Here is a 56538-nt window from a genome sequence, read left to right on the forward strand (position 1 = left end):
GGGTCGGTATAGAAATACTGGTAATTGAAGAGACCCGCAAAGCTGACATTGGCCGGGTTGAGGAGATTGTAGTTCTGGAACGAGAACCACAGGGTCATCGCCAAAGGCACGATCATCCACACCAGCAATAACAGCACCGATGGCGCTAGCATAACCCGCGCTAATCCGCTCGTGTTTCGGGTTGCCATGAGTTTCCCCTCCCTGACCGATACCCGCAACGTCTCCCGCCGGGGCATCCGAATTTAACGATTGTCTTAGTGGCGGCCTTCGCCCGTCGCCGCATGGTAGGTCGCCAGCACCTGATCCACTGCCGCGACCAGAACCTCCTCCATATCCTTTCCTACAACTGCCGCGAGCGGCAATTCGCCGAGATACTGGCGCAGCAGGGGTTCGGGAATTGTCTTCCCATCCAGCGCCTTATGCAAGGCGGAAACGGCCGCAAGCGCTTCCGGACGCGTCCAGTAATAGCGGATGCGATCGCTGTAGCTGTAGTGGCGCTGCAATCGCAGCGTGATGTCATCGCCATGATAATGTCCGCGCCAGTCGCCGGGTGAGGAAAGCATCAGCTTCTCCATGGTCCGCGCCAAAGGACGGTCGCCATAGTCGCCGATCATCTCGGAGGCGATCATGTCGAGAGCGTAAAGTGCCTCGCGATAGGCGAAGGTCAGGCCGGGGCCTACTTTCAGGATGGGGTATCCATCGCATACCAGTGTCGTGAGGGCGGCCTGCGTCTGGTAATCGGTGGAATGGGCCTCGAAGACCAGTTGCGGTTCGGCGTCCAGCACGGCGCTCAAGGCGGTGGCCGCTTGCGGGTCGTAAGCGACGACATTGTCGCTGCCGAATTCCACGCCGGGCTGCACGACAAAGGCGATGACCCGCTCGAACGCATCGGAAAGGCCGTGTCGCGCGAATATTTCGCGGTGAAGGTCGATCGTCTGGCGCGCTGCCTGCGGCTGCGTCGGCGCGACCGTGTCGAGCACATGGTCTGCCCCGCCCGGCACCGGCACCTCGGTGCCGAGAATATAAAGCGGTTTCGGCAGGCCGGCAGCCGCGGCGGCCTTTTCGGCGACGGCCGCAAGTTTGGCGGCGCGGTTGGCTATCGTGTCGTCGTCCAGCGCCGCCGGTTCACCGGCGCAGCCCATCGAGGCATCGAGATGGATCTTGCGAAAACCCGCCGTCACATAGGCCGCGACCATGGCGGCAGCTTTTGTCAGCGCTTCCTCGGCCGTTTCCCTGCGCCAGGGATTGGGGCCGAGATGATCTCCGCCAAAAATCACCAGTTCGCGGGGCAACCCTTCTTCCTCGGCAATGCTGTTGACGAAGCTGACGAAGTCCCGTGGCGTCATGCCGGTATAACCGCCGAGATGATTGACTTGATTGCAGGTTGCCTCGATCAGCACCGGTGTCCTGCCGGCGGCGGCACGGCGGATTGCGGCGCGCAGAACCACGGGATGGGCGGAGCAGACGGAGGTGATGCCGGCGGGCTTGCCGGAGCGGCGCGCGGCGGCGAGATTTTCGAGTATACCGGTCACAGGATTTCCTCCGACAGTTGCGCGGCCAGAAAGGCGTCGAGTTCGGAAAGGCTGGCGGCGCCCTCCATCGGGCCGCGGCGGGTGACATTGTGCGCGCCGGCGGCATTGGCATAGGCGAGCGCCTTTTGCGGATGCATGCCGAGGCGGCGGCAGGTGAGATAGGTCGCACCGAAACAGTCGCCGGCACCGGTCGGATCGATTTCGCGGACCCGCAAGCCGGGGACGTCGATGCGCCCATGGGCGCGGCTGAAATGGCTTGCACCATCTGCGCCGCGCTTCAGCACGATCTCGCCGATACCGGAGGCAAGCAGCTTTTCGGTAGCTGCGTCCTCGTCATCAAGCCCGGAGGCCGCCTGAAGCTCCTCACCGGAGGGCAGGAGAAGATCGGTAATCTCAAGCAGATCGTCGATCAGCCTGCGGCCGGCATCACCCTGCGCCAGTTCCTTGCGGATGTTGGGATCGAAGGAGACCGAGCCGCCGCGCGTCTTGACGCGTCTGATAGCTTCGAGAATGATTTCGCCGATGCCGGCAATCGCGAAGGCCGATCCCATGACATGCACATGGCCGGCTTTTTCGATAAGAGCCTGCGCTTCATCGGTCATATGCGTTTCGCTGGCCGCCGAATGGGCGATGTTGAAAACGAAGTCCCGTGCGCCGTTTTCCCGGTAACGCACGAAGGCGCTGCCCGTCGGCCGGTCGGTTATGGTGGCGATGGCCGAGACGTCGACGCCGTCGCCGCGCAGCCTCTCGACATTGAGACGGCCGAAATCATCGTCACCGACTGCGGCGATGATGCCGGCCGCTCCGCCGCAGCGCGCCACCTGATCGATGAAGATGGCCGGTGCGCCGCTCGGGAAGGGGCCGATCAGTGCCTGCGGCTCCAGAAAGCCGTCGCCCACCGTCGTCGCCATGATTTCCACGAGGATTTCCCCCGCCGTGATGGTCGGGCCTTTCGTGTGCGGCGCCAGTGCGGATGTCTGCCTCATCGTCTCCTCCATATGCATTCGGCTCCCGTCCTTTTGGCGGATGCAAATCCGCCGTCCCGAGGGCTTCTGGTTTTCGGATATCATTCAAAAATTTACGCGCGTCAATATATGAGATGATGAAAATTTTGTTGCGTCGCAGCAAGAGAGACGCCTCTGGAAATAATTTTTTATGGTATTATCCGCTTTAAAACAGTGGTTTATTGGTGCATACGATGATGTCTCCATGCTCCGATTTATTTTCGGATGTTGACAAGAGAGCGGATTTTGCGAGATAAAAAATTTACGCATGTATTGTTACGCGTAGACATCCGTAAAGGAGGAGCGGGTCTCATGAGCAAATTTATTGGAATTCTGTCATCGTCCGTCGTTGGCATCGGCCTTTTCGCCGGTCTGGCGCAGGCGGAGGAAATCAACATCGCCACCGTCAATAATGGCGACATGATCATCATGCAGAAGCTTTCCAGCGCCTGGGAGAAGGAGACGGGCAACAAGATCAACTGGATCGTGCTGGAAGAGAATGTCCTGCGCGAACGTGTCACCACCGATATCGCCACCAATGGCGGCCAGTTCGACATCATGACCATCGGCGGTTACGAAGCGCCGATCTGGGGCAAGCAGGGCTGGCTGGCGCCGGTCGACGATCTCGGCGACGACTACGATTACGCCGATCTGCTTGATCCGATCAAGAAAGGCCTGACTGTCGACGGCAAGCTTTACGCCGTGCCATTCTATACCGAAAGCTCGTTCACGCTTTATCGTAAGGACCTGTTCGATGCGGCCGGCCTGAAGATGCCTGACAATCCGACCTACGACCAGATCAAGGATTTTGCCGCCAAGCTCACCGACAAGTCGAAGCAGCAATATGGCATATGCCTGCGCGGCAAGCCGGGCTGGGGCGAGAACATGGCTTTCCTCGGCACCATGATCAACACCTATGGCGGCCGCTGGTTCGACATGGACTGGAAACCGCAGCTGACGAGCGAGCCGTGGAAAAAGGCGATCTCGGATTATGTGGCGCTGATGACCTCCTACGGCCCGCCCGGTGCGGCCGCCAACGGCTTCAACGAAAACCAGACGCTGTTTTCATCCGGCCGTTGCGCCATGTGGATCGACGCCACTTCGGCGGCGGGCCGTGTTTATGACCCCAAGCAGAGCCAGGTTGCCGACAAGACCGCGTTTACGCGTGCTCCGGTGGAGGCAACGCCGAACGGTTCGAGCTGGTCGTGGTCGTGGAACCTCGCCATTCCGAACACCACAAAGAAGCTTGATACCGCCAAGTCCTTCGTCAAATGGGCGACCTCGAAGACCTATGTGAAGACGGTGGGCGAAAGCGAAGGCTGGGTGGCGGTGCCGCCGGGCACGCGCAAATCCACCTATGAGTTGCCGGAATACAAGAAGGCCGCGCCCTTTGCGGATACGGTGCTGAAGGCGATCATGTCGGCCGATCCGTCCAAACCGACCAAGGATCCGGTGCCCTATACCGGTGTGCAGTTCGTCGCCATACCGGAGTTCCAGTCGATCGGTACGGTTGTCGGCCAGCAGATTGCGGCCGCCCTTTCCGGCCAGCAGACCGTCGATGCGGCGCTCGAAGGCGCCCAGAAACAGGTCGAGCGTGACATGACCCGCGCGGGCTACATCAAGTAGCCGCGTCCTCCCGGCGTGCCGCCCGTTCACCTTTCGGGGGCGGGCGGCATGGGTGGAGTGTGAGTTACAGCACCTGCTTCCTCATTCCTGTGCTTGTCACAGGAATCTAGCCAGCCCAAGTCCTTGGGCTGAAAAAGACTCCTCCCGCCGCGCCGACGCGCGTCGACTGGATTCCTGTGACAAGCACAGGAATGAGGGAGTGTGGGGTGCGCTGGCATATCAAATCTTTACCCGGTGTACCGTGTTCGGGTTTGCCGGAAAAAATGCATCTAACAACAAACGCATGACCGGGTTCATCCAGTGCCCACCATGCATCACGGAGATCGACATGAGATTGAAGAACAAGGTCGCGCTGATCACCGGCGCCGCCCGCGGTATCGGCCTTGGTTTCGCACAGGCTTTCGCAGATGAGGGTGCAAAGGTCATCATCGCCGATATCGATATCGCCCGCGCGACGGCTTCCGCCGCCGCCATCGGCCCTGCCGCCAAGGCCGTGAAGCTGGATGTGACCGATCTTTCCGAGATCGACGCCGTGGTAAAGGCGGTGGATGAGGAATTCGGCGGCATCGACATTCTCGTCAACAATGCCGCGATCTTCGATATGGCGCCGATCAACGGCATTACCGAACAGAGTTATGAGCGGGTCTTCGACATCAATCTCAAGGGACCGCTGTTCATGATGAAGGCGGTCTCGAATGTGATGATCGAGCGGGCGCGCGGCGGCAAGATCATCAATATGGCGAGCCAGGCCGGCCGGCGCGGCGAGGCGCTCGTCACGCTTTATTGCGCTTCCAAGGCGGCGATCATTTCCGCCACGCAGTCGGCGGCGCTGGCGCTCGTCAAGCACGGCATCAATGTCAACGCCATTGCACCCGGCGTGGTGGATGGTGAGCATTGGGAAGTGGTCGATGCGGAATTCGCCAAATGGGAAGGCCTGAAGCCGGGTGAGAAGAAGGCGGCGGTGGCGAAATCCGTGCCGATCGGCCGTTTTGCGACGCCCGACGACATCAAGGGGCTGGCGGTTTTCCTCGCCTCTTCCGACAGCGACTATATTCTCGCCCAGACATATAATGTCGACGGCGGCAACTGGATGAGCTGAAAAGCCGGAGATGACCATGCATGCCATTCAATTCGTCGAGAAGGGACAGGCCGTTCTGGCGGAAGTTCCCGTTGCCGATCTACCGCCGGGCCACGCGCTGGTGCGGGTCAAGGCTTCGGGGCTTTGCCACACCGATATCGATGTGCTCCACGCGCGTTACGGCGACGGTGCCTTTCCGGTCATTCCGGGGCATGAATATGCCGGTGAAGTCGCGGCCGTGGCCGCCGATGTGACGGGCATAAAGACCGGCGACCGGGTGGTGGTCGATCCCAATCTGCCCTGCGGCAGCTGCCCGAGTTGCAGGAAGGGGCTGGCCAATCTTTGCAGCACGCTGAAGGCCTATGGCGTTTCCCATAATGGTGGTTTCGCGGAATTCAGCGTCGTACACGCCGATCACCTGCATGGCATCGGCTCCATGCCCTATCATGTCGCGGCGCTGGCCGAACCGCTTGCCTGCGTCGTCAACGGCATGCAGAGCGCGGGTATCGGCGAGAATGGAACGGTGGCTGAAAATGCGCTGGTTTTTGGCGCCGGTCCCATCGGCCTGCTGCTTGCCCTGTCGCTGAAAGCGCGCGGCATCGAGACGGTGACGATTGCCGATATCAACGAAAGCAGGCTGGCTTTTGCGGAAGGTCTCGGGCTTCAGGTGGCGGTTTCCGGTTCGGAAGCGCTGCTGCGGCAACAGAAGTCTTTCGATGTCGTCGCCGATGCGACGGGCATTGCCCCCGTTGCGGAAGCGATGATCCCGCTGGTTGCCGATGGCGGCACCGCGCTGTTCTTCGGCGTCTGCGCGCCGGATGCCCGCATTTCGGTTGCACCCTTCGAAATCTTCAGGCGTCAGCTTAAGCTTGTCGGTTCGCATTCGCTGAACCGCAACATACCGCAGGCGCTCGCCATTCTGGAAACGGATGGCGATGTCATGGCGCGGCTCGTCTCGCACCGGCTGCCGCTTTCGGAGATGCTGCCGTTCTTTACGAAGAAACCATCCGATCCGGCCACCATGAAAGTGCAATTTGCAGCCGAATGATCGTTTGGTGGTTGATAACCGCAGTCGACCGGCTTTTCGTGCGAAGGCCGGTCGATATAAAGTACCACATGTAATATTTCATGGGGGCAAGCACTTTGGCCAAATCTATCAGGACGATGGAAGAGTTTTCGGAATTCGTCGGCCTTTCCCGCCCGACTGTTTCGAAATACTTCAATGATCCGGCCTCGGTCCGCAAGAAGACGCGGGATGCCATCGAGGATGCGCTGAAGAAATCGGGTTTCCGGCCCAATATTTTCGCCGTCAATCTCAACCGCCGCCGCTCCAATATCATCGGCATCATCATCCCGAATTCCACCGATCCCTTCTATATGGCGCTGACGAGCCGCATCGAGCTCATCGCCAACGAAGCGGGCTTCCTTGCCTTCGTGCTGTCATCGGACGGCAAGGCGGAAATCGAAGACCGCGCCATCCGCACCTTCAAGTCGATGAATGTCGCCGGCGCGATCATCGCGCCGCTCGGGGTCAAATCCCACCGCGCCACGCTGGAGCAGCTCGCCGCCAGTATTCCGATCGTTTATGTCGATTCGCCGCTCGACGAGACCTCGGCCTTTGTCGGCACCGACAACCGCCAGAGCGTCGGGCTGATGGTGGATTATCTCTGCCGCTCGGGCGAGCCGCCCTGTTTCTTCGACATGCCGCAGGTCAATACCAATGCCGCCACGCGCCGCACCGCCTATGAGGAGGCCATGCGGCGCCTTGGTTTCGAGCCGCAGGTGATCAACGTTCCGGACATTGTCACCTGGGATTTCGAGCGTTTCGCTTTCGATGAGGCGGGCCGGCTGCTGGAAGCGGCGGGGTCTCTGCCATCGCGCACCATTCTATGCGCCAACGACCGTATTGCCTTCGGCGTCATCGCCGCCGCCTTCCAGAAGGGCATCAGGGTCGGCCATGGTGCGGATTATGACCTCAGGGTCGCCGGCCATGACGATCATCCGCTGTCGCGTTATGCCTGCCCGCCGATTACCACGGTGGCGCAGAATTATAACGAGATCGGCAGGCTTTCCATCGAGCTTCTGCTGCAGAAGCTGGACGAGGAGGCGGATGACACAACGCGGATGCGCGAGCGCATCCTTCTCAGCGCCGATCTGATGCTGCGCAAATCGGCCTGATAATTTGTTAGATAAGCTAAACAAAGAATCTGATTTTCTAAATAGAACTAATGTTTGAACGCTCCTACTCTGTTCTCAAGGTTGCTTTGGGAGGCGACCGCGAGAGCCGGCGCAAAGGCGTGCCGGTATCCGGGAGGAACGTTGGATCGTCATGCCGTCCGTGCTGCGAGGGGAGAGCCTTCGCAGCCTAGGTATCGCATGGCCTTCGCCGGGCTGACTGGACATTCTCGCCAGCAATTTCCCCAGCGAAGGATGTCAAAACATGAATCTCTATTCTCTTCTGTCAGAGCGTGCAGCCGGCGGCAGGCCTGTGCGGGTCGGTCTCATCGGCGCGGGCAAGTTCGGCTCCATGGTGCTGGCGCAGGCGCAGCGCATCGCCGGTTTCCACATGGTCGCGGTCGCAGACCTCAATGTCGGCAAGGCGAAGGAATCGCTGGATCGCGTCGGCTGGCCGAAGGAGCGTTACGATGCGAAGAGCTGCGCCGAGGCGCTGAAGAGCGGCAAGACCTATGTGACCGACGATGTGAACGAGCTTTTCGCCTGCGGCGAGATCGAATGCGTGATCGAAGCGACCGGCCATCCGCTGGCCGGCGCGCGCCATGCGCTGGGCGCCATCGACCACAACAAGCACGTCGTCATGGTCAATGTCGAAGCCGATGTCATGGTCGGGCCGATCCTTGCCGAAAAGGCCCGTGCCAAGGGCCTGATCTATTCGATGGCTTACGGCGACCAGCCGGCGCTGATCTGCGAACTGGTTGACTGGGCGCGCGCCACCGGCTTCGAGGTCGTCTCCGCCGGCAAGGGCATGAATTTCGAGCCGCGTTACCGTTATTCGACGCCGGACACGGTCTGGGGTTATTTCGGCTGGACGGACGAGGAAGTGGCCAAGGGCGACTTCAATCCGAAAATGTACAATTCCTTCACCGACGGCACCAAGGCGGCCATCGAGATGGCGGCCGTCGCCAACGGTACGGGGCTGGATTGCCCGGATGACGGTCTGGCTTTCCCGCCCGCCGGCCTGCACGATCTCGCCCGCGTCTTCCGCCCTGCTGCCGATGGCGGCCGCATGGCGCGCTCCGGTCTCGTCGACATTGCCGCAAGCCAGGAGCCGGATGGCCGCGAGGTGTTTAACAACATCCGCTACGGTGTTTTCGTCACCTTCAAGGCGCATAATGAATATGCCCGCGCTTGCTTCAAACAATATGGCCTGCTGACCGATCCGTCCGGCTGGTACGCCTCCATGTGGCGTCCGTTCCACATCATCGGGCTGGAAACCTCGATCAGCGTTCTCTCCGCCGTGCTGCGCAACGAGGCCACCGGTTGCTCGAAAGAATTTCGCGGCGATGCGGTTGCGACCGCGAAGAAGGACATGCAGCCCGGCGAGATGCTGGACGGTGAGGGCGGTTACGCGGTTTGGGCGAACGCCATTCCGGCCACCCGCAGCCTCGATATGAAGGCGCTGCCGATCGGCCTCGCGCATAATGTCAAGCTGAAGCGCGCCATCAAGAAGGACCAGATCGTCAGCTTCGACGATGTGGAACTGGTCAATGACCTCGATGTGGTGAAGCTGCGTCAGGACATGGAAAACCGCTTCCGTCCGCAAAAAGACGCAGCCGCGTGATGGGCGGAGAACGGGACATGTCGAAGGGAGCTTTCGTGGTGATCGCGGAATTTCGGGTGAAGCCTGACGCGATGGACGCCTTTCTCGACGCCGCGCGCGATGACGCCACCCATTCGGTTCAGGATGAACCGGGTTGCCGGCAATTCGACGTGGTGCGGCCGGAAACGGGAAACAATGTGGTGTTTTACGAGGTCTATGACGACAGGCAGGCTTTCGACGATCATCTCAAAACACCGCATCTCGACCGGTTTCGCGAGGCGTTTCCCGCCCTTATCGATGAAGAACTGCCGGTGCGTTTCCTGAACCGGCAATGGCTTTGAAGGATGGGAGCGATGGCAGACATCCGTCGGATCGCCGTTATCGGAACGGGTATCATGGGTGCCCCCATGGCGGCGCGTCTGGCGGAGGCCGGATTTTCCGTCAAGGTCTGGAACCGCAGCGCTGAAAAAGCTGCGGTTCTGGCGGAGAAGGGCGTGCTGGCGGCGGCAACGGCTGCCGAGGCTGTGTCTGAAGCGGATGCCGTGCTCTGCATGCTGAGTTCTGGGCCGGTCTGCAACGAGGTTCTGCTCGGCCCATCGGGCGTCGTTTCAGCCATGAAGCCCGGCGCGGTGCTGCTGGTCATGAGTTCCATTCCCGTCGAGACCGCAATGGAACAGGCGGAGGCAGCCAGGGCATGCGGGGTCAGATATGTCGATGCGCCCGTATCCGGTGGTGAAAAGGGAGCGATCGAAGGAACGCTCGCCATCATGGCTGGCGGCGAACAACAGGATGTGGATGCACTGCGGCCGCTCCTCGGTTGTCTGGGGCGCGTCACCCATGTCGGTCCGGTGGGCTGCGGTTCTCTGGCCAAGCTCGCCAACCAGCTGATCGTCGCCTCGACAATCTGCGCCGTCGCCGAAGCTCTGACCCTCGTGGAAGAGGGGGGAGCGGACCCGGCGCAGGTGCGCCACGCCCTGCTTGGCGGCTTTGCCGATTCCACCGTCTTCCGCCAGCACGGAAAACGTATGGTGGAAGGCGATTTCCGTCCCGGCGGGCCGGCGAAATATCAGGTGAAGGATACGTCCACGGCGCTGGCCTTCGCCAGAAGCCGGGGCCTCAGACTACCGGTCGGCGAGGAGGTTGACCGGCTGTTCCGCTCCATGGTCGAGCACGGCGCGGGCGAGCTTGATCACAGCGGTGTGATCCTTGAAATTAAGCGCATGAATGCGTTCGGAGGAACGCTCGAAACTGTTTGAGATACAACAAAGGGAGGAACACATGAAAATTTCAAAACTTTACGGGCTGGCTCTGGCCGCCACCATGCTCGTGGCGTCCATCGCACAGGCGGAAACGCTGACACTTTCGACGCCCGACGCGGATACGTCCGAAATCACGCTCGCCGCCAACAAATTTGCCGAGATCGTTTCGAAAAAGACCGACGGCAAACTCAAGATCAAGGTGTTTCCGAACGGCACGCTTTATGGCGGCGACCCTTCAGCGGGCGTCAAGCAGCTGGCCGGTGGTTCGCTGGACATGCTGTTGAACTCGACCTCGCTTTACGCGACCTTCAATCCGAAGTTCACGGCCATCGCCATTCCCTACCAGTTCCGCGATATCGACCAGCTCAGGGTCTATCTCGACAGCGATCTCGGCAAGGAGCTTTCCACCGATCTCAGCAAGATCGGCATTCTCGGGCTCGATCTCTGGTCGCGGCCGCTGCGCCAGATCACCAATTCCAAGGCGCCGATCAAGTCGCCGGCCGATCTCAAGGGCATGAAGCTGCGCGTGCCGAACAATCCGCTCTGGGTCGAATTTTTCGGTGCCATGGGTGCGGCTCCGACGCCGATGGCCTTTGCCGAGGTCTATAATGCTCTCCAGCTAAAGGTCGTCGATGGACAGGAAAATCCGGTCAACGTGCCGGTCAGCGCCAAGCTTTACGAAGTGCAGAAATATCTGACGATCAGCAACCACATTGCTGACGCCTGGGTGCTGGGCATGAATCCGGCCCGCTTCGAAGGTCTCGATGAGAACTTCAAGACCGCGCTGAAGGAAGCCGCCACCGAGACCGAAGCCTGGAAGGCTCAGAACGACGCTGCCGATATCGACAAGTCGCTTGAGACGCTGAAGAAGAACGGCATGGAGGTGAACACGCTGACGGACGACGAACGCAAGGCTTTCGTGGCGGTGGCGGTCGGGCTTTCGGCAAAGTTCTCCGCGCTGGTGAAAGATCAGGCGTTCTTCGACAAGACGCAGGCTTTCCTCAAGACGAACTGACGTTTTCGTGCATGGAAGGCCGGATTTTGATCCGGCCCTCCCCAACGTCAGGCAGGGTTGTCTTGCCCGCTAGAGCATTTCCAGGAAAAGTGGAACCCGGTTTTCCGTCCGGAAATGCGTCAAAACAAAGAGCTAGAGTGTTTTCGCGGTTCGAAGAAAAGCGAAAAAACTCTAGGGCAGGGTGGCATTCGTTTTACCGGATATCCGGTTTCAGCAGTGGAAGGGTATTGTCATGAACGATACGAAACCTTCGGTGCTCGGCACCATCGTTAAACTCATCGCCGATGTGGCCGCAGGGGCAGCCTGTGCCGGCATTCTCATCGTCGTTCTTCTTCAGGTCATCGGCCGCCTTGCCGGCAGCCCGCTTCCCTGGACCGAGGAGGCGACGCGTTTCCTCTTCATCTGGATGGTGTTCCTTGGCCTCGCCGCCGGCTTCCGCACCGTTGAAAGCGCCCGTGTCGTGGTGTTTCTGGTGCTGTTTCACCGCTTCTTCCGGCGGCTGGCGGTGCCGATCTATGTCGGTTCCTCGGTATTCTTCTTCGGCATGATGGGCTGGACGGGTCTGACCCTGGTGCGCCAGCAGATCATGATGAACGAGACCGCCGCCACCTTGCCGATCCCCATGTGGACCATCGGCATTGTCTTGCCGGTCTCCGCCATCATCGCCGTGCTGGCCATCATCGAATCGCTGCGCAGCCGCCGGGAGCTCATCGCGCTTCCCGAACTTGGTCTGCCGGCGGATGAGATCGCCCATGCCGATATTTCCATTTCAGCAGGACATTGAGCCATGTCGGTCTTTCTTCTCGTCGCCTTTTTCGGTCTCAGCATGCTCGGCGTGCCGCTCGCCATCGCGCTGGCGCTCGCCAGCGTCGGCACGCTCTGGCTCTTCACCTCCATGCCCATGGACCTGCTGTCGCAGACGATGTTCTCGTCGATGAACTCCTTCCTCCTTGTCGCCGTGCCGCTTTTCATCCTTGTCGGCACCGTCATGGAACGGGGGCGTGTGGCGGAGCGCATCTTCGATTTCGCCGAGGCCATGGTCGGCTGGCTTCCCGGCGGGCTCGGCCATGTCAACGTCATCTCATCGGTGATCTTTTCCGGCGTCTCCGGCTCCTCCGTCGCCGATATTGCCTCGGTCGGCGCCATCGAGATCAAGGCGATGGAACGCCATGGATTTCCGAAGGGTTATGCCGTCGGTATGACGCTTTGCACCTCGACGCTCTCCTCGATCATTCCGCCCTCGATCCTGATCGTGATTGCCGGCTCCATCGCTAATGTGTCGATCGGCACGCTGCTGATCGCGGGTCTGGTGCCCGGCCTCTTCATCGCCTTAGCCTTTCTGGTCTTCAACCACTTCTATTCGGTGCATTACGGTTACAATCCGCCGACACCGTTCAATTTCCGCCTGGTCGTCGTCACGGGCCTGCGCGCCATCCTGCCGATGCTGACGCCGCTGATCCTCATCATCGGCATCGCCAGCGGCCTGTTCACGCCGACGGAGGCCGCAGCCATCGCGGTGGTTTATGTGGCGGTGCTCGGCGTCATCGTTTACCGCACCCTGCCGGTACGCGAGCTGCCGGAAATACTGATCTCGACGGCACGTATCTCGGGAACCATCCTGTTCATCGCCGCCACCTCGCAGCTCGCCGCCTGGGTCTTCACCTTCGATGGCCTGCCGGAACAGGTCGCTGATCTCCTGAAGGCCATGAACCTCGGGCCAATGACCGGCATGCTCGTCATCTTCGTGTTCCTGCTCATCATCGGCATCTTCATGGAAGCGATCCCGGCCATGTTCATCCTCATCCCGGTGCTGATGCCGCCGGTGGAGGCGCTGGGCATCGATCCGATCCATTTCCTGATTGTGACTGTTATGACGCTGACGCTCGGGCTGGTGACGCCGCCGGTGGGGGTCTGCCTGTTTGCGGCGGCACAGGTGGCGAATATGAAGATCGAGGATGTCATTCGCGGTTCGCTGGCGCCGATGACGGTGCTGACGCTCGCCATCTTCGCGCTGGTGCTTTTCCCGGTGCTGACGCTCGGGCCGATACGGCTGATGGGGCTTTATTGAAACGGGAAGAACGGAACTGAAAAATTAGACAACGCGACGGGCACGCCACTCGTCGCGTTGTTTTCGCATCCACTCCAGAAACAGCATGACTTTTCTCTGCCGCAGATGGGAATGCGGGCAGACGATCCATTGGGTGACGAGCTTGATGCGCGGTGCGTCCGTCACGGCCGGGATCAGCATTTTGTCCTGCAGCTCCCGCTCCATCATCAAGGTGCTTTCCAACGCCACGCCGATGCCGAGAACGGCGGCATCGATGGCCATGTGGCTGCGGTCGAACAGGACCCGCTGCCAGCGCTTTTCGGCTGTCACGCCAGCCAGCGGGAACCAGTGGTTCCATTGCGCCTGCGCCTTGACCGAATGAATCAGCCGCTGGTTCTGCAATTCCTCGGGCAGAAATTTACCCGCACCGGGATACTTCGGCGAACAGACCGGCAGGAATTCCTCCTCCACCAGCCCTTCCACGAAGAGGCCCGGCCAGCGGCCATCGCCGTGGCGCAATTCTATATCGACAAGCTCCTGCGAAAAGTCGGTCGGCTCGTTGGTGCCGTCGAGGCGCACTTCGAGTTCTGGATGCTCCTCCAGAAAGGAGCCGAGACGCGGCAGCAGCCATTTGTTGGATATGGTCGGCGTTGCACGGATCGTCAGTGTCGTGACCGAGCGGAAACCGCGAATACTGTCGGTGGCATCCGCGATCTGTTCGATCTGGGCGGTTATCATCGAGAAATACCGCTCGCCCGCTTCGGTCAGCGTCACCTTGCGGCCGGTTCGCGCCATCAGTGTCGTGCCGAGCTGGCCCTCCAGCAACTGGATCTGCTGGGAAACGGCCGAAGGGGTTACGCTCAACTCTTCCGCCGCTCGGGAAATGCTGCCCGCCCTTGCCGCGGCGTGGAAAACGAGGATCGATTTTATCGGGATTTGCATGGGTAGGGCTTTGCTCAACGGAATACGGCGGTCACCTGAGTATCACAGGTGACCGCCGTGTTGAAAAGCGTTGAAGGCTCAGCTTTTAGCGGTGGCTCGGCAGTTTCGGCAGGAACACCGTGAGCAGGCCGAGCAGCGGCATGTAGGAGCAGATGCGGTAGACGAATTCGATACCTTCCTTATCCGCATAAACACCCAGAACCGCAGCCCCGATACCGCCGAAACCGAAGGCGAAACCGAAGAACATGCCGGCGATGAGGCCGACGCGGCCCGGCACCAGTTCCTGCGCGAACACGACAATGGCCGAGAAGGCGGAGGAGAACACGAAGCCGATGACGACGACGAGAATGGCTGTCCAGAACAGGTTCGCATAGGGCAGCAGCAGCGCGAAGGGAATGACGCCGAGGATCGAGAACCAGATGACGACGCGCGAGCCGAAGCGGTCGCCGATCGGGCCGCCGAAGAACACGCCCAGTGCCGAAGCGCCGAGGAAGAGGAACAGCAGAACCTGCGCGTCCTGAACACCAAGACCGAACTTGTCGATGGTGTAGAAGGTGAAGTAGCTGGACAGGCTGGCGAGATAGGCATTCTTGGTGGCGGTCAGAACCACCAGCACCAGAAGCGTCATGATCACCGTGCCCCGGGCAAGGGGAAGCGTGCGGCTGGCCGGCGCCTTGCCAACGGTTGCGCGGCGGTGGCGGGTGTACCAGACGCCAACCCATGACAGCACGCCGAAGCCGAGGAGCGCGATCAGCGAGAACCAGCTGAGGCTGGACTGCCCGAGCGGGATGACGATGAAGGCTGCGAGCAGTGGGCCGATAGCCGTGCCGGTATTGCCGCCCACCTGAAAGAAGGATTGCGCCAGACCATGGCGACCGCCGGATGCGAGACGCGCCACGCGGGAAGCTTCCGGATGGAAGATCGCTGAACCGATGCCGATGAGGCAGGCGCCGATCACCAGAACCTCGAAACTATGGGCAAACGCAAGCGTGATGAGGCCGGCGCAGGTGGACAGCATGGCGACGGGCAGGGAAAACGGCATGGGCCAGCGGTCCGTCACCATACCGACGACCGGCTGCAGCAACGATGCGGTGACCTGAAAGGCGAAGGTAAGCAGGCCGATCTGCACGAAATCGAGCGCATAATTGGCTTTCAGCAGCGGATAAAGCGACGTCAGCAGCGATTGCATGATGTCGTTCAGCATATGGCAGAAGCTGGCGGCTGCGATGATTGAAAACGCCGTGCGTTGCGGGTTGAACCCGGTGCTGGTGACGGTGGCCATGATGAAGTCCTCTTCGGTTCCCGGCGGAAGGCGGGAAACATGTCTTTATTTCTTCCCGCTTTTATTCATATTGTTTCTGGCCTGCATCTTTGCTCTGGACGATTTTCTTTGTGAGTGGGCCAAATGGCAAAAAACAATTCCATGATCTTCGGCTCCTTTTCTGCCGAAGACCACAACTACATGCTGAATTTGATCGATGGCACCAACGAGCCGGTGCTGGCGATTTCCCGCACCTATGCCAAGGGACATCGTGCACCGGTCCACAGCCATCTGCGGGCACAGATTTGGCATGCTCGCCAGGGCGTGGTTCTGGTCAGCACCGCAGATGGTCGCTGGATGATACCGCCCGGCCATGGGCTCATCATTCCCGCCGGGCTGGAACACGAGTCGGAGACCATATCGACGGTGGAAATGCAATCGATCTATGTGCATCCCGACCTGTTTCAGGCTGAGGTGCCGCGGGTGGTGGAAATCACCGCTCTTGCCTCCAGCCTAATTGCCGAATTGCTGAGCGAAGAGCATGAGCCGCCCGCTTTTCATCGGCGCGGTCTGGTGCGGGCGCTGTTGCTGGATGAGATCAACCGCCTGCCGGAACGGCCGCTCGGACTGCCTTTTCCCGATAATCAGCGTCTGGCGGCGCTGTGCCGTGATTTCCTGAAAAAGCCGGTGGCGCGGGTGGAGATCGATGACTGGGCGGTGGCCATGGGCATCAGCCGCCGCTCGTTTACGCGGCTGTTCCGCAAGGAATTGGGGTTGAGTTTCGTCACCTGGCGCCAGCAGGCCTGTATCTTCGCCTCCCTGCCGAGACTGGCCGCCGGCGAAGCCGTGACGAATGTGGCGCTGGATGCCGGTTATGAAAACATCCCGGCTTTCACCACCATGTTCCGGCGAATGCTGGGCAGTTCACCAAGGGCCTATCGGCAGGCGGCGCGGCAGCGCGGGGGAGCTTTTTCCGACTTGGAAGATATAGGAGGCTAGGCTTAACGCTCCTCATCCCTGTGCTTGTCACAGGGATCCAGCCAGCCCAAGTCTTTGGGCTGAAAGGACTCTTCCCGCCGCGCAGTCGCGCGTCGGCTGGATTCCTGTGACAAGCACAGGAATGAGGGGTGGAGATGGGACGCGTCGGCACCATGTAGGTTGCTTACGGTACGGCTCCATTGGAAATACCCTAAGCCGCAGTCGCCCGCATGTCGCGGCGGAAATCGGAAGGCGACATGCCTGATATCTGGCGAAACGCCTTGTTGAAGGCGCTGACGGAGCCGAAGCCGCTTTCCATGGCGATCTGCAGAATATTGTCCTTGCCGGTCATCAGCATCGCCTGCGCGCGGGAAAGCCGCAGCAGGGTAAGATATTTGATCAGCGTCATGCCGGTAGATTTGCGAAACAGGTTCATCGCATATTTCGGGTGCAGCGAGGCGGCGCGGGCAATTTCAGTCGCGTCGATATCGTCGAGAAAATTGGCGGCGATGAAATCGCACATCCGCACCACGCTGATGGAGGGCGCCATGCCCTCGTCATCCTGTCTGCGGTTTCCATTTAGGGTCGAGGATATGACGGAGTAAGGCTCCAGAAACATCCGCTCGACCCGCAGCAGCAATTCCTCCACCGCGTGCTGGGCTTTTGCCGGATCGCCCGAAGTGACGTAACGGAACCAGCGGCCGAAATTTTCCGCATCTGCCCTGTCCGTCTCGGCACTCACCATCGTCGCACCGCCCATCAGCTGGCTGGAGACGGCGGCCGGCAGGCGCATGCGGAAGAAATGCACGAGCGGCAGATGCGCGCCGGCATAGAAGGAATCGTCGGAGGAATGGTCCATCTGGTGCGGCTGACCGCCCCAGAAAATGCACATCTGCCCGGCCTCGAGCGTCAGGTCATGGTCGCCCATGCGGTAATGCACCGACCCCGACATGACGTAATTCACCTCCACCTGCGCGTGCCAGTGGGGCCGCAGCATGATGGGCGGATGATTGTGAAAAAGCTGAAGCGTCGTCGGCATGCCCTCGATGCTGCTCGCACCCGGCTGGTAGAAGGCTCTTTCGGCAATCTTACTTTCCGCCAAATCGATGTTCCCTTTGTACGAGACAGATTTCCTGCCGCCGCTAATGTGCCCATGTTCGCTGAAGAACGGCAATTGAAAAAAGGGAGGTTTTCAATGTGCTTGAAATTTCTTGGCGCGTCTACGGCTCTGGTGCTCTTCGCAGCCCCGGCTTTCGCGCAATCCGAGACCGTCACCATCTGGAGCTGGAATGTCGCGGCTTCCGCGCTGAAATCCACGGTAGAGGGCTTCAATAAGCAAAATCCTGACATCAAGATTGTCGTTGAAGACCTTGGAAACAATCAGGTTTTTGACAAGACGCTTGCCGCCTGCGCAGCCGGCGGTGACGGTCTTCCTGACATCGTAACAGTCGAGAATTTCGAGGCGGAACTGTTCTGGAGCCGTTTTCCCGATTGTTTCGCCAATCTGACCGAGCTTGGCTATACGCCTGAGAAACAGGCGCTTTTCCCGGATTTCAAGCGCACGGAGCTGGAAGTTGACGGCGTCGCCTATGCGGTTCCGTGGGATTCCGGTCCGGTAGCGGTATTTTATCGCCGCGACTTCTATGAGAAGGCAGGCGTCGATCCGGCCACCATTAAAAGCTGGGATGATTTCATCGCTGCCGGCAAGAAGGTCATGGCCGCCAATCCCGGCACCGTCATGGCGCAGGCCGATTTTAACGGCGATAGCGAATGGTTCCGCATGATCGCCAATGAGCAGGGATGCGGTTACTTTTCGACCGATGGCCAGAACATCACCATCAACCAGCCCGCCTGTGTCGCGACCCTTGAAAAGGTCAAGGAAATGAAGGACGCCGGCATCATCACGGCGGCGATCTGGGATGAAAAAATCCAGGCCAATACGGCCGGCAAGGCCGCCAGCCAGATGTATGGCGCCTGGTATGAAGGCACGGTTCGTTCCGGCTCCCCCGATCTTTCCGGCAAATGGGGCGTCTATCTGATGCCGAGCCTGACGGCGGATGGCCCGCACGCCGCCAATCTCGGCGGTTCTTCGCTGGCGATCAGCTCGACATCCCAGCACAAGGAAGCCGCGTGGAAATATATCGATTACGCGCTCACCACCAATGAAGGGCAGGTGACGATGCTGAAATCCTTCGGCCTCGTTCCCTCGCTGCTCTCAGCCATCGACGATCCCTTCGTTAAGGAAAAGCAGGCCTATTGGGGCGGGCAGGCGGTGTGGACCGATATTCTGGCCACCCTGCCGAAGATCGTGCCGAGCCGTGGCACGGCTTTCCAGTCGGATGCCGATGCGATCTACAAGGCGACGCAGACGAAATATTTCGCCGGCGGATATCCCGATGCGAAAGCGGCGCTTGACGATGCGGCCAAGCAGATCGAAACGGCCACCGGTTTGCCGGTCGCGGAGTAAGCCGGCGGCTGTTTATGAACCGAGTGGGTGCCACGAATTTCTTCTCCCCGAGGGGGAGAAGTCCGCGGCAGCGGGATGAGGTGGCGAGGGTAGCGATATTCGGTGAGCCAGCCCCCTCATCCGACCCTTCGGGCCACCTTCTCCCCGGCGGGGAGAAGAAACACGCCGCAACACCCTGCGATGGCATTGGCCCTTAGAAACGGGGCCGGGCCTTTCTGAAGCTTTTCCATTTATCCGGCAAAACCGCCGGCATCTGGAGGTCACCATGCCGTCTAGGAACAGGATCGCCTATGCGTTCCTTGCGCCCTATCTCCTGATTTTCGCCACCTTCTGGGTCTGGCCGATCATCAGCTCGTTCATGCTGTCGTTCCAGAACACGCGGATCAATCCGTGGCGGTTTGCGCCTTCCATGAACTGGGGGCGGCTGGTTTCCGATCCGGCCTTTTATAACGCGCTCTACAATACGCTGATCATTCTGGTCATTCAGGTGCCTGTGATGATCGCGCTCGCCACCGTCATGGCGGTGCTGCTGAACTCGCCGCTCCTGAAAGCGCGGCCGCTTTATCGTTTTGCCTTTTTTGCGCCTGTCGTCGTTGGCGAGGTGGCCTATGCGGCTGTCTTCCGGCTGATGTTCAGCGCCGATTTCGGCATCATCAACAAGCTCATCACCTCAGTCGGTCTTTCGCCCATCTCGTGGTTCGACAATGCCAATGCGGCCATGGCGCTCGTCATCATCGCCGTCACCTGGCGCTGGGCGGGGTATAACGCCATCATCATCCTCGCCGGGCTGCAATCGATCCCCGGCGATGTCTATGAAGCGGCGACGCTGGACAAGGTGAGCAAGCGCCAGCAGTTCTTTTATATCACCCTGCCGCTCCTCAAACCCATCATCCTGTTCTGCGTCGTGCTCTCGGTTATCGGCACCATGCAGCTGTTTGCCGAACCCTTCCTCATCACCAACAGGGGCGGGCCGGGCGGCGGCACGGAGACGCTGGGGCTGTTCCTCTATCGCCAAGGCTTCACCTCGCTCAATTTCGGCTATGCCTCGGCCATTGCCTACACCATGGCGGCGCTCGCCATCGCCATTTCACTGCTTAATCTCTGGGTCGGGAGGGAGCCGAAATGAGATCGAAATCGAGATCGCTTTTCTGGCAGAAGATCGCTCTGCATGCGGCGCTGACACCGCTTGCCATCGTCTGGCTGTTTCCACTGTGGATGATGTTCGTGTTCTCGACCATGCCGGATTACGGCATTTTCAGCCCGGATATCGTGCTGGTGCCATCCACCAATTTCGTCGAGAATTTCAACAACCTGCAGGCGGATACCAATTTCCTCAGGGCCATGTTCATCTCGATCACCGTCGCCGTCATTTACACCGTGCTTTCGGTGTTTCTGACGTCGATGGCCGGCTGGGCGCTGGCGCGTTACCGCTTTGCCGGACGCGGGGTGGTGATCGCCATCATTCTCGGCACCATCACTTTGCCTTTTGCCGTCGTTGTCATTCCGCAATTCATCATGGTGGCGCGGGAATTCAAGCTCGCCAACACCTGGGTGGCGCTGATCGTGCCGCCGCTGTTCAACTCGCTCGGCGTGCTGTTCATGCGGCAATCCTTCTCGATGATGCCGACGGAGCTTTTCGATGCGGCACGGGTGGAGGGCGTCAAGGAATGGCAGATATTCCTGCGCATCGCCCTGCCATTGGCGCGACCCACCATGGCGGCGCTGTCGATCATTCTCTTCCTGGCCTCGTGGAACAATTACCTCTGGCCGCTTCTCATCAATTCCCGCCCAGGAATGATGACCGCACCCGTGGCGCTTGGCACCCTCATCGGGCTCACCAAAGTGTCATGGGGCGGCATCATGGCCGGCGCGGTGCTGCTCACTGCACCCATTCTCGTGGTTTTCGTGGCTTTGCAGCGTCACTTCATCGCCGGCATTTCCGCCGGGGCAGTCAAGTAAGGGGGCCGCATGGCGGAACTTTCGCTCAACAACGTGGTCAAGCGTTACGGCGCGCTGGAAGTGATCCATGGCGCAAATCTGGAGGTAAAGGACGGGGAGTTCGTCGTTTTTGTCGGCCCCTCCGGCTGCGGCAAGTCCACGCTTCTCAGAATGATCGCCGGGCTGGAAGATATTTCCGGTGGCGATATCGTGATTGGCGGCAGAACGGTCAGCGACGCCGATCCGGCAGATCGCGGCATTGCCATGGTGTTCCAGTCCTATGCGCTTTATCCGCATATGACGGTGGCCGAAAACCTCTCTTTCGGCCTTAGAATGAACGGCAACCCCAAGGCGGATACGCAAAAGCGGGTCAACCGCGCCGCCAAAATTCTGCAGATCAACGAATTGATGCAGCGCCGGCCGAAACAGCTTTCCGGCGGCCAGCGCCAGCGCGTGGCCATCGGCCGTGCCATCGTGCGCGAACCGCAGGTCTTCCTGTTCGATGAGCCGCTGTCCAACCTCGATGCCGAATTGCGGGTGCAGATGCGCGTGGAAATCTCGCGGCTGCACAAGCAGCTCGGCACCACGATGATCTATGTCACCCACGACCAGACCGAAGCGATGACGCTGGCCGACAAGATCGTCGTGCTGCGGGCGGGCAATATCGAGCAGGTCGGCGCGCCGCTCGATCTCTATGACGATCCCGCCAATCGCTTCGTTGCCGGTTTCGTCGGGTCGCCGAAGATGAATTTTCTGGAAGCCACCATCGTCGGCAGCGGCGCGGAAGGCGTTACGCTCTCCCTCGACAGCGATCCTGCGGTGCGGCTGAGCCTGCCGGTCACTGCGCGTTTGAACGAGGGAGCTAGAGTCTCGCTCGGCATCCGGCCGGAGCATTTTGCCGATGCGGGCGGGGGCGATGCCGATCTCACCGTGCATGTCGATGTCGCCGAGCATCTCGGCAATACCAGCTATGTCTATGCCCGAACCGAAGGCGGCGAGCAGCTTATCATCGAGCGGCCGGAATCGCGCGACGTCGGCAATCGCGACCGGCTGACGGTCGGCCTTTCCGCCCGCAGGGCTTTCCTTTTCGACAGCAGGGGCGACCGCCTGCGCTGAACCCTTTCCCAAGCACCCAAGACTGATATGAAGGACGAGGATTTCATGACGACCGAACAACCGATCCGCTGGGGCATCATCGGCCCGGGCACCATCGCGAGAACCTTTGCCGATGGTATCGCGCATTCCCGCACCGGCAGGTTAGAGGCCATCGCCACCCGCAATCCGGACAAGCCCGGCCTTGCAGAGGCCTTCGCCGGTGCGCGCATCATCCATGGTTACGATGCGCTGCTTGCCGATCCCGATATCGACGCCGTCTATATCGCCACACCCCATACCGGCCATGCCGAATGGGCGATCAAGGCAATCCGGGCGGGTAAAAACGTGCTGGTGGAAAAGCCCATCGCGCTTTCCGCCTATGATGCCGACGCCATTTTCCACGAGGCGAAAAAGGCCGGCGTCTTCTCGGGCGAGGCCTATATGTATCGCCTGCACCCGCAGACGGCGAAATTGCTGGAGCTGGTGAAAGCCCGTGCGGTGGGCGATATCCGCATCATCCGCTCCAGCTTCGGTTTCAACATGGGCTCGTTCCGGGCCGATCACCGGCTTTTCGCCAATGAAACGGCGGGCGGCGGCATTCTCGATGTCGGCGGTTATCCGGTTTCCATGGTGCGGATGATCGCTGGCGCCGTGGACGGAAAACCTTTCGCCGAACCGGAAAAGGTGGCGGGCGCCGCCCATCTCGGCCAGTCGGGCGTCGATGAATGGGCCTCGGCTGTGCTGAAATTCGCAAATGGCATCGTCGCCGAAGTCTCGTGCTCGATCATGGCGGCGCAGGACAATGTGCTGCGCATCATCGGCTCGGAAGGCCGCATTGAGGTCAAGGATTTCTGGTTCGCCGCCGGCCACAAGGGCGGCACCGGGCGGATCGATATCATCAGGGGCGACAAGGTCGAAACCATCGAGCTGCCGGAGGATCGCTGGCTTTATTCCTTCGAAGTCGATGCGGCCGGCGAGGCGATCCGCCAGGGCAGACATGAATTCGATGCGCCCGGCATGGCCTGGGCGGACAGTCTTGGCAATCTGCGTGTCATGGATCAATGGCGGGCTTCCGTCGGGCTCGAATACAGCATTGAAAAAGCAGCATCGCGCATTGCCAATATTGCCGGCGGCAAGGTCGTGGCCGGAAACGCAGTGCCGAAGCGGCAGATTCCCGGCCTTGCCAAACCCGCTTCCGTGGTCGCGCTCGGTTTCGAATTCTTCCCCAATTTCGCTTCCGCATCCCTGACGCTGGATGCCTTTTACGAGGCGGGCGGCAATCTCTTCGATACGGCTTATGTTTATGGTGCAGGAAAGACCGAGGCGATCTTCGGCGACTGGCACACCAGCCGCAATGTGCCGCGCGAAGAGATCGTGCTGATCGGCAAGGGCGCACATTCGCCGCTCTGCTATCCTGACATGATCGCAAAGCAGCTCGACCAGTCGCTCGCGCGGCTGAAGACGGATTATGTCGATGCCTATTTCATGCATCGCGATAATCTGGAGGTTCCGGTCGGCGAGTTTGTCGATGCCATGGATGCCGAAGTCCGGCGCGGGCGCATTCGCGGCATTTTCGGCGGTTCGAACTGGACGCGCGAGCGCATGGATGAGGCGGCCGCCTATGCTGCGAAGAACGGCAAGCAGGCTCCGGCCGCGCTTTCCAACAATTTCTCGCTGGCGGAAATGCTCGATCCCATCTGGGCGGGCTGCGTCGCGGCATCCGATGACGAGTGGAAGGAATGGCTGAAATCCCGCCAGATTCCTAATTTCGCCTGGTCCAGCCAGGGGCGCGGGTTTTTCACGGACAGGGCAGGGCGCGACAAGCATGACGATGAAGAAATCGTCCGCGTCTGGTATTCCGACCGCAATTTCGTCCGCCGCGACCGGGCGATCGAGCTTGCCCAAGAACTTGGGCGCCACCCGATCCACATCGCGCTCGCCTATGTCATCGCCCAGCCTTTCCCGGTCATTCCGCTGATCGGGCCGCGCACGATTGCGGAGCTGGAGGATAGTCTTTCGGCGCTGGATATCAGGCTGACGGATGAGCAGGTGAAGTGGCTGGAGGCGTGAAAGACAATGAGACGGCGGATTTATCCGCCGCTCGTTCGGATAGGGCAAGACGTTGCGGCATATTTCTTCTCCCCGCCGGGGAGAAGGTGGCCCGAAGGGTCGGATGAGGGGGCAACGCTGCCGTAACTCACTACCCTTGCCCCCTCATCCCGCTGCCGCGGACTTCTCCCCGGCGGGGAGAAGAAACAAGCGGTAACCGCTCGCTCGAACTGACGATCTTCGGGGTGGAGATGTCATCTTCCACCTTCATTCCTCTCCCGGCGACTGCTAAAGCGTAGGTTCATAAACGTGTCGCGAAACACGGCAGCCAAACAATCACCGGGGTTCCCATGAGCGATATCGACCGAAGCCGTGCCCAGCAGCTGATGCGGGAAGCGGATATCGACGCGCTGGTGCTGTTCCAGCCCGAAGCCTTCCGTTATGCCGTCGGTGCCCATGCCGGTGTCGCGACCATGTGGGGCAGGGCGGGTTCGGCGATTGCGCTGGTGCCGGCCGATGCCGGTGCGCGGCTTGCCGCTGTCGTCAGCGATCATGCCGCCCCGCTTGTCAGGAAGGCCGCGCCGGAGATCGATCTGCGCTGCCATCGCATCTGGATCGATATGGTCGATCTGTCGGGCGTCGAAACCATCGCGCAGGTGGACGATGCCTATCGCCGCACCAATTCCGGTGGTCCGAGGCCGGAGACATTCGACCGCGACGCCTGTTTCGGCCTGCTGGCTGACCTGCTGCGAGAGCGCGGACTGTCGGCGGCGCGTATTGGCGCAGACCTCGAATTCATGCCCGCCGCCGATTTTCTGGCGCTGCGACAGGCGCTACCCGATGTCGACTGGGTTGACGGATCGGCCGTGCTGCGTCGCCTGCGCGCCGTGAAATCCGAGCGCGAGATCGAGCTTCTGAGGCGCGCGGCGATGGCTGCGGAGGCCGGGCTGGTCGCGATGGCTGCTGCCGTCAGGCCCGGCGCGGCGCTCGGCGGGCTTTCTGCCGCCTGGAAGGCCGGCGCACAGGCTCATGCCGTGAAATCCGGGTTTTCGCTGAGCGGCCATTGGGATTACATATCCGTCGGACCCGCTTTGTCGGATATGGCGGCGGTTGTCACGCCGGGTGCGCTCATCAAGGCCGATGTCGGCGCGCTGGTCGACGGTTATTCATCGGATGGCGCGCGGAGTTTTTCGTGGGGGCCGGTCTCTCCGCTCGCTGCCGATATTTTCAAGGCGCTGGAGGCGGCCTTTGCCCGTGGGCTGGAAGCGATTCGTCCGGGCAATACATTCGGTGCTGTGCACGCCGCCATGCTGGCCTCGATGCGCGGGCAAGGTTTCAGCGAATATTATCGCGGCCATTTCGGCCATTCCGTCGGCGGTGGCGTGGGCATCGAGGAATGGCCGTTCTTTTCCCATGACAATCCGGAAATTATTCTTCCCGGCATGGTCGTGGCGCTCGAAGCACCGTTTTATGGCGAAGGGCTGGGCGCGCTGATGATCGAGGACCAGTTCCTCGTCACCTCCTCCGGCGCGGAATGTATGAACAGCCTGCCGCGCAGCCTGCGGGATTTATCGGCGGACTGAGCGCCGGATCAGAGAAAGTCGTTGCGGCGCGGGGTAAAGCAGTCGATCAGCTCGCCCTCTTCCAGACACAGGCAGCCATGCTCGATATGGCCGGGAATGACGAGGCTATCGCCCTTCTGAAGGTCGTAGGCCTCGCCGTCGCGGTAAAAGCGGAAGCTGCCGCTGGCGACATAGGTGGATTGCACATGCGGATGGCTGTGCAGCCTGCCTTCGGCGCCGGTCTTGAAGCGGAAGGAGACCACCATCAGTTCCGGCGCTTCGGAAAGCACGGTGCGCTCCACGCCATCGTCGGGGGAAACGGTGGGGAAGGTCGGAAGCTGCTGCATATCGTTCTCCTCAGTCATGCAATGCGGTTTAAACATCTAGTCTCAGCGCGGCGCGCGCAACATGGAGCGATAACGCGTCTGGCTGCTTTTCAGGTGGCTGCGCATGGCGCTGCGCGCCGCCTCCTCGTCGCCGTCCTGTATCGCGATCAGGATCGCTTCGTGTTCACCGACGAGCCGGGCGAGATCGGCGGGCGAAAGCACGGTTTCCGTGCCGTTTTCGGCCACGGCGCGGCGCGGAATGAGGGTAGGGCCGAGCACCTGCAGAAACTCGCTGAAGCGGGGATTGTTGGTCGCTTCGGCAATGGCGAGATGGAAGGCGAAATCGGCCTCCGCCGTCGGCACGCCTTTGGTGGCGCTGGCGCGGAAGGCATCGAAGGCCTCAATGATCTTTTCCTCCTGCGCTGGCGAGCGGCGAATGGCGGCAAGACCGGCGGCGTCACCTTCCACGGCGGTGCGCAATTCCAGCATTTCGATCAGCGACGAGACACGTGCGAGATCGACATTGTGGAAGGGACGCCGCTCAGTGGGTGCGGGTTCCAGTACGAAAACACCCGCGCCCTGACGCGGCTCGACCAGACCGTCGGATCGCAGCGAGGCGATTGCCTCCCGCACCACGGTACGGCTGACACCGAATTCCTGCGTCATCTGCGCTTCGGAGGGAAGGCGTTCGCCCGTCTTGTAACGGCCCTTGGCGATCTGGCTGCGGAGTTCCTCCGAAACCTTCACCACAAGCGTTCTGCCTTGTGGAGCTGCCGGTTCGGAGCTTGTCGCTTTTGTCATCTTGGTCGCCGTTCTAAAAAATGTCGGTTGCGTGCACCGTTCCTCGATACGTCATTCGCGGCCTGGCATGCAATCCCGCCTTTTTAGCGGGAAAGGTCCGTGCGACATTTCACGTCTCCTTGAAGATCGGGTTGTCGACAAACACGCCACCCTGAAAGCGGACTACCGCGTCGCTCGGGTCCGGCTTGGGAGCTGTCCGGGCGATGTGTTCCCGGAAGGCCTCGGCATTGTCCTTCGGTTTCCATCCCAGAAAGCCGAGATGCGAATTGTCCCACCAGCTCGCATCGTTGGCGGATGCCCCCCAGACGACCGGACAGCCGAGCACGGGTGCGCGGAACGCCGCCTCGATCAGCGACACGAAATCGTCATGCGAAAACCATGTGGACAGCATGCGGTAATTGTTGGGTTCCGGGGTGCAGGAGCCGATGCGCACAAGCGCCGTCTCCTGTCCGAATTTCTCGAAATACAGGCGGGCGAGGTTTTCGCCGAAACATTTGGAAACGCCGTAGAGGCCGTCCGGGCGGAAGGGAACGTCGGGACCAAGCCGCTCGGTCTGGGGATAATAGCCGATCGTATGGTTGGAACTGGCGAAAACAATTCGCGGCTGGCCGTGGGCGCGGGCGGCCTCGTAGAGATTATAAAGCCCGATGATGTTGCCCTGAAGGATTTGTTCGAAAGGCTTCTCCACCGATATGCCGCCGAGGTGAACGATGCCGTCGCAACCGGCAACCATGGCATCCACGGCGTCTGCATCCGCAAGGTCGCATTGCATGCATTCCTCATTCGGGCCTGCCGGATCGAGCGGGGCGAGATCGGCAAGGCGAATGGTCTCGGCCATCGATGCAAGGCGTTTGCGCATGACGCGGCCAAGCTGGCCCGCAGCACCGGTAACAAGAAGCCGTTTCATTGCCATTCTCCCTCAGTGTCGCACGTCCCTGGCGTGGTCGAGATATGCCTATGCCTCTTGACCTTGTCATACAGATCGTACAAAAAGCGGATAACATATATTATGTGCCATACGCAACAATCATGAAGGATGAGTTTGATGTTGACCGTCGAAACAAGGCAGGCCGTGAACCCGGAATATGCAAAAACGCTGGATACCGAAGGGCTCCGCCGGCATTTCCTCGCCAACGACATGTTTCGTTCCGGCGAAATCAGGTTGATCTACACCCATTATGACCGCTTCGTGATGGGCGGCGCGGTGCCGAACGGTGCACCGCTGACGCTGGACAAGGTGGAAGAGACCAAAACGCCGTCCTTCCTCGACCGGCGTGAGATGGGCATCGTCAATATCGGCGAGACCGGCACGGTCAGCACCGGCGGCGAGACCTATACCCTCAATAGCGGCGACGTGCTTTATCTCGGTGCAGGCAGCGGTGCGGTGACCTTTGACGGGGCAGGGCGATTCTACATCACCTCCTGCCCGGCGCATCGCAGCCTGCCGGCAAAGCTCGTGACGCTGGCCAATAGCAAGGAGGTCAAGCTCGGCGCGACCGAAACCTCCAACAAGCGCACCATCAACCAGTTCATCCATCCGCTGGTCATGGAAAGCTGCCAGCTGGTGCTGGGTTATACCACGCTGGAGGACGGCTCCGTCTGGAACACCATTCCTTCCCACATTCACGATCGCCGCATGGAGGCCTATCTCTATTTCGGCATGGATGAGAAGTCGCGCGTGCTGCATCTGATGGGTGAGCCGCAGGAAACCCGGCATCTGTTCATTTCGAATGAAGAGGGTGCGATTTCCCCGCCCTGGTCCATCCATTCCGGCGCCGGCATCGGTTCTTACACCTTCATCTGGGCCATGGCGGGAGACAATGTCGATTACACCGACATGGACTTCATCCAGCCGGGGGATTTGAAATGAAGAATCCCTTTTCGCTTCAGGGGCGTAAGGCGCTCGTCACCGGCGCGAATACGGGGCTTGGCCAGGCGATTGCGGTGGGGCTCGCTGCTGCCGGCGCGGAGGTGGTCTGCGCCGCCCGCCGCGCGCCGGATGAAACGCTGGAGATGATCGCCAGGGACGGCGGCAAGGCCAGCGCATTGTCTATCGATTTTGCCGATCCGCTGGCGGCGAAGGACAGTTTTGCCGGCACCGGTTTCGATATTCTCGTCAACAATGCCGGCATTATCCGCCGTGCCGATTCCGTCGAGTTTTCCGAACTCGACTGGGACGAGGTGATGGACGTCAATCTCAAGGCACTGTTCTTCACCACCCAGGCTTTTGCGAAAGAGTTGCTGGCGAAAGGCCGGTCCGGCAAGGTGGTCAATATCGCTTCGCTCCTCTCCTTTCAGGGCGGTATTCGCGTGCCGTCCTATACGGCGGCGAAACATGGCGTCGCCGGCCTCACCAAGCTTCTGGCGAATGAGTGGGCGGCGAAGGGCATCAATGTGAATGCGATTGCGCCCGGTTACATCGAAACCAACAATACCGAGGCGCTGCGTGCGGATGCGGCCCGCAACAAGGCCATTCTCGAGCGTATTCCGGCCGGCCGCTGGGGCCATTCCGACGATATAGCCGGGGCGGCGGTTTTCCTTGCCTCGCCGGCGGCGGATTACGTGCATGGCGCCATTCTCAATGTCGATGGCGGCTGGCTGGCGCGCTGATCTGTTACAGATTTCAACAATTCATCATACAACATGTATGATGAATTGTTGACAAGCATGCGGCAACCGGGTTAGGTGGCTTCCAGTCAATGAATTTGCAAAGGAATACCAAACATGAACCCTGAACAAATCAAGGCGGCGCTCGGTTCCGGCCTGTTGTCTTTCCCGGTCACCCATTTCGATTCCGAGGGCCGTTTCGCTCAGGACAGTTACAGGGCGCATGTCGAATGGCTTGCCGGTTACAAGGCGCCGGTGCTGTTTGCCGCCGGCGGCACGGGGGAGTTCTTCTCGCTGAAGCCGGATGAAATTCCGACCATCGTTTCCGCCGCCAAGGACGTGGCCGGTGAAACCGCCATCGTTTCCGGCTGCGGTTACGGCACCGAGATCGCCGTCGATATCGCCCGCTCGGTCGAAAAGGTCGGCGCGGACGGCATCCTGCTTCTGCCGCATTATCTCATCGATGCGCCGCAGGAAGGCCTTTACGCCCACATCAAGAAGGTGTGTCAGTCGGTCGGCATCGGCGTCATGGTTTATAACCGTGACAATTCCGTGCTGCAGGCCGATACGCTGGCGCGTCTCTGCGACGAATGCCCGAACCTCGTCGGCTTCAAGGACGGCACCGGCGATATTGGTCTCGTTCGCCAGATCACCGCCAAGATGGGCGACCGCCTGATGTATCTCGGCGGCATGCCGACGGCGGAACTGTTTGCCGAAGCCTATCTCGGCGCCGGTTTTACCACCTATTCCTCGGCTGTCTTCAACTTCGTGCCGGGCCTTGCCAATGAGTTCTACGCCGCCCTGCGTGCCGGCGAACGCGCCACCTGCGAGCGTATCCTGACGGAATTCTTCTATCCGTTCATGGCGATCCGCAACCGCGCCAAGGGTTATGCCGTCTCCGCCGTCAAGGCCGGCGTCCGCCTGCAGGGCTTCAACGCCGGTCCGGTGCGCGCGCCGCTGAAGGACCTGACCAATGAGGAAATCGGCATGCTCGACGCCTTGATCGGCACGCACAAGCGCAAAGCCTGATTTGGAGGCCTGATCGAGACAAGCGGGAGGGGAGCCATGAAGATCACAGCGGTGCGCACGCATCTGCTCGAACATCGGCTGGACACGCCGTTCGAAAGCGCATCCATGCGTTTTGATCGCCGCGCCCATATTCTGGTGGAAATCGAATGCGACGACGGAACCGTCGGCTGGGGCGAATGCCTCGGCCCGGCGCGGCCCAACGCCGCCGTGGTTCAGGCTTACTCAGGCTGGCTCATCGGCCAGGACCCGCGCCAGACCGAAAAGATCTGGGCCGTGCTTTATAATGCCCTGCGCGATCAGGGCCAGCGCGGCCTCAGCCTCACGGCCCTGTCCGGTATCGATATCGCGCTGTGGGACATCAAGGGCAAGCACTACGGTGCTTCCATCTCGATGCTGCTCGGCGGGCGCTGGCGCGAAAGCGTGCGGGCCTATGCCACCGGCAGCTTCAAGCGCGATGGCGTCGACCGCGTTTCCGACAATGCGTCGGAGATGGCGGAGCGCCGGGCGGACGGCTTTCATGCCTGCAAGATCAAGATCGGCTTCGGTATCGAGGAGGACCTCCGCGTCATCGCCGCCGTGCGCGAGGCGATTGGGCCGGATATGCGGCTGATGATCGACGCCAATCACGGCTACACCGTCACCGAAGCCATCGCGCTCGGCAACCGCGCCGCCGATTATGGTATCGACTGGTTCGAAGAGCCGGTGGTTCCCGAACAGCTCGATGCCTATGCCCGGGTGCGGGCCGGCCAGCCGATCCCGGTTGCGGGCGGCGAGACCTGGCACGGGCGTTATGGCATGTGGCAGGCGCTTTCCGCCGGTGCCGTGGATATTCTCCAGCCCGATCTCTGCGGCTGCGGCGGTTTTTCCGAAACGCAGAAGATTGCGGCGCTCGCGACGTTGCACGGCGTGCGCATCGTGCCGCATGTCTGGGGCACCGGCGTACAGATTGCGGCAGCCCTGCAATTCATGGCGGCGATGACGCCCGATCCGGTGCGGGTCAATCCCATAGAGCCGATCATGGAATTCGACCGCACCTATAATCCGTTCCGGCAGGCTGTGCTGAGCGAGCCGATAGAGGCGGTAAACGGCGTCGTCACGATCCCGAACGGCCCCGGCCTCGGAATAGAGATCAACCGCGATGCATTGATTGAATTCAGGATGCCAGACCCGTGAGCGAACTTGTCAGAAAACTGAGCGGCACAGCGCCTCGGCCCGCTTTCCCGAAAGGCGCCGTCGATACGCAGATGCATCTCTATCTGCGCCACTATCCCGCCCTGCCGGGTGGACCGGGCCTGCCGCCGGGCGCTCTGCCCGGACCGGAGGATTATCGCAGCCTCATGCAATGGCTCGGCATCGACCGGGTCATCATCACCCAGGGCAACGCCCATCAGCGCGACAACGGCAACACACTCGCCTGTGTCGCGGAAATGGGCGAGGCGGCCCGCGCGGTGGTCATCATCGATGCCGGCACGACCGAAAAGGACGTGGAAAAGCTTGCCGCCGCAGGGGCCGTCGGTGCGCGTATCATGGATTTGCCGGGCGGTGCGGTAAACCTGTCCGAGCTGGAAGCCGTGGACGAGCGCGCGCATGCGGCCGACTGGATGGTGGCGGTGCAATTCGACGGCAATACGCTGCTCGATCACCTGCCGCGCCTTCAGAACATCCGCTCGCGCTGGGTGTTCGATCACCACGGCAAGTTCTTCAAGGGCATCAGAACCGATGGCCGGGAAATGGCGGCGCTTCTGAAACTCATCGACCGCGGCAATCTCTGGTTCAAGTTCGCCGGCGTTTACGAAAGTTCGCGCGAGAGCTGGCCCTATGAGGACGTCGCCGCCTTTTCGCGCGTCATCGCCGCCCATGCGCCGGAGCGCATCGTCTGGGGCACCAACTGGCCGCATAATTCCATCCGCGAGACGGCGGCCTATCCCGACGATGCCCGGCTTGCGGAACTCATACTCGGCTGGCTGCCGGATGAGGCGGCGCGCCACCGTGCGCTGGTGGAAAATCCGGAAGCGCTGTTCAAGCTGCCGCCAGTCACGGCGGCATAGGTCAATCCGGGATGGCTGGGGAAGGGAGGTCCCCATCATCCTTTTAAAGTGAAAGGTCTTTGCATGCCGGCCCGGATGGGCGTGAAAAAATCGGTCCGATAGCCTTGGAGGGGCTGGATCGTTTCAACAATGGAGGAGGAAAGCATGAAAAAGATTGCAAGCATGATGTGCGTCGCGATGGGGATCGCGCTCGCCGGTGTTTCCGCCAAGGCGCAGGAAATCACCCTGCGTTCGGCCGATATTCATCCCGACGGTTATCCGACGGTCGAAGCCGTAAAATATATGGGCGAGCTTCTGGCCGAGCGCACCAAGGGCCGATCAAGATACAGGTCATGAACAATTCCGTTCTCGGCGGCGAGAAGGATACCATCGAGCAGACCCGCTTCGGCGTCATCGACATGAACCGCGTCAATGCCGCGCCCTTCAACAATCTGGTCAAGGAAACCACCGTCCTCGGCCTGCCTTTCCTGTTCCGCTCGACGGAACACATGCACAACACGGTCGACGGCCCGATCGGCGATGAGGTTCTGGCGGCTTTCGAACCGCACGGCCTCATCGGTCTCGCCTTTTACGATTCCGGCGCGCGGTCCTTCTACACCACCAAAAAGCCCATTGAAAAACTCGCGGACCTGAAGGGCCTGAAAATCCGCGTGCAGCAGTCGGATCTATGGATTTCGATGATGCAGGCCTTTGGCGCCAACCCGACGCCGATGCCGATGGGCGAGGTCTATTCCTCGCTTGAAACCGGCGTCGTCGACGGTGCGGAAAACAACTGGCCCTCTTACGAATCCGCCCGTCACTACGAGGTTGCGAAGAACTACTCCCTGACGGAACATTCGCTGAACCCGGAAATCCTCGTCATTTCCAAGGTCTCTTACGACAAGCTCTCTCCGGAAGATCAGAAGCTGTTGCGTCAGGCGGCCAAGGATTCCGTCGGCAAGATGCGTGAACTCTGGAGCGCCCGCGAAAAGGCGTCGGAAGAAAAGGTCCGCGCCGGCGGCGTCAATGTCATCAAGGTCAACAAGGAGGAATTCGCTGCCGCGATGGGTCCCGTCTACGACAAGTTCGTCACCGATCCGAAGATGAAAGACCTTCTGGAACGGGTGAAAGCGGTCAAGTAATGCGCGGAAAACCGGCCCTGTGAACAGGGCCGGTTTTCTTTTGTCGCCGTTGACGCGGAGGAACGGACAATGCGAAATTTCATGCGGGCCATTCGCCCCTTTCTCGGCGCGCTCAGTCACGCGTCGCTTTACATTGCCGGTATCGGCATGATCGCCATGACGCTTATCGTCGGCTGGCAGGTCTTTGCGCGGTATATTCTGAACGATTCACCCAGCTGGTCGGAGCCGCTGTCGCTGCATCTCATGTCATGGTTCATCATGCTGGGTGCGGCAGTGGGCGTGCGCGAAAGCGTGCATCTGGGGCTGGATATATTGCGCTACATGATGCCGCCACGCGTGCAGAAGGGAATGGACCTTACCAGCCTTGCCCTGATCTTTTTCTTCGGCGCCGGCATGGCCTGGTATGGCACCTCGCTTTCCATGGGCACATGGACGGCGACGATCCCGGTTCTCGGCTGGCCGGGCGGCACGGATTTCTTCCCGCTGATCGGCGGCGGTTTCCTCATCGCGCTGTTTGCGGCTGAACGTTTCGTCGATCTCGCCATTGGCGAGGAGATTGCGGCCGATGTGATCGTGCAGGAGGCAGCGTAGATGGCTTACACCATTCTCTTCGGGGTCTTCACCCTGCTGATGCTGATCGGCACGCCGATAGCATTTTGCCTCGGCATTGCCTCTTTCGCCACGGTTCTTTATCTCGGCCTGCCGCCCATTGTCGTGTTCCAGCAGATGAATTCCGGCATGAACGTGTTTGCGATGATGGCGATACCATTTTTCATCTTCGCCGGCGACCTGATGGTGCGCGGCGGCATCGCCCATCGCCTCATCCGCTTTGCGGCCGGTCTCGTGGGACACCTGCGCGGCGGTCTCGGCCAGGTCAATATCGTGGCCTCGACGCTGTTCGGCGGCATTTCCGGTTCGGCCGTGGCCGATGCCTCGGCCGTCGGCGGGCTGATGATCCCGCAGATGGCCAAGCGCGGCTATGACAGGGACTATGCGGTCAATGTCACGGTCAATGCGGCCATCATCGCGCTGATGATACCGCCCTCGCATAACATGATCCTTTATTCGATTGCGGCGGGCGGCAATGTTTCGGTGGCCGATCTCTTCACCGCCGGCATCGTTCCGGGTTTCCTGCTTGCAGCGGCGCTGATGGTGACGGCCTATATCGTTGCCCGGCGCAAGGGTTATCCTTCCGAGCCGTTCCCGGGCTTCTCGAAGCTGATGTATTATCTCTTGGCTTCGTTCCCCGGCATCCTGTTGATCGGCATCATCTTCGGCGGCGTGCGTTCGGGCATCTTCACTGCGACGGAAAGTTCCTGCATCGCGGTTCTCTACGCCTTCCTCGTTGCGATGCTGGTCTATCGCGAGCTGGACTGGAGCGGTTTCGTGGAGGCGGTGATGGGCGCGGTGCGGACGACGGCCATGGTTCTGCTGGTCATCGGCACGGCGGCGTCCTTCGGCTGGCTGATGGCCTTCCTGCAGGTGCAGACGCTGATGATTGCCGCAATCAGCGCGATTTCGGACAATCCGATCATCGTGCTGCTTGTCATCAATGTCATCCTGCTGCTGCTCGGCACCTTCATGGATATGGCGCCGATGGTCATCATCTCCACGCCGGTGCTTCTGCCCGTCGTGAAGGCCTTCGGCATCGACCCCGTGCATTTCGGCGTGGTGATGATCCTGAACGCCGGTATCGGGCTCAACACGCCGCCGGTCGGAACGGTGCTTTTCGTCGGCTGCGCGGTCGGCGGCATATCGATACGGGAAGCGATGCGGACGATCTGGCCGTTCTTCGGGGCCAGCATCGCGGTGCTGCTTGCCGTCACCTATATTCCGTCGCTGTCCCTGTGGTTGCCGTCACTGTTCCGGTAATTCCAGCGCTTTCAAACGAGAAGGCCCCGCTATGCCGGGGCCTTTTCCGTTTCAGTGGCAAGCAGCCTTTGCTGCTCGTGTTCGTCAAAGGCCATGAGATTGCCGTGCCGGCTGCGGCGTATGCGGTTCATATGGTCGCGCGGGCTTAACCCCAATGTCCGTTTGAACATGCGCGAGAAATAATAGGGGTCGCCATACCCCACTTCGGCGGCCGCCGCCGAGACCGAAAGCCCCGCCTCGAGAAAATGCATGGCGCGTTCCATGCGTTTGAACTCCTGATATTTACGCGGGGTTCGTCCGACGCGTTTTTGAAATTCGCGCAGAAAATAATCGCGATTATAGGGAGCCGCCTCGGTCGCCCGGCCGGCAATGTCGGGGTCCAGCGGATTGGCCGAAATCATGGTGATCGCCTTCATCACCGCAAGGTCGAGGCCTTCCGTCCCCTCCGGCTGGAAACTCGGCCGGTCGACCCATCCGAGGAAGGCGTCGTCGATGAAGGCGATGAGAAGCACCATGAAAAGATGATGCTGGCCAAGCGTGACGGAGGAGGGTGGGGCGCTCTGCCGGTAGTGGCGCACCAGCGGTTCCAGCAGCGGCCAGCGGCTCAGCCTCACTTTGGGCTTTAGGTCCATCTGCGCGATCAGGTTGTGGCGGCCGTAAATATCCAGCGTGAAATGCTGCGCCACCCCGCGATAGGTGACGGCCTGCTCGTTCCAGCCGACAAAGCGCTGCCCCCGGAAAATCAGCATGGCGTCACCCGGCTCCAGCACCCGCGCCTCGCCATCGACGAGATAATGCCCGCGCCCTTCCAGGCAGATGATGAGGTCGTCCACCTGATTGGATTTGTCGATCTGCCAGGTGCGCGAATGCTCCATCTTGATCGTTGCGCGCGTCAGGTTGAGGTTGAGCGCCGCAGGCGGAACGGACGACAGAATGCCACCTTCGATTTCGTCCATCTTTTTCCTCGTCTTTGTTAATTCACCTTGGCGCGGAAATTTGGTTTTGTCACCGCATAAATTGCTTTTATGCGCCGTATCAATGAGGGAGGAGATCGGTCGCGGCGAGAGACTGCGCCATCATGCGCCCGCCGCCGGCCGTTCCGGGAGAATCACTTGTACGAAATTGTATTCTGTCATTCGCGTTCCACTGGGACGCGGGGAGGAGCATTATGAAATCTCAGCGCTTCCTCGGGCTGGGATATCTGACGCCTTATATCGTCGGGCTTTTGGTCTTTACGGCCATCCCGTTTCTCGGCTCGCTCTATCTCAGCTTCACCCGTTACGATCTGATGAGCGATCCCAGCTGGGCGGGGCTGGCCAATTACGAGCGGCTGTTCACCCGCGACCGCACCTTCATGAAATCGCTGAACGTTACCCTGTTCTACGTGTTTCTGACGGTGCCGCTGAAGCTTGCCTTCGCGCTGTTCATTGCGGCCATACTCAATTACAAGCTGCAATTCATCAACTTCTTCCGCACCGCCTTTTACGTGCCGTCCATTCTCGGCGGCTCCATCGCGATTGCGGTTCTGTGGCGCTATATCTTCGCAAGCGAGGGGCTTGCCAATATGGCGCTGGCCGCCATCGGCCTGTCGCCGGTGGACTGGTTCGGCGATCCGGGCAACGCGCTTTTCACCATCACGCTGCTGCGCTGCTGGCAGTTCGGTTCGGCCATGGTGATCTTTCTCGCCGCCCTGCAATCCATCGACAAGTCGCTTTACGAGGCCGCCGCCATCGATGGCGCGGGCAAGGTGAGAACCTTCTTCTTCATCACGCTGCCGCTTCTGACGCCGGTGATCTTCTTCAACCTCATCATGCAGATGGTTCAGGCATTCCAGGAGTTCAACGGGCCTTACATCATCACCCAGGGCGGACCGCTGAAGTCCACTTATCTCTTGCCTCTTTACATCTATGACGAGGCTTTCAAGAAGTTCAACATGGGCTATGCCTCCGCCATCGCCTGGGTGCTCTTCACCATCATCACCGTGCTGACCCTCGTGGCCTTCTGGTCCTCGAAGAAGTGGGTCTATTACGCCGGCGACAAGCGGAACTGATGCCATGACCGATATCGCAACCCTAAACGACATGCAGGCGGCCCGTCGGGCGCGGCTGAGACTCGTCTCCACCTCGGTCCGCTACGTGCTTCTCTTCGCGGTCGGCCTCATCATGCTCTACCCGCTGATCTGGCTGGTGGGCGCAAGTTTCAAGACCAATTCGGAAATCTTCTCCGGCGCGGGCTTCATCCCCGAAAACCCGACGCTGGACGGTTATATTCGCGGCTGGGAAACCTCGACGCCCTATACGTTCGGTCGGTTCTTCTGGAATTCGTTCCTGATCATCCTGCCGAAAGTCATCGGCACGGCGATTTCCTGCACCATGGCGGCCTATGCCTTCGCCCGCTTCGATTTTCCGCTGAAGAAAATCCTGTTCGGTTCTGTCATCGCCATCCTGCTGCTGCCGAATGTCGTTACCCGCATTCCGCAATATATCCTGTTTCGCGATCTCGGCTGGCTGGACAGTTTCCTGCCGCTCTGGGTGCCATCGGCGCTCGCCGGCGATGCCTTTTTCGTCTTCATGCTGGTGCAGTTCCTGCGCTCGCTGCCATCGGACATGGAAGAGGCCGCCCGGGTGGATGGCGCCAACAGCCTGCAGACGCTGATTTACATCGTCGTGCCGATGCTGGCGCCGGCGCTGATCTCGGTTTGTCTGTTCCAGTTCATGTGGACGATGAACGACTTTCTCGGGCCGCTGATCTACCTGTCCTCGGTCGACAAATATCCGGTGAGCCTCGCGCTCAAACTCTCCATCGACACCACCGAAGCCTTCGAATGGAACCGCATCCTGGCGATGTCGGTGCTGACGATCGCGCCTGCGCTGATCGTGTTCTTCGCGGCGCAACGGTATTTCATTGAAGGGATCTCGTCTGGCGGGGTCAAGGGCTGAAAATGGCAAGCGTTCAACTTAAAAATCTCGAAAAAGTCTATGGCGGCAGCTTCAAGGCCGTGCACGGCATCAATCTCGATGTGGAGGATGGTGAGTTCATGGTGTTTGTCGGTCCCTCCGGCTGCGCCAAATCCACGACGCTGCGCATGGTGGCGGGGCTGGAGGAAATCACCGGCGGCGAAATCCTGATCGGCGACCAGCGCGTCAACGACCTGCCGCCCGGCAAGCGCTCCATCGCCATGGTCTTCCAGAATTATGCGCTTTATCCGCATATGAAGGTGCGCGGCAATCTCGCCTTCGGCCTGAAGATCGCCGGTGTCGCCAGGCCAGAGATCGAAAAGGCAATCGACAATGTCGCGCGCATTCTCGAAATCGAGCCGCTGCTCGACCGTCTGCCGAAACAGCTTTCCGGCGGACAGGCGCAGCGTGTGGCGCTGGGCCGCGCGCTCATCAAGAAGCCCGGCGTGTTCCTGTTCGATGAGCCGCTGTCCAATCTCGATGCCAAGCTGCGGGCCTCCATGCGGGTGCGCATCACCGATCTGCACCGTCAGCTGAAGGCGGAAGGCCTGTCCTCGACGGTGATTTACGTCACCCATGACCAGACGGAGGCCATGACCATGGGCGACCGTATCTGCGTCATGCAGGCGGGTCGCATCATGCAGGTCGCGACACCGAAGGAGCTTTATAACCATCCCGCCAATCTTTTCGTCGCCGGCTTCATCGGCACGCCGGAAATGAACCTGGTGGATGTGGCAATTGAGGGCGCGGAGTTCGTCATTGCCGGCCAGCGGCTGCCGATCGGTACGCATCTGGAACAACGGCTATCGGCCAGACCCGCAAACGCCGTCATAGGCATCCGCCCGCAGCATCTTGCGCTGGCGGGGGAGACGGATGGCCCGGCGCTGCAGGCGAAACTCACCAATGCGGAATTCATGGGCCACGAGGTCTATCTGCACGCCGATCTCGGCGGCCAGAAAGTCGTCAGCGTCGTTGGCGCGGCCGAATTCGAGGCGCTTGGGCGCGACGGCATCCTGCGGCTGAAGCCGGACCCGGAGAAGCTGCATATTTTCGACAAGGCCGACGGTCGCAACGTCTCGCTGTGAGGAGGGGACGGACGTGCCTGATTTTTCGAGGAGGAGAAGAACAATGAAGACGATGACAGGAATGATGGCGATGCTCGCCGGCGCCGCTTATGTGGCGATGGCGACGGCCCCTGCGGCGGGTGCTGCGGAACTGCGCATGTCGTGGTGGGGCGGCGAAAGCCGCCACGTCGCCACCCAGAAGGCGATTGCCGCCTGCGGCGAGAAATACGGCCACACCGTCAAGGGCGAATTCACCGGCTTCGATGGCTATCTGGAAAAGCTCACCACGCAGATGGCGGGCAAGACGGAGGCCGATATCGTTCAGGTCAACTGGCCTTGGCTGTCGCTGTTTTCGAAGAACGGCGAAGGTTTTGCCGATCTGCGCCAGCTGAAGCCGCTCGATCTTTCGCAATGGGCCGAGAGCGATCTGGACGCCGGTTCGATGAACGGCGTGCTGCAGGGGCTTTCCGTTTCCACCACCGGCCGCGTCTTTTTCTTCAACGCCACCACCTTCGAAAAGGCCGGCGTGGAAATTCCGAAGACCTGGGACGAGTTCTTTGCGGCAACCAAGACCATCAAGGAAAAGCTCGGCAAGGACTATTACACCTTCAATGCCGTGAAGGAGACGGCCCAGCTTCTGGTGACACTGGCTGTCGTGCAGAAGACCGGCAAGGATCTGGTCGATCCCAAGACCAACCGCGTGGCCTGGACGCCGGAGGAGCTTGCCGAGGGTATCTCTTTCGTCGGCAAGCTGGTCGAAACCGGCTCCATCCGCTCGCAGAAAGAGGAAGCGGCCGACGGTAACGTCAATCTCTATGAAAAGCCGTCCTGGTCCGAAGGCCGGATTGCCGGTTCCTATGAATGGGATTCGACCTATTCGAAATATGCCGATCCGCTCAAGGAAGGACAGGTTCTGAAACCGGTCCCGATGCTGAAGCTTGCCGATGCCGTGACCGAAGGCGTCTATCGCAAGCCTTCCATGGTGTTTTCGATCTCGAAAAACTCCAGGAACCCGGAAGCGGCCGCCCAAATCCTGAACTGCCTGCTGAACGAACCTGAGGGCATCGATGCGCTCGGCACGTCACGCGGCCTGCCTGCCTCGAAGGCTGCGGCGGCGCGTCTGGGGGACAAGGGCGAGCCGGAAGTGCGGGCCGCCAACGCCATCGTCATGGCGGCATCGGGACCGGTGGTGTCACCCTTCAACGAACATCCTGAAATCCGCTCGGGCTTCATCGATACGCTTGAGGAATATGCCTATGGCCAGTTGACGGCGGAAGAGGCCGCCGAGCAGATCATCGATACGACCAACGATGTTCTTGCCAAATTCGATTGACGACAATGGCCCGCCGCCGCCTGCATGGCGGCGGGCTCCCTATCCGGCTGCCGGATGATGTGAGGCATGTCCGCCAAGGGTTTGGCCGGACAGGCACCAAAGACGAGAAAAGAGCATGAACCAACCCCTTATCATCGCGTCTTCGGCGCGAACGGCAGCGCTTTGCCTTGCCGCTCCCGGCGCTCGCTATTTCCTTCCGTCCAAAACGGCATGGCGTCTGACGTCGCCGGATGGCGGCGAGCGGCGCGGTGAAACCGCGACCGTGGTGACGCTGCTGCATGATCTCTCCCCGGATACCCGCTATGTCTTCGAAGCGGAGGGGTTCGGGCGGCTGGAGTTCAGAACCGCCCCCTGTGCCGGGCTTGTCGAGGCTGCGGAATTTTCCCTGATGCCGGATGTTGCGCTCGATGATGAAGAGGGCGCGCGCGCCAATGCGCAAGCGCTGGAAAGGGCCGTGGCTGCGGTACCGCACGGCGGCACGCTGCGTCTCTCGGCCGGTGTCTGGACAGCCTTTCCCGTTCGCCTGAAAAGCAACATGACCTTCCACCTTGCCGAAGGAGCCGTGCTGCGTGCGCCCTCCACCCGCCGGGGCTGGCCGATCCTGCCTGCCCGCGATGAGGCAGGCCGTATGCTCGGAAGCTGGGAAGGCTTGCCGGATGCCTGCTTCGCCGCGCCGGTTCATGCCATCGCGGCAGACAATCTCATCATCGAGGGCAGGGGCGTTCTCGATGGTTCGGGCGACAGCGGCGACTGGTGGAGCTGGCCGAAAGAAACCCGCGACGGCGCGCGCCGGCCGCGCGGCCTGCATCTCGTTTCCTGCCGGAAGACAAACCTGCTCGGTTTCACCATCCGAAACGCCGCCTCCTGGACGATCCATCCGCAGGGCTGCGAAGACTTGATCGCCGCCGGCCTCAGCATCGTCGCACCCCATGACAGCCCGAACACCGACGGTTTCAACCCCGAAAGCTGCCGTAACGTCACAATATCAGGCGTGCGCTTTTCCGTCGGCGACGATTGCATCGCGGTGAAGGCGGGAAAGCGCGGCCCCGATGGCGAGGACGATCATCTCGCGGAAACGCGAGGCATTCGGGTGCGCCACTGCCTGATGCAGCGCGGCCATGGCGGGCTGGTGATCGGTTCGGAAATGTCCGGCGGTGTACATGATGTGGCGGTCGAGGATTGCGACATGGTCGGCACGGATCGCGGTCTACGTCTCAAGACACGGCGCGGGCGCGGCGGCACCGTCAGCAATATCGCCATGCGCCGCGTGCTGCTGGATGGCGTGCAGACCGCGCTTTCCGCCAATGCCCATTACCATTGCGATGCCGATGGACATGATGACTGGGTGCAGTCGCGAAACCCGGCATCGGTCGATGGCGGCACGCCCTTTATCGACGGCATTAGCGTGGAGGACGTCGAAATTCGCAACCTATCCCATGCCGCCGGCGCTTTTCTCGGCCTTCCCGAAGCGCCCATCCGCAACATCGCCATCCGCAATCTCACCATCGTCTCGCGCGATCCTTCGGCCATCGCAACGCCGCCGATCATGGCCGACCGGGTGCGTCCCATGCGCCATGAGGCGATTGTTTTCGAGCAGGCGCATATAGTCTGCGATAATCCCGCCCTGTTGAGCGACGCTTCCGTTTCCATTGTGTCAGATTCCGATTGAGAAAACCGATGAAAGCCACTGAATATTTTGATCAATTCTCCAATCGCTATAAACATTACAAGGGCGGAAGCTGGTGTTATGAGGATGGATGTGTCTATCGCGGCCTGCAGCAGCTGTTCGAGGCGACCGGGCAAGCGCGCTGGAACGATCATCTGCATCGTCTGGCCGATGCGCAGATAGCGCCAGACGGCACGCTCGCCGGTTACGATCCGCAGGAATATAATATCGACCATATCCTCGCCGGCCGTATCCTCTTTCCCCTTGCGGCGGAAACGGGCGATCCGCGTTACCTCGCTGCGGCGGAACATCTGGCGGGGCAACTGCGCAGCCATCCGCGCATCGCAGCCGGGAATTACTGGCACAAGAAGCGTTATCCGCATCAGGTCTGGCTGGACGGGCTTTATATGGGGCTTCCTTTCCAGATCGAATATGCGCGGGCGACGGGCCGGGCGGAACTGATCGACGATGCGCTGCGGCAGTTTTCAGCGGCGCTCGCGGCGACGGAGGATAGCGGTGGGCTCTATGCCCATGGTTACGACCACAGCCGCAGCCAGCGCTGGGCCGATCCTCAAAGCGGCAAGTCTCCCGCCATATGGGCGCGTGCGGTCGGCTGGCTCGCCATGGCGCTGGTGGACGCGCTGGCCATCCTGCCGGATGACGGCGCGACGGCGGCGCTTCGCAACAAGACGCAGTTGCTTCTGGCCGGCATCATCGCACGGCAGACCGAGGCCGGCCTCTGGATGCAGGTTCTCGACAATCCGGGCCTTGAGGACAATTACGAGGAAACATCCGCCTCGGCCATGTTTGCCTATGCCTTGCTGCACGCAGTGCGGTTGAAGCTCGTGCAGGGCGAAGAGGCGAATGCCGCCCTTTCGGCGGGTCGCCGCGCGCTTGAGGCGCTTCTTGAAACGCGGCTGAAAGCCGATGAAGAGGGCGTGACCCGCCTCACTGGCATCGTGCATGTCGCGGGCCTTGGCGGCTTTGAGGGCAATTATCGCGATGGAACGCCGGAATATTATCTGACCGAGCCGGTGGTGTCCGACGATGCCAAGGGCGTCGGGCCGCTGATGATGGCCTATGCCGAAAGCCTGCTTCTGGCCAAGCCGCAGGCACAGGCTGTTTCAGCGGCGTGACGTCACGCCGCCCTTGCGAAGATCACGGTCTGGATCAGGCCCTGTTTCTTGTGGTTGGCAATGGTGATCGTGCCGCCGAAGCGCTCGATGATTTCCCTGGCGATGGCAAGACCCAACCCCACGCCGGGGATTGATTTGCGCCGCGCGAGGTCCACCCGGAAGAAGGGTTCGAACACCCGCCCGATCAATTCCTGCGGAATGCCGGGGCCTTCATCCCTGATTGTCACGACGATTTCGCTCTCGTCTCCGGTCAGATCGATATGCGCCTTCTTGCCATGGGTAACGGCATTCAGGATGAGGTTGCGCAGGGCTCTCTTGAGCGCCAGCGGGGCCGCCTTGATGGTCATGGCGGCTTCCGGCTCGATGAAGTCGAGTGCGCCCGCATGGCCGAGATCGGAAACATCGCTGACGATTTCGCTGAGAAGCGTGCCGATGTCGATCGTCTTGACGCTGTCCTGGCTGACCTCTTCCCGCACCAGAAGAATGGCGCTGTCGGCAATGGCGTCCAGCTCCTCGAGATCCGCCAGCCATTTGGCCCGTTCCTCGTCGTTTTCGATGAATTCCGCCCTCAGCCGCATGCGAGTCATCGGGGTTCTGAGATCGTGGCCGGCGGCGGCGACGAGGCGCATGCGGCTTTCCATCGCCGCTTTCAGGCGGTTGGCGAGTTCGTTCAGCGCCCGCGCCGTGGCGCGGATTTCGCCCGGTCCGGTTTCCGGCAGGTGCGGCAGCGAACCGTCAGGCCCGATGCTGGCGGCGGCATTTTCCAGCATGTCGAGCGGGCGGGTGATCTTGCTGGCGGCAAAGATCGAAACGGCGGCGCTGCCGAGAATGATCAGCCCGATCCACATGCCGAAAATCTTCCAGCCGCCCGGCGGCGGACCCATATGCGGAATTTCCGCAACCAGCCAGCCGCCTTTTTCCAGCGCGATAGCCGCCACGGGGGCAGGGTTTCCCGGCGAGCGGATGACCATCGCGGTGCGCGGCTCTCCGACGCGGGCCAGCGCTTTTTCCAGAAATTCCGAAAGCATGCCGTCGAGATCGCCTTCCGGCGGCTTCTGTTCGATCTGGAAATAGCCGGGCTGCTGCAGGGAGGGATCGCGCTCGGCCATGGCCACGGCAAAGGCGAGGCTGCGGGCCAGCGGCTCGATGGTGGCGTCGGGCGGCGGCGGCTGCAATGTCCGGTCGGCCACAAAAGTCGCAAGCGCGATGACGGCGATGATGGAGACGATCATCAGCGCCGTGATGCGGTTTTTAAGCGAACTCATCGCGGCACCGGCAGGGTTTTGACCTGAACCGTCATCTGGTAACCGCCATTGCGCACGGTCTTGAAGATCGGCGTTTGGGTGTCGGCGTCCAGCTTCTTGCGCAAGCGGCTCATCAGCACGTCGATGGAGCGGTCGAACGGGCCGCGATCCTTGCCCTGCGTGAGATCGAGAAGCTGATCGCGGGAAAGCAGCCGGCCGGGCCTGTCGAGAAAGACTTTCAGAAGATCGAATTCCGCTCCCGTCAAATCGATCTTTTCACCGCTGGCGCGGATGACGGAGCGCTGCTCGGGATCGGCGGTGAAATCCGCAAAACCATAGGCGGCGGATGAGGGGCGGGGGGCTTCCTGCGGCGTGGCGCGGCGCAGCACGGCCTTGATGCGCGCGGTCAGTTCGCGCGGATTGAAGGGTTTGCCGAGATAGTCGTCGGCGCCGATTTCCAGCCCGACGATGCGGTCGACATCTTCCTTCAGCGCTGTCAGGAGAATGACCGGCGTGCGCGGCCGGCGGCCTTGCAGATCGCGGCAGATATCGAGGCCGGAGCCATCGGGCAGCATCACGTCGAGCACGATGAGATCGGGATCGGAGCTGGCGATCTTTTCCTCGAACTCACGCCTGTCGGCGGCCATCGACACGCGAAACCCCTGCGAGCCGAGATATTTCGCGAGCAATGTGCGTATTTCCGGATCGTCATCGACGATCAATATATGTGTCACCGAAACTGTCGTCATATCGTCCAACCTTTTGATGCCACTATACATAAGCGCTGAAAAGAAACGGCGGATTTTTGCAACGAAAGCTTTCCGGGGCCGTTCTGGCAACATTCGGTTACAAATAGGCGGTTTGCGGAAGCAGCCCGGAAACATTCGGACCAAAGCCGGAAACGCGATGCTCCTATCGTCCTTTCATGTTGGAAAACGGAAGGAAGGTAAGATGAGAAACTCGCTACTGGCCACCGCCGTCATCGCGACAGCAATTATCGGCGTTTCCGCCGCCGCGCAGGCAGCGGAAGAGAATGCGCCCGCACCCCAGGCGACCGAACAGGCTGCGCCGCCGCCCGCCAATCTCGATCTCGGCCCGGACATCGGCCCGGATCGGGGTCCGGATGAAAGGCCGCTGCCGCCCCATATGCGCAGAATGCCCGGCCCGGATGTTCTCGGGCTGGCGACGAAGCTTTCGGCGGCCGAAATCTATCTCGGCGTCACGCCGGAGCAGCTCGGTCCATGGCGCGCCTATACCACGGCGCTGATCGATCTCGTTTCCCCCGGTCCGGAGCGCAATCCGCGTCCGCCGGTGGCGGGTGAAGGCAAGGCCAGGCCCGAGCCGCGTCTTGCGGGAGAGGAGCTGGCAGGCATCATCGCGCAGAAGGCGGAAAGGGCCAAAGCCCTGCAGGACGCGGTTGCGGCTCTGAAACCGAAGCTTTCGCCGCAGCAGGTGCTGAAGCTTGCCGAACTCGAGCGTGCGCTGATGCCGCCTCCGCCTCCCGGCCCGCGTCATGGCCCTGCAGCGCGCGGCGGCTTTGCTCCCCCGCATGGCGATATGAGGCCGCCGGTTCCCGAGGCGGAACGGGGCTGAGGCAACTATTCGAAGTTTCCTCCTTTAATCTGCCCCCCAGTAAAGGAGGAAATCAGCCGGCAACGGCTGGAGCCGGGGGATCGCACGCCTGCGATCCCCCGCGTGATTTTCAAGCAGGAAGACGATGATGAGATATTTCTATCTGGTGCTGGCAACGGCTTTTGGTTTGAGCTTTGCCTGGTCGGTGGCCGTGGCAAAGGACAAGCCCGTGCAACAGCCGGCGGCCAAATCCCGGCAGGATGAACAGCGGCGTCAGCCCGCCTGTGCGAAGGATCAGCGCGAAAAGACGGATTCCAGACGTCTTCGCAGCACCTGCCGCAAGGCCGCGGCGCGAAAATCCGCCTCTGCCTATGAATGGATCGAGGCGGACAGGGGTTTCATCCTCGTGAAACACGAGATGACGCCGGTTTCTTCCTTCGAATGAACCGGCTGGACAGGACATCAAGATGAAAACGGCACGCAAGGCAGGCGCATTGCTGGCGGTTGTCGCTCTCGCTGTGGGCGGCTACTGGCTGTCCTTGCAATATACGCGGGCGGCCACACCCGGCTATATCACCGCACCGGTGACGCGCGGCGATATCGAGCAGACGGTGCTGGCGACGGGAACGCTGAAACCCGTTCGCCTTGTCGCGGTCGGCGCGCAGGCCTCTGGCCGCATCACCGCCGTCAAGGTGGCGCTCGGCGATACGGTCAAGACGGGCGATCTGATCGCCGAAATCGATTCCGTTACCCAGACGAACAGCCTGCGCACGGCGCAGGCGGCCCTGGCGAACGTGAAGGCGCAGCGGGTTGAGAAGCAGGCGACGCTTGTTCTCAACCGCCAGAGCCTCGCCCGTCAGCAGGAGATGGTGTCGAAGAACGCCGCCTCCCGCGCCGATTTCGAAAGCGCCATCGCGGCGCTCGCCGTCACCGAGGCGCAGATCGAAGCCATCGACGCCCAGATCGAGGAAGCGCAGGTCGCGGTGGAAACGGCCGAGGCCAATCTTGGCTATACCAAGATCACCGCGCCCATCGAAGGCACGGTTCTGTCGATCGTCAGCCAGGAAGGGCAGACCGTCAACGCCACGCAATCCGCGCCAACCATCGTCATCCTCGGCCAGCTCGACCGGATGACGGTGCGCACGGAAATTTCCGAGGCGGATGTAACGCGGGTCAAGCCGGACCTGCCGGTCTATTTCACCGTGCTCGGCGAGCCGCAGCAGCGTTACGACGCGACGCTTGCCTCGATAGAGCCGGCGCCGGAATCGGTGCGCAGCGATTCCAGCTTCAGTTCCTCGACCTCTTCATCCTCCAGCTCGTCCTCTTCCAGCACATCGTCCTCCGAGGCGATCTATTATAATGGCGTGTTCGAAGTGCCGAACCCGGACGGCAAGCTGCGCACCTATATGACGGCGGAGGTTCATATCGTTCTCGGCGAAGCGAAGGACGTGCTGACCGTCCCCTCGGCGGCCCTTGGCAGCATGGACAGCGACGGTAGCTATGCCGTGCGTGTGGCCGGTGCCGATGGCAGGGTTTCCGAGCGCAAGGTCGAAATCGGGCTGAACAACAAGGTCACAGCGGAGGTGCGTTCCGGCCTTGCCGAAAACGAGCGCGTGGTGACCGGCGAGCGTTCCACCGACACCACCACAAACGCCATGCCGGGGCCGGGCGGCCCGCCGATGGGGCTTTGAACCATGGCTGAACCTTTGATTTCGCTTAAATCGGTGCGGCGGGATTATCCCTCCGGCGAAGGCACGATCAGCGTGCTGAAGAACATCGACCTCACCATTGAGGCCGGTGAGATGGTGGCGATCGTCGGCGCGTCCGGGTCGGGCAAGTCGACGCTGATGAATATTCTCGGCTGCCTCGACCGCCCGACTTCGGGTAGCTACAGCATCAGGGGCCGGGAAACGGGCAATCTCGATGCCGACGCGCTTTCGGCGCTCAGGCGTGAAAATCTCGGCTTCATCTTCCAGCGATACCATTTGCTGGCCGAGCTGACGGCGCTCGGCAATGTCGAAATTCCGGCGATCTATGCCGGCAAGACGCAGGGCGACCGCAGGCACAATGCCGCAAGGCTGCTTGGCCGCCTCGGCATGGCGGAACGCCTCGATCACCGTCCCGGCCAGCTTTCCGGCGGCCAGCAGCAGCGCGTTTCCATCGCCCGCGCCCTGATGAACGGTGCCGAGATCATTCTTGCCGACGAGCCGACCGGCGCGCTCGACAGCGCCAGCGGCGACGAGGTGCTGCGCATCCTCGGCGAGCTGCATACCGAAGGCCGTACCGTCATCATCGTCACCCATGATATGTCGATTGCCAGACGCGCCGGGCGGATCATCGAAATCAGCGACGGCACGATCATTTCAGACCGTAGGACGGATGCAACGCCCGTGCCGCAGGACGATGCCAAACCCGCTGCCGTTTCCGGCGGGTCTTCCGGTTTCGCGGGTCTCGTTTCTTCTCTGCGGGAGGCGTTGCGCATGGCGCTTCTGTCGATGCGGGCGCACAAGCTGCGCACCTTTCTCACCATGCTCGGCATCATCATCGGCATCGCCTCGGTCATCAGCGTCGTGGCGCTGGGGCAGGGGTCGCAGCAGCGGGTGCTGCAGAACATATCGAGTCTTGGCACCAACACGCTGGAAATCTTCGCCGGCAAGGATTTCGGCGACATAAGGTCGGGCAAGATCACCACGCTCGTCGTTTCCGATGCCGAAGCGCTTGCCAAGCAATCCTATGTCGCGGCGGTGACGCCGACGGTCTCGACCTCCAGCACGGTGCGTTTCGGCGCGAAGGAAGCGAATGCGCTGGTGAACGGCGTCAGCGAGCGGTATTTCGTCGCCAAGGGCACCAAGCTGTCGCAGGGCCGCTTTTTCGATGGCGGAAGCGTCGCGCAGAAGGCGCAGGAAGTGGTGATCGACGAAAATACCCGCAAATCGCTGTTTGCGGATTTCGACGGCAGCCCTGTGGGCCAGGTCATTCTCATCGGCAAGGTGCCGGCCCGCATCGTCGGTGTCACGCAGGCGCAACAGGGTGGTTTCGGCTCAAGCCAGAATCTGTCGCTCTACCTGCCCTATACCGCCGTCCAGTCGCGCTTTCTCGGCAGCCTGTCGCTGCGCAGCATCACGGTGCAGGTGGCCGACGATGTCGATGCCTCAATCGCCGAACAGGCGGTGACGACGCTTCTGACCCAGCGGCACGGCACACGGGATTTCTACATTCTCAACACCGACGATATCCGCCAGACCATCACCAGCACCACGCAGACACTGACCCTTCTGATTGCGGCGATTGCGGTGATTTCGCTGCTGGTCGGCGGCATCGGGGTGATGAATATCATGCTCGTTTCTGTGTCTGAACGCGTGTCGGAAATCGGCGTGCGCATGGCGGTCGGCGCACGACGCACCGATATTCTGCGGCAGTTCCTCATCGAAGCGGTGCTGGTCTGCATTATCGGCGGTACGCTGGGCGTGCTGGGCAGTCTCGGCTTCGGCGCGCTTTTCTCCGCCTTCAGCAGCAATTTCGCCATGGTCTATTCCACGGCGTCGATCATCGCCGCCTTCGTCTGCTCGACGCTGATCGGTGTTGTCTTCGGTTATCTGCCGGCGCGCAACGCGTCGAAGCTCGATCCCGTCGCGGCTTTGTCCGCGGGGTAAATCCCCCTGCCGGTCACGCCTTGTTTTTTTCGACGAAGCGGATGGCGTCGCCAACGGTCAGGATCGTGCTTGCGGCGGAATCTGGAATTTCCACCCCGAATTCCTCTTCGATTTCCATGACGATCTGAACGGTCTCGAGCGAATCCGCACCGAGATCGTCAGCAAAACTGGCCTCGTCCACGATGGTGGCAGGGTCTGCACCAAGCTGGTCCACGATGATTTTTCTGATACGTTCTGCAATGGTGGACATGGTGAGACTCCGCGAAAGTTGCCTGCCGTCGAACGCCGCCCCATCTGAATTTGCGCCGAAGATATCCAAGCGAAATCAAGCTGAAGTTTCGAAAGGACAGGCCACAGAGTCAAAGGCTCGGAAGATCGATGACATCCGGACGTAGCACGCCTTTCGCAGCCGCGAAAGAGTGTCGATCACCCGTTAGTATTCCATAATAATATGGGACGTCCGCCACGTTAAACAGTTTGTGACTGGCAGCGGTGAACCGCAACGCGGTAAAGCTCGTTGCCTGTGAACCTCAAATCCGTCAGCCACGCCGAGCCTCATGCCATGGTCCAGTCGTCCCCGGAACGCTTTATATTGCTCGATGGCATAAGGGGCGTGGCCGCCCTTTTCATCGTCCACCGCCATGCCGAGGATCTGTTTGGGAAAAGCACGGCTTCGAGCTATCTCGCCGTGGATCTGTTTTTTGCGCTCAGCGGTTTCGTGCTCGCGCATGCCTATAGCCGGAAACTGGTCGAAGGGGCGATTACGCCGGGCTTTTTCATGAAGGCGCGCTTCGCACGTCTTTACCCTCTTTATGGGCTGGCGCTGGTCCTGATGGCCGCCTATTTTATCTGTCTCTACGCGCTGGGCCTGCCGACGCCGATCGACGATCTGCATCGTCCCATCGATCCCGGCGAGCTTGCTTTCGCCTTGGTAACGGGGCTGCTCTTTTTGCCGGCACCCTTCACCCTCACCCTGAACGGCGCGCTGTTTCTCGTCAGCCCGGCATGGTCGCTTTTCAATGAGCTGGTGGTGAATGCGTTTTACGCCCGCTTCGGTGTCCGGGCCACGACGAAACAGACCGCCGCGGTGCTCATTGTCAGCGCCCTTGTGCTGATGGTGGCTGCCGCCGAGTTCGGCCGTTTGCATGCCGGTTTTCGCTGGCATGAAATGTATGCCGGCATGGGGCGGGTGTTCTTCTCGTTTTTTGCTGGCGTGCTGATTTACCGTTTCCGCAATCGCGTACCGCAGTTGAAACCTTTTCAGGCGGCGCTTTGCCTTCTGCTGGTTTGTTTCATTCTGGCCGTGCCGATGTCGCGCGAGCTTCGGCCGTTCTTCGATCTTGCGATTGTCCTCGTCGTCTGGCCGCTGCTGCTGTTCGTCGCCAGCAAGACGGTTCCGGGGCGCGGGGTGGGAATGGTGTCGGTGTTTCTCGGCACGGCGTCCTACGCGGTTTATGTGCTGCACATTCCGCTTCTGGCCTGGACGGAGCTTCTGATCCCCGCGGTACACCGGGCAAACCTCGCTTTGCCGGCCGGCATTGTTTTCCTCATCGGCACGACGTGCCTGTCATGGTGGCTGACGGTTTATTACGATCAGCCCGTTCAGAAATGGCTGAAGGACCGGTTGAGAAAGCGGAGCGAAATCCGCCAGCCGGTATGACCCTGCCGCGCGGCTGAAAACCTCAATAATGGGCGAAAATCGGGGCAGTCAGCACGAAAGCTGCGACGAGGCTGATGATCGTCAGTTTCGCCGCTCGCATGCGGCGCATTTTGCGGCCGCTCCAGTCATACGTCATACTCACCTCCACGCAGACGCAAAACTTACCGGCATGGGAAACAACCGAAGTCTGGCAAAGACCGGTCATGGTCCCGCAACGCATCGGATGCACATTCCATACCCAAGCTTCCCGGGACGCGCCTGATCGCGCGCGGGACGCCCAATTTCAGTGTTGCCTGATATACGGCTTTTGCCAAGCCGTTATTTTCATCGGTGATTTTGAAGGCCGCCACGAAAAGGGCGGCAAGTCCATCACCGGTAGAGGGGCGGCAGGCCCTGAATGGCGTAACGCGGCAGCGGTTTCCACGGTTTGACGCGTTCATGTTTGTGAACGCCGAACAGGAACAGCATTTCCTCCGAAATATCGGCAGGGTCGGTCAAGCCATCCTGAAAGAGCTGGATGACCTTGCGGGCGGCATTGTTGTAGAGAATGACTTCGTCATCCATGGTGTGGCTATCATAACCGAGACCTTCCAGCACTGACTGGAGCATTTTCAGGTCCTGCGACGTGATGATGCAATTTTCATATGCGGAAGACATGACGCCCTCCTTTCCTGTGAGGTTCACAAAAGCCGGAGCGTCGCGCCACCATCCAGAGGCGGTGCGGGGACGCTTCAACGCCTTGAAACGCGGGCGAGGTCGGGGAAACCGTTCCCGGCCCGTGCCGTCATGCATGTCGCGTGAATTCCGGATCGTTCCCGCCGGACAGCGGGCGGGACAGGGCTGGGAGTGCAGCAGGCCTGACGGCGGCAACGCCCTTTAATTACCGATGAAAAAGCCTGCGCTGATTAAGGGGAATAGGCAAGTTAATTCCGCTGACGGCGGCGGAAGATGCAGCAGCCGCTGCCGCAGGCAACAAAAAAGGCCGGGGCAATATTGCACCGACCTTCCTCATATCGCTCTCAACACCCGTGCCAGTACATCCGTGGTCAAAAGTCTGAAGCGACTAAAACAACTGCGAACGTCGATTTCATTCGCGCTCACCAGCAGTTGCCATGTGAGCTGTCTAAATGGGCAATGTGGCCAAAACAAGTCCGGTATCCATGGTGATACTTTTATTCGCCATGACATGCCGGCCCGCACGACGCTTATTTCTTTTTGGCATCCGCTGTCGTGGCGTTTGCGAATTTGACCTGCGAACCGGCGGGCGGCGCGGCAGGTGCTTTCGTCTTGTCCTTCTTCGGTTTGCGGATTTCCTTGTTGCTGCGCAATTGACCTTTGGCCATGGTGTCCTCCTCCTGTTGGATCGATGCGGCCTCGAGCGGCTATGAGACAACCCGTTCAAGGCCCTTCGCTCGGGCGATGCTGGAAATCCGGCCAGTCAGTTCTTGCCGGATCGTTTTTTTGCGGAAACCGGCGCGTCGACGATAATCGTCGCTTCCTGTGCTTCGCGAAGCTGGCGAAGGCGTTCCGTTTTGCGGGCGCGCTGGTCGGCCTCGGCGTTTATGATCTGCTTTGCGGCGTTATCCGTCAATGACGCCCTGTCCTGCGCGGATAGTTTGCCGGGTTTGAAAAAAGTTTCCTTTGACGCGGCCATGGCATTCTCCTTTATGGAAGAGCGGTATCGGACGGCTGGCGGGGGCGGGTAGTCTTTTTGGCGGCAGGCAGCGGCCCTTCGCGCTGAATTTTCTTCTTTGCCCTCTTGCGGCGGTGGCGCATGGCTTAGGCTTCTTCGCGGGCGCGCTTTTTCCCCGGCCCAAAAACAAAAGGCCGGGCTTTGACCCGACCTCTCACAATCATTCTAACCTGCAGCCAGTACATCCGTGGTCTGCGGGGTCAAATGACGAATATCAAGCTGCCTGAAGGTTATCAGCCGAGCTCTTGCCGGACCGACGGTCCTGGACGATCTCGTAGCTGATCTTCTGGCCGTCGTTCAGCGAACGCATGCCAGCGCGCTCAACAGCGGAAATGTGAACGAAAACGTCCGCGCCGCCATTGTCAGGCTGAATGAAGCCGAAGCCCTTGGTGGCGTTGAACCACTTTACAGTACCAGTGTTCATAACGATTTCCTTTCGTAGAATCGTTGTGGTTCCCGCGATACCTTGCGGGATAAGATCGATTATTTGAGAGGAAATCCGACGGGGAACACAGCGTTCCAGAACGACGTCACAAGCAATGGTCGATAAGGAAAATATAGGCGCAATTTTTGATTTTGCAATGGGCCCTGAAGGAAAAAGCGCCGGCGAGCGACCGCTCATCGGCTAAGTATCTGGTTCACGGCGCTATTTCCCGCTGACCCAAACGTGCGCCCGGTCTGGCACGGCCTTTGGTCTCGCGCGCATCAACCTCCGCCGGGAGACACGTCTTTCGCACCGTCATCCGGCAGGCTGCCCGCGCCCGGCGTCTTGTCATAGTCGGTGAGGGACGGTTTGGCGTGCGGGCCGGCGGGAGGAATGTCGTTCGGGCTGGAAGGCCCTTTGTCGACTGTTTTCGGCTTGGTTTTCTTCGTCATGTCGCGTCCTCCTTTTAAAAGGAAAACGCAGGGGAAAAGGCGCGGGTTCCGTTTCCACGCCGCGCGGGCGCGCTTTTCCGCCGTCAGCGGCGGGAACGCGGCTTTTTCTCTTCCCGGTTCATATCTCGCCCGACCCATTTGAAGAACACGACGAGGCTGACGCCGATGATGATGAGCGGAACGAAGGATTCAAAACTGGACATGACTCACTCTTTCTTCCCCCGGCGACCATTTTACCGGCATGGAAGAAGCGCGTAATCTGCGGAATATCGTCCGTTCTTTTTTGGCCATTGCCGTCTGCGGCCCAACTGCCGATGGGCCGCAGACGAAGGCGGTTACACCGGCAGCGATTTCACCGCCGCCGTGCCGCCTTCACGGGCGCTTTTCAGCGCCGCCACGCCTGTCAGAACGGACATGGCGCCGGCGCGCGAACCCGCCCGCTGCCGCAGCCGGTCGTTGGAGCCGGGCTTGAAGATCATGTCGCGCATGCGGTTGTCGCCGCCATAATGGCCGCCCGGCTCATGCGGCACCCAGATGTGTTCGACACCGCCGCCGAAGCTTTTCACCAGCAGGATTTCATCCGCCGGCGGTTCCGTCCAGGGCTGCTTTTCATACTGGCGCATCTCGATGCGGCCCTTATGGCCGTTGAAGGCGATGTGGTGGCCCTCGATCGGCATATAGGTGTTGAGCGAATAGGAAACCTGCACGCCGCTGGCATAACGGATCGAGGCGCTCATCGTGTCGGGAATGTCGATCTCTTCGCGGAAGACGCAGGCATCGCGCACATAACCGTCCACCGTCGAAGGGTCTTCATAAAGCGCATCGAGAAAAGGATCGGCGCCGAGATCCATGAAATAATCGCACTCGCTTTTGTGCGGACAGGTGCGACAGCGCGTTCCGCGGAATGGGCCGTTCTTGCCATAATGCAGCAATTGCCCGAAGCCCTTCACCTCCACGGGGTCGGAATCGAGATACCAGTTCAGCAGATCGAAATGGTGCGTGGCCTTGTGTACGAACAGGCTGCCGGAATGTTCGGTGAAGGCGTGCCAGCGGCGGAAATAATCTGCGCCGTGGTGATTATCCAGATACCAGTGGAAGTCGACGGAGGTAATGGTGCCGATTGCGCCGTCGTCGATCAGCTCCTTGATGCGTGCCGCCGTCGGCGAAAAACGGTAATTGAAGGAAACATCGACGCGGCGGCCGCTTTTGGCTTCCGCCGCGCGGATGCGGTCGATCTTTTCCGGGGTGGTGGTCATAGGTTTTTCGCTGATGACATCGGCCCCGCCTTCGAGCGTCCGGATGATGATGTCGTCATGGGTATCGTCAGGTGTGCAGACGATCACCAGTTCGGGTCGCTGCTCCTCCATCATCCGGTCGAAATCGTCGTAAAGCGGCGCGTTTGATCCCATCATGGCGCGGGCGCGTTCGGCGCGCATCAGGTTCAGGTCGCAAATGCCGACCAGTTCGACATAGTCGCTCCAGCCGGCCAGCAATTCGCGGCCCCACATGGTGGTGCCGCGATTGCCGGTGCCGACCAGCGCATAGCGTTTGCGTTTCACCTTTTCAGGCATCGTCTCTCTCCCGGATAATCAACAAACAGTCTTGAAACGCTCGACCACGGTGGCGAGGACCTCGTCCATCGGGCGCGCCTGCCAGCGATGCGAAAAGATTTCCACTTCCTGCGGGCCGTGGAAGCCGGCGGCTTCGATCATGGCGCGAAATGCCTTCAGGTCAATCACACCGTCGCCCATCATGCCGCGATCATTGAGCGGATCGGTGGTCGGCACCAGCCAGTCGCAGATGTGGTGGGCGAGAATTTGCCCGTTCCTGCCGGCGCGCGCCACCTGTTCCTCCAGTTCCGGATCCCACCAGACATGGTAGACATCGATGGCGACACCGGTGCCGGCACCCAGCCTGTCGCAGAGATCGAGCGACTGTTTCAGCGTGTTGAAGCAGGCGCGGTCGGCGGCATAGAAGGGATGCAGCGGCTCGATGGCGAGCGGTACGCCGGCGGCGCGGGCATAGGGCAGAAGTTCGGCCATGCCGTCCTCCACCATCTGCCGCGCGCCTTTCAGATCGCGCGAGCCGGCGGGCAGGCCGCCTACGACCAGCACAAGGCAATCGGCCTTCATGGCGGCGGCTTCATCGACCGCGCGTTTATTGTCCTCGATGGCGAGGCGGCGGCCTTCCGCATTGGGCGCGGGGAAAAAGCCGCCACGGCAATGACCGCTGAGGCGCAGCCCGTTCCG

54 protein-coding genes and 2 pseudogenes (1 of these 56 only partly in view) are annotated in these 56538 nt (G+C 60.7%); 36 read left to right on the forward strand and 20 right to left on the reverse strand.

The window, feature by feature from the left end; translation table 11 throughout:
• The 3 genes and pseudogenes from L901_RS12305 to L901_RS12315 all read right to left on the reverse strand — a co-directional run.
• Positions 1 to 188, reverse strand: a pseudogene (locus tag L901_RS12305) (sugar ABC transporter permease); the annotation flags it as partial.
• A 66-nt stretch (positions 189 to 254) separates the two neighbouring features.
• Complete coding sequence (locus L901_RS12310) at positions 255 to 1532, reverse strand: D-tagatose-bisphosphate aldolase, class II, non-catalytic subunit (protein ID WP_059757009.1); 1278 nt, start codon at positions 1530 to 1532, stop codon at positions 255 to 257.
• Entirely contained in the window at positions 1529 to 2536 is a 1008-nt protein-coding gene (locus tag L901_RS12315) for a sugar kinase (protein ID WP_059757013.1), read from the reverse strand. The genes L901_RS12310 and L901_RS12315 overlap by 4 nt, the downstream gene beginning before the upstream one ends.
• Before the next feature lie 312 nt (positions 2537 to 2848).
• Between L901_RS12315 and L901_RS12320 the strand changes: the two genes are divergently transcribed.
• The 10 genes from L901_RS12320 to L901_RS12365 all read left to right on the forward strand — a co-directional run bounded on the left by L901_RS12320 (position 2849) and on the right by L901_RS12365 (position 13360).
• Entirely contained in the window at positions 2849 to 4162 is a 1314-nt protein-coding gene (locus L901_RS12320) for a sugar ABC transporter substrate-binding protein (protein ID WP_059757016.1), read from the forward strand.
• A gap of 328 nt (positions 4163 to 4490) precedes the next feature.
• On the forward strand, positions 4491 to 5261 hold the full coding sequence (locus L901_RS12325) for a galactitol 2-dehydrogenase (RefSeq protein WP_059757204.1): 771 nt from the start codon (positions 4491 to 4493) through the stop codon (positions 5259 to 5261).
• A gap of 16 nt (positions 5262 to 5277) precedes the next feature.
• Complete coding sequence (locus L901_RS12330; RefSeq protein WP_059757207.1) at positions 5278 to 6288, forward strand: D-altritol 5-dehydrogenase; 1011 nt, start codon at positions 5278 to 5280, stop codon at positions 6286 to 6288.
• Positions 6289 to 6404: 116 nt separating this feature from the next.
• Complete coding sequence (locus L901_RS12335) at positions 6405 to 7418, forward strand: LacI family DNA-binding transcriptional regulator (RefSeq protein WP_059757019.1); 1014 nt, start codon at positions 6405 to 6407, stop codon at positions 7416 to 7418.
• Between the two features lie 262 nt (positions 7419 to 7680).
• On the forward strand, positions 7681 to 9039 hold the full coding sequence (locus tag L901_RS12340; RefSeq protein WP_059757021.1) for an NAD(P)H-dependent oxidoreductase: 1359 nt from the start codon (positions 7681 to 7683) through the stop codon (positions 9037 to 9039).
• Positions 9040 to 9056: 17 nt separating this feature from the next.
• A complete protein-coding gene (locus L901_RS12345) occupies positions 9057 to 9359 on the forward strand; it encodes a putative quinol monooxygenase (protein ID WP_059757210.1) in 303 nt (100 codons plus the stop codon).
• A gap of 12 nt (positions 9360 to 9371) precedes the next feature.
• Positions 9372 to 10274, forward strand: a complete 903-nt coding sequence (locus tag L901_RS12350) for an NAD(P)-dependent oxidoreductase (protein ID WP_059757024.1) — start codon at positions 9372 to 9374, stop codon at positions 10272 to 10274.
• A gap of 22 nt (positions 10275 to 10296) precedes the next feature.
• Positions 10297 to 11292, forward strand: coding sequence for a DctP family TRAP transporter solute-binding subunit (locus L901_RS12355; protein WP_059757027.1), 996 nt, complete (start codon positions 10297 to 10299; stop codon positions 11290 to 11292).
• A 232-nt stretch (positions 11293 to 11524) separates the two neighbouring features.
• On the forward strand, positions 11525 to 12076 hold the full coding sequence (locus L901_RS12360) for a TRAP transporter small permease (RefSeq protein WP_059757030.1): 552 nt from the start codon (positions 11525 to 11527) through the stop codon (positions 12074 to 12076).
• Between the two features lie 3 nt (positions 12077 to 12079).
• On the forward strand, positions 12080 to 13360 hold the full coding sequence (locus L901_RS12365; RefSeq protein WP_059757034.1) for a TRAP transporter large permease: 1281 nt from the start codon (positions 12080 to 12082) through the stop codon (positions 13358 to 13360).
• Between the two features lie 24 nt (positions 13361 to 13384).
• Here the strand turns inward: L901_RS12365 and L901_RS12370 are convergent, their stop codons facing one another.
• Positions 13385 to 14281, reverse strand: coding sequence for a LysR substrate-binding domain-containing protein (locus L901_RS12370; protein WP_059757037.1), 897 nt, complete (start codon positions 14279 to 14281; stop codon positions 13385 to 13387).
• Between the two features lie 85 nt (positions 14282 to 14366).
• Positions 14367 to 15563, reverse strand: a complete 1197-nt coding sequence (locus tag L901_RS12375; protein ID WP_059757040.1) for an MFS transporter — start codon at positions 15561 to 15563, stop codon at positions 14367 to 14369.
• A gap of 123 nt (positions 15564 to 15686) precedes the next feature.
• Between L901_RS12375 and L901_RS12380 the strand changes: the two genes are divergently transcribed.
• Entirely contained in the window at positions 15687 to 16541 is an 855-nt protein-coding gene (locus tag L901_RS12380; protein ID WP_059757043.1) for a helix-turn-helix domain-containing protein, read from the forward strand.
• A gap of 190 nt (positions 16542 to 16731) precedes the next feature.
• On the opposite strand, the gene L901_RS12385 is transcribed toward L901_RS12380, so the two are convergent.
• Entirely contained in the window at positions 16732 to 17628 is an 897-nt protein-coding gene (locus L901_RS12385; protein ID WP_183044096.1) for a helix-turn-helix domain-containing protein, read from the reverse strand.
• 87 nt (positions 17629 to 17715) lie between these two features.
• Between L901_RS12385 and L901_RS12390 the strand changes: the two genes are divergently transcribed.
• The 6 genes from L901_RS12390 (at position 17716) to L901_RS12415 (ending at position 25652) form a co-directional block, all read left to right on the forward strand.
• Positions 17716 to 18987, forward strand: a complete 1272-nt coding sequence (locus L901_RS12390; protein WP_059757047.1) for a sugar ABC transporter substrate-binding protein — start codon at positions 17716 to 17718, stop codon at positions 18985 to 18987.
• 265 nt (positions 18988 to 19252) lie between these two features.
• Positions 19253 to 20113 (forward strand): carbohydrate ABC transporter permease, encoded by an 861-nt coding sequence (locus L901_RS12395; RefSeq protein ID WP_003523586.1) that lies wholly within the window; start codon positions 19253 to 19255, stop codon positions 20111 to 20113.
• Entirely contained in the window at positions 20110 to 20946 is an 837-nt protein-coding gene (locus tag L901_RS12400) for a carbohydrate ABC transporter permease (RefSeq protein WP_059757050.1), read from the forward strand. Before L901_RS12395 ends, L901_RS12400 begins: the two co-directional genes overlap by 4 nt.
• A gap of 9 nt (positions 20947 to 20955) precedes the next feature.
• Entirely contained in the window at positions 20956 to 22041 is a 1086-nt protein-coding gene (locus L901_RS12405) for an ABC transporter ATP-binding protein (protein ID WP_059757053.1), read from the forward strand.
• Between the two features lie 45 nt (positions 22042 to 22086).
• Positions 22087 to 24090, forward strand: coding sequence for an aldo/keto reductase (locus L901_RS12410; protein ID WP_059757214.1), 2004 nt, complete (start codon positions 22087 to 22089; stop codon positions 24088 to 24090).
• A 329-nt stretch (positions 24091 to 24419) separates the two neighbouring features.
• Positions 24420 to 25652, forward strand: coding sequence for a Xaa-Pro peptidase family protein (locus tag L901_RS12415; protein WP_059757057.1), 1233 nt, complete (start codon positions 24420 to 24422; stop codon positions 25650 to 25652).
• Between the two features lie 8 nt (positions 25653 to 25660).
• Here the strand turns inward: L901_RS12415 and L901_RS12420 are convergent, their stop codons facing one another.
• The 3 genes from L901_RS12420 to L901_RS12430 all read right to left on the reverse strand — a co-directional run bounded on the left by L901_RS12420 (position 25661) and on the right by L901_RS12430 (position 27665).
• On the reverse strand, positions 25661 to 25978 hold the full coding sequence (locus L901_RS12420; RefSeq protein WP_059757059.1) for a cupin domain-containing protein: 318 nt from the start codon (positions 25976 to 25978) through the stop codon (positions 25661 to 25663).
• 42 nt (positions 25979 to 26020) lie between these two features.
• Positions 26021 to 26758 (reverse strand): FadR/GntR family transcriptional regulator, encoded by a 738-nt coding sequence (locus L901_RS12425; RefSeq protein WP_020812260.1) that lies wholly within the window; start codon positions 26756 to 26758, stop codon positions 26021 to 26023.
• A gap of 109 nt (positions 26759 to 26867) precedes the next feature.
• Positions 26868 to 27665, reverse strand: coding sequence for an NAD(P)-dependent oxidoreductase (locus L901_RS12430; RefSeq protein WP_059757062.1), 798 nt, complete (start codon positions 27663 to 27665; stop codon positions 26868 to 26870).
• A gap of 138 nt (positions 27666 to 27803) precedes the next feature.
• Here L901_RS12430 and kduI point away from each other — a divergent pair, with 138 nt between their 5' ends.
• The 8 genes and pseudogenes from kduI (at position 27804) to L901_RS12470 (ending at position 35435) form a co-directional block, all read left to right on the forward strand.
• Positions 27804 to 28628, forward strand: coding sequence for a 5-dehydro-4-deoxy-D-glucuronate isomerase (gene kduI, locus L901_RS12435; protein WP_059757065.1), 825 nt, complete (start codon positions 27804 to 27806; stop codon positions 28626 to 28628).
• Positions 28625 to 29368 (forward strand): 2-dehydro-3-deoxy-D-gluconate 5-dehydrogenase KduD, encoded by a 744-nt coding sequence (kduD, locus tag L901_RS12440; RefSeq protein ID WP_020812257.1) that lies wholly within the window; start codon positions 28625 to 28627, stop codon positions 29366 to 29368. Before kduI ends, kduD begins: the two co-directional genes overlap by 4 nt.
• Before the next feature lie 114 nt (positions 29369 to 29482).
• A complete protein-coding gene (gene kdgD, locus L901_RS12445) occupies positions 29483 to 30394 on the forward strand; it encodes a 5-dehydro-4-deoxyglucarate dehydratase (protein WP_003522686.1) in 912 nt (303 codons plus the stop codon).
• Positions 30395 to 30430: 36 nt separating this feature from the next.
• Positions 30431 to 31567 (forward strand): D-galactarolactone cycloisomerase, encoded by a 1137-nt coding sequence (locus tag L901_RS12450; protein WP_059757068.1) that lies wholly within the window; start codon positions 30431 to 30433, stop codon positions 31565 to 31567.
• A complete protein-coding gene (locus tag L901_RS12455; RefSeq protein WP_059757070.1) occupies positions 31564 to 32442 on the forward strand; it encodes an amidohydrolase family protein in 879 nt (292 codons plus the stop codon). Before L901_RS12450 ends, L901_RS12455 begins: the two co-directional genes overlap by 4 nt.
• A 144-nt stretch (positions 32443 to 32586) precedes the next feature.
• Positions 32587 to 33563 (forward strand): annotated as a pseudogene (locus tag L901_RS12460) (TRAP transporter substrate-binding protein).
• A 69-nt stretch (positions 33564 to 33632) separates the two neighbouring features.
• Positions 33633 to 34154: a TRAP transporter small permease gene (locus L901_RS12465; RefSeq protein WP_003522682.1), complete on the forward strand. Its 522-nt coding sequence runs from the start codon at positions 33633 to 33635 to the stop codon at positions 34152 to 34154.
• Positions 34155 to 35435 (forward strand): TRAP transporter large permease, encoded by a 1281-nt coding sequence (locus L901_RS12470; protein ID WP_059757073.1) that lies wholly within the window; start codon positions 34155 to 34157, stop codon positions 35433 to 35435.
• Between the two features lie 29 nt (positions 35436 to 35464).
• Here the strand turns inward: L901_RS12470 and L901_RS12475 are convergent, their stop codons facing one another.
• Positions 35465 to 36391, reverse strand: coding sequence for an AraC family transcriptional regulator (locus L901_RS12475; protein WP_059757076.1), 927 nt, complete (start codon positions 36389 to 36391; stop codon positions 35465 to 35467).
• A 212-nt stretch (positions 36392 to 36603) separates the two neighbouring features.
• Here L901_RS12475 and L901_RS12480 point away from each other — a divergent pair, with 212 nt between their 5' ends.
• The 6 genes from L901_RS12480 (at position 36604) to L901_RS12505 (ending at position 43591) form a co-directional block, all read left to right on the forward strand.
• Positions 36604 to 37485 (forward strand): carbohydrate ABC transporter permease, encoded by an 882-nt coding sequence (locus tag L901_RS12480; protein ID WP_020812253.1) that lies wholly within the window; start codon positions 36604 to 36606, stop codon positions 37483 to 37485.
• A gap of 4 nt (positions 37486 to 37489) precedes the next feature.
• A complete protein-coding gene (locus L901_RS12485; RefSeq protein ID WP_059757080.1) occupies positions 37490 to 38374 on the forward strand; it encodes a carbohydrate ABC transporter permease in 885 nt (294 codons plus the stop codon).
• A gap of 2 nt (positions 38375 to 38376) precedes the next feature.
• Positions 38377 to 39477 carry an ABC transporter ATP-binding protein gene (locus L901_RS12490; RefSeq protein WP_059757083.1) on the forward strand — a complete coding sequence of 367 codons (1101 nt, stop codon included), beginning with the start codon at positions 38377 to 38379 and terminating at the stop codon, positions 39475 to 39477.
• Between the two features lie 43 nt (positions 39478 to 39520).
• Positions 39521 to 40789 (forward strand): ABC transporter substrate-binding protein, encoded by a 1269-nt coding sequence (locus L901_RS12495; protein ID WP_059757086.1) that lies wholly within the window; start codon positions 39521 to 39523, stop codon positions 40787 to 40789.
• Positions 40790 to 40904: 115 nt separating this feature from the next.
• Positions 40905 to 42458, forward strand: coding sequence for a glycoside hydrolase family 28 protein (locus tag L901_RS12500; RefSeq protein WP_059757089.1), 1554 nt, complete (start codon positions 40905 to 40907; stop codon positions 42456 to 42458).
• A gap of 8 nt (positions 42459 to 42466) precedes the next feature.
• Positions 42467 to 43591: a glycoside hydrolase family 105 protein gene (locus tag L901_RS12505; RefSeq protein WP_059757092.1), complete on the forward strand. Its 1125-nt coding sequence runs from the start codon at positions 42467 to 42469 to the stop codon at positions 43589 to 43591.
• Between the two features lie 2 nt (positions 43592 to 43593).
• Here the strand turns inward: L901_RS12505 and L901_RS12510 are convergent, their stop codons facing one another.
• Together L901_RS12510 and L901_RS12515 are read right to left on the reverse strand one after the other, a co-directional pair.
• Complete coding sequence (locus L901_RS12510) at positions 43594 to 44856, reverse strand: ATP-binding protein (RefSeq protein WP_059757095.1); 1263 nt, start codon at positions 44854 to 44856, stop codon at positions 43594 to 43596.
• Entirely contained in the window at positions 44853 to 45584 is a 732-nt protein-coding gene (locus L901_RS12515; RefSeq protein ID WP_196248079.1) for a response regulator, read from the reverse strand. Before L901_RS12515 ends, L901_RS12510 begins: the two co-directional genes overlap by 4 nt.
• 202 nt (positions 45585 to 45786) lie before the next feature.
• On the opposite strand from L901_RS12515, the gene L901_RS12520 reads away from it, so the two are divergent.
• The 4 genes from L901_RS12520 to L901_RS12535 all read left to right on the forward strand — a co-directional run bounded on the left by L901_RS12520 (position 45787) and on the right by L901_RS12535 (position 50060).
• Positions 45787 to 46428, forward strand: a complete 642-nt coding sequence (locus tag L901_RS12520) for a hypothetical protein (RefSeq protein WP_059757100.1) — start codon at positions 45787 to 45789, stop codon at positions 46426 to 46428.
• A 127-nt stretch (positions 46429 to 46555) separates the two neighbouring features.
• Positions 46556 to 46852, forward strand: coding sequence for a hypothetical protein (locus L901_RS12525; RefSeq protein ID WP_059757103.1), 297 nt, complete (start codon positions 46556 to 46558; stop codon positions 46850 to 46852).
• Between the two features lie 22 nt (positions 46853 to 46874).
• Positions 46875 to 48098, forward strand: a complete 1224-nt coding sequence (locus L901_RS12530; protein ID WP_059757106.1) for an efflux RND transporter periplasmic adaptor subunit — start codon at positions 46875 to 46877, stop codon at positions 48096 to 48098.
• Positions 48099 to 48101: 3 nt separating this feature from the next.
• The gene (locus tag L901_RS12535) at positions 48102 to 50060 is read left to right on the forward strand and encodes a MacB family efflux pump subunit (RefSeq protein ID WP_059757109.1); all 1959 of its coding nucleotides are present in this window, start codon (positions 48102 to 48104) and stop codon (positions 50058 to 50060) included.
• A gap of 13 nt (positions 50061 to 50073) precedes the next feature.
• Here the strand turns inward: L901_RS12535 and L901_RS12540 are convergent, their stop codons facing one another.
• Positions 50074 to 50310, reverse strand: coding sequence for an acyl carrier protein (locus tag L901_RS12540; RefSeq protein WP_003520197.1), 237 nt, complete (start codon positions 50308 to 50310; stop codon positions 50074 to 50076).
• Positions 50311 to 50622: 312 nt separating this feature from the next.
• On the opposite strand from L901_RS12540, the gene L901_RS12545 reads away from it, so the two are divergent.
• Positions 50623 to 51720 (forward strand): acyltransferase, encoded by a 1098-nt coding sequence (locus L901_RS12545; RefSeq protein ID WP_059757112.1) that lies wholly within the window; start codon positions 50623 to 50625, stop codon positions 51718 to 51720.
• 369 nt (positions 51721 to 52089) lie between these two features.
• Here L901_RS12545 and L901_RS12550 read toward each other — a convergent pair whose 3' ends face one another.
• From L901_RS12550 to L901_RS12570, 7 genes are all read right to left on the reverse strand, one after another.
• Positions 52090 to 52377 (reverse strand): hypothetical protein, encoded by a 288-nt coding sequence (locus tag L901_RS12550; protein ID WP_059757116.1) that lies wholly within the window; start codon positions 52375 to 52377, stop codon positions 52090 to 52092.
• A gap of 548 nt (positions 52378 to 52925) precedes the next feature.
• Positions 52926 to 53063: a hypothetical protein gene (locus tag L901_RS27395; protein WP_020809401.1), complete on the reverse strand. Its 138-nt coding sequence runs from the start codon at positions 53061 to 53063 to the stop codon at positions 52926 to 52928.
• 95 nt (positions 53064 to 53158) lie between these two features.
• Complete coding sequence (locus tag L901_RS12555; RefSeq protein ID WP_059757119.1) at positions 53159 to 53374, reverse strand: hypothetical protein; 216 nt, start codon at positions 53372 to 53374, stop codon at positions 53159 to 53161.
• Positions 53375 to 53627: 253 nt separating this feature from the next.
• Positions 53628 to 53837: a cold-shock protein gene (locus L901_RS12560; protein WP_003520191.1), complete on the reverse strand. Its 210-nt coding sequence runs from the start codon at positions 53835 to 53837 to the stop codon at positions 53628 to 53630.
• A gap of 281 nt (positions 53838 to 54118) precedes the next feature.
• Complete coding sequence (locus tag L901_RS27400; RefSeq protein WP_020809249.1) at positions 54119 to 54289, reverse strand: hypothetical protein; 171 nt, start codon at positions 54287 to 54289, stop codon at positions 54119 to 54121.
• A gap of 335 nt (positions 54290 to 54624) precedes the next feature.
• Positions 54625 to 55860 carry a Gfo/Idh/MocA family protein gene (locus L901_RS12565; RefSeq protein WP_059757122.1) on the reverse strand — a complete coding sequence of 412 codons (1236 nt, stop codon included), beginning with the start codon at positions 55858 to 55860 and terminating at the stop codon, positions 54625 to 54627.
• An 18-nt stretch (positions 55861 to 55878) separates the two neighbouring features.
• Positions 55879 to 56538, reverse strand: the 3' portion of a protein-coding gene (locus L901_RS12570; protein WP_059757125.1) for a sugar phosphate isomerase/epimerase. The gene runs 162 nt beyond the window's last position; the window shows 660 of its 822 coding nt (coding positions 163–822); the start codon falls outside the window, past its right edge; its stop codon occupies positions 55879 to 55881.

The organism is Agrobacterium sp. D14, assembly GCF_001526505.1.
Lineage (GTDB): Bacteria > Pseudomonadota > Alphaproteobacteria > Rhizobiales > Rhizobiaceae > Agrobacterium > Agrobacterium leguminum.

What these genes read in the sequence shown, in the direction of transcription:
- L901_RS12315 (WP_059757013.1), bottom strand. Translation starts at nt 2,536, where the DNA reads ATGCATATGGAGGAGACGATGAGGCAGACATCCGCACTGGCGCCGCAC.
- L901_RS12320 (WP_059757016.1), top strand. Translation starts at nt 2,849, where the DNA reads ATGAGCAAATTTATTGGAATTCTGTCATCGTCCGTCGTTGGCATCGGC.
- L901_RS12325 (WP_059757204.1), top strand. Translation starts at nt 4,491, where the DNA reads ATGAGATTGAAGAACAAGGTCGCGCTGATCACCGGCGCCGCCCGCGGT.
- L901_RS12330 (WP_059757207.1), top strand. Translation starts at nt 5,278, where the DNA reads ATGCATGCCATTCAATTCGTCGAGAAGGGACAGGCCGTTCTGGCGGAA.
- L901_RS12335 (WP_059757019.1), top strand. Translation starts at nt 6,405, where the DNA reads ATGGAAGAGTTTTCGGAATTCGTCGGCCTTTCCCGCCCGACTGTTTCG.
- L901_RS12340 (WP_059757021.1), top strand. Translation starts at nt 7,681, where the DNA reads ATGAATCTCTATTCTCTTCTGTCAGAGCGTGCAGCCGGCGGCAGGCCT.
- L901_RS12345 (WP_059757210.1), top strand. Translation starts at nt 9,057, where the DNA reads ATGTCGAAGGGAGCTTTCGTGGTGATCGCGGAATTTCGGGTGAAGCCT.
- L901_RS12350 (WP_059757024.1), top strand. Translation starts at nt 9,372, where the DNA reads ATGGCAGACATCCGTCGGATCGCCGTTATCGGAACGGGTATCATGGGT.
- L901_RS12355 (WP_059757027.1), top strand. Translation starts at nt 10,297, where the DNA reads ATGAAAATTTCAAAACTTTACGGGCTGGCTCTGGCCGCCACCATGCTC.
- L901_RS12360 (WP_059757030.1), top strand. Translation starts at nt 11,525, where the DNA reads ATGAACGATACGAAACCTTCGGTGCTCGGCACCATCGTTAAACTCATC.
- L901_RS12365 (WP_059757034.1), top strand. Translation starts at nt 12,080, where the DNA reads ATGTCGGTCTTTCTTCTCGTCGCCTTTTTCGGTCTCAGCATGCTCGGC.
- L901_RS12370 (WP_059757037.1), bottom strand. Translation starts at nt 14,281, where the DNA reads ATGCAAATCCCGATAAAATCGATCCTCGTTTTCCACGCCGCGGCAAGG.
- L901_RS12375 (WP_059757040.1), bottom strand. Translation starts at nt 15,563, where the DNA reads ATGGCCACCGTCACCAGCACCGGGTTCAACCCGCAACGCACGGCGTTT.
- L901_RS12380 (WP_059757043.1), top strand. Translation starts at nt 15,687, where the DNA reads ATGGCAAAAAACAATTCCATGATCTTCGGCTCCTTTTCTGCCGAAGAC.
- L901_RS12390 (WP_059757047.1), top strand. Translation starts at nt 17,716, where the DNA reads ATGTGCTTGAAATTTCTTGGCGCGTCTACGGCTCTGGTGCTCTTCGCA.
- L901_RS12395 (WP_003523586.1), top strand. Translation starts at nt 19,253, where the DNA reads ATGCCGTCTAGGAACAGGATCGCCTATGCGTTCCTTGCGCCCTATCTC.
- L901_RS12400 (WP_059757050.1), top strand. Translation starts at nt 20,110, where the DNA reads ATGAGATCGAAATCGAGATCGCTTTTCTGGCAGAAGATCGCTCTGCAT.
- L901_RS12405 (WP_059757053.1), top strand. Translation starts at nt 20,956, where the DNA reads ATGGCGGAACTTTCGCTCAACAACGTGGTCAAGCGTTACGGCGCGCTG.
- L901_RS12410 (WP_059757214.1), top strand. Translation starts at nt 22,087, where the DNA reads ATGACGACCGAACAACCGATCCGCTGGGGCATCATCGGCCCGGGCACC.
- L901_RS12415 (WP_059757057.1), top strand. Translation starts at nt 24,420, where the DNA reads ATGAGCGATATCGACCGAAGCCGTGCCCAGCAGCTGATGCGGGAAGCG.
- L901_RS12420 (WP_059757059.1), bottom strand. Translation starts at nt 25,978, where the DNA reads ATGCAGCAGCTTCCGACCTTCCCCACCGTTTCCCCCGACGATGGCGTG.
- L901_RS12425 (WP_020812260.1), bottom strand. Translation starts at nt 26,758, where the DNA reads ATGACAAAAGCGACAAGCTCCGAACCGGCAGCTCCACAAGGCAGAACG.
- L901_RS12430 (WP_059757062.1), bottom strand. Translation starts at nt 27,665, where the DNA reads ATGAAACGGCTTCTTGTTACCGGTGCTGCGGGCCAGCTTGGCCGCGTC.
- kduI (WP_059757065.1), top strand. Translation starts at nt 27,804, where the DNA reads ATGTTGACCGTCGAAACAAGGCAGGCCGTGAACCCGGAATATGCAAAA.
- kduD (WP_020812257.1), top strand. Translation starts at nt 28,625, where the DNA reads ATGAAGAATCCCTTTTCGCTTCAGGGGCGTAAGGCGCTCGTCACCGGC.
- kdgD (WP_003522686.1), top strand. Translation starts at nt 29,483, where the DNA reads ATGAACCCTGAACAAATCAAGGCGGCGCTCGGTTCCGGCCTGTTGTCT.
- L901_RS12450 (WP_059757068.1), top strand. Translation starts at nt 30,431, where the DNA reads ATGAAGATCACAGCGGTGCGCACGCATCTGCTCGAACATCGGCTGGAC.
- L901_RS12465 (WP_003522682.1), top strand. Translation starts at nt 33,633, where the DNA reads ATGCGAAATTTCATGCGGGCCATTCGCCCCTTTCTCGGCGCGCTCAGT.
- L901_RS12470 (WP_059757073.1), top strand. Translation starts at nt 34,155, where the DNA reads ATGGCTTACACCATTCTCTTCGGGGTCTTCACCCTGCTGATGCTGATC.
- L901_RS12475 (WP_059757076.1), bottom strand. Translation starts at nt 36,391, where the DNA reads ATGGACGAAATCGAAGGTGGCATTCTGTCGTCCGTTCCGCCTGCGGCG.
- L901_RS12480 (WP_020812253.1), top strand. Translation starts at nt 36,604, where the DNA reads ATGAAATCTCAGCGCTTCCTCGGGCTGGGATATCTGACGCCTTATATC.
- L901_RS12485 (WP_059757080.1), top strand. Translation starts at nt 37,490, where the DNA reads ATGACCGATATCGCAACCCTAAACGACATGCAGGCGGCCCGTCGGGCG.
- L901_RS12490 (WP_059757083.1), top strand. Translation starts at nt 38,377, where the DNA reads ATGGCAAGCGTTCAACTTAAAAATCTCGAAAAAGTCTATGGCGGCAGC.
- L901_RS12495 (WP_059757086.1), top strand. Translation starts at nt 39,521, where the DNA reads ATGAAGACGATGACAGGAATGATGGCGATGCTCGCCGGCGCCGCTTAT.
- L901_RS12500 (WP_059757089.1), top strand. Translation starts at nt 40,905, where the DNA reads ATGAACCAACCCCTTATCATCGCGTCTTCGGCGCGAACGGCAGCGCTT.
- L901_RS12505 (WP_059757092.1), top strand. Translation starts at nt 42,467, where the DNA reads ATGAAAGCCACTGAATATTTTGATCAATTCTCCAATCGCTATAAACAT.
- L901_RS12510 (WP_059757095.1), bottom strand. Translation starts at nt 44,856, where the DNA reads ATGAGTTCGCTTAAAAACCGCATCACGGCGCTGATGATCGTCTCCATC.
- L901_RS12515 (WP_196248079.1), bottom strand. Translation starts at nt 45,584, where the DNA reads ATGACGACAGTTTCGGTGACACATATATTGATCGTCGATGACGATCCG.
- L901_RS12520 (WP_059757100.1), top strand. Translation starts at nt 45,787, where the DNA reads ATGAGAAACTCGCTACTGGCCACCGCCGTCATCGCGACAGCAATTATC.
- L901_RS12525 (WP_059757103.1), top strand. Translation starts at nt 46,556, where the DNA reads ATGAGATATTTCTATCTGGTGCTGGCAACGGCTTTTGGTTTGAGCTTT.
- L901_RS12530 (WP_059757106.1), top strand. Translation starts at nt 46,875, where the DNA reads ATGAAAACGGCACGCAAGGCAGGCGCATTGCTGGCGGTTGTCGCTCTC.
- L901_RS12535 (WP_059757109.1), top strand. Translation starts at nt 48,102, where the DNA reads ATGGCTGAACCTTTGATTTCGCTTAAATCGGTGCGGCGGGATTATCCC.
- L901_RS12540 (WP_003520197.1), bottom strand. Translation starts at nt 50,310, where the DNA reads ATGTCCACCATTGCAGAACGTATCAGAAAAATCATCGTGGACCAGCTT.
- L901_RS12545 (WP_059757112.1), top strand. Translation starts at nt 50,623, where the DNA reads ATGGTCCAGTCGTCCCCGGAACGCTTTATATTGCTCGATGGCATAAGG.
- L901_RS12550 (WP_059757116.1), bottom strand. Translation starts at nt 52,377, where the DNA reads ATGTCTTCCGCATATGAAAATTGCATCATCACGTCGCAGGACCTGAAA.
- L901_RS27395 (WP_020809401.1), bottom strand. Translation starts at nt 53,063, where the DNA reads ATGGCCAAAGGTCAATTGCGCAGCAACAAGGAAATCCGCAAACCGAAG.
- L901_RS12555 (WP_059757119.1), bottom strand. Translation starts at nt 53,374, where the DNA reads ATGGCCGCGTCAAAGGAAACTTTTTTCAAACCCGGCAAACTATCCGCG.
- L901_RS12560 (WP_003520191.1), bottom strand. Translation starts at nt 53,837, where the DNA reads ATGAACACTGGTACTGTAAAGTGGTTCAACGCCACCAAGGGCTTCGGC.
- L901_RS27400 (WP_020809249.1), bottom strand. Translation starts at nt 54,289, where the DNA reads ATGACGAAGAAAACCAAGCCGAAAACAGTCGACAAAGGGCCTTCCAGC.
- L901_RS12565 (WP_059757122.1), bottom strand. Translation starts at nt 55,860, where the DNA reads ATGCCTGAAAAGGTGAAACGCAAACGCTATGCGCTGGTCGGCACCGGC.